General features: G+C 69.7%; 54 protein-coding genes and 1 pseudogene (2 of these 55 cut by a window edge). 27 read left to right on the top strand and 28 right to left on the bottom strand.

Annotation, left to right across the window (positions count from 1 at the left end):
- Nucleotides 1–1,309, bottom strand: the 5' portion of a protein-coding gene (locus NKT36_RS14525; protein ID WP_327051776.1) for a trehalase family glycosidase. It extends 179 nt beyond the left edge of the window; 1,309 of the gene's 1,488 nt are visible here — the first part of the coding sequence; it begins with the start codon at nt 1,307–1,309; the stop codon falls past the left edge of the window.
- Between the two features lie 386 nt (nt 1,310–1,695).
- Here NKT36_RS14525 and NKT36_RS14530 point away from each other — a divergent pair, with 386 nt between their 5' ends.
- From NKT36_RS14530 to NKT36_RS14540, 3 genes are read left to right on the top strand one after another with little or no spacing between them, the layout of a single operon-like run.
- Nucleotides 1,696–2,754 carry an ABC transporter ATP-binding protein gene (locus NKT36_RS14530; protein ID WP_327051777.1) on the top strand — a complete coding sequence of 353 codons (1,059 nt, stop codon included), beginning with the start codon at nt 1,696–1,698 and terminating at the stop codon, nt 2,752–2,754.
- A complete protein-coding gene (locus NKT36_RS14535; protein ID WP_327051778.1) occupies nt 2,751–3,689 on the top strand; it encodes a carbohydrate ABC transporter permease in 939 nt (312 codons plus the stop codon). Before NKT36_RS14530 ends, NKT36_RS14535 begins: the two co-directional genes overlap by 4 nt.
- Nucleotides 3,690–3,695: 6 nt before the next feature.
- Complete coding sequence (locus NKT36_RS14540) at nt 3,696–4,610, top strand: carbohydrate ABC transporter permease (RefSeq protein WP_327051779.1); 915 nt, start codon at nt 3,696–3,698, stop codon at nt 4,608–4,610.
- A 145-nt stretch (nt 4,611–4,755) separates the two neighbouring features.
- On the opposite strand, the gene NKT36_RS14545 is transcribed toward NKT36_RS14540, so the two are convergent.
- A complete protein-coding gene (locus NKT36_RS14545; RefSeq protein ID WP_327051780.1) occupies nt 4,756–5,067 on the bottom strand; it encodes a hypothetical protein in 312 nt (103 codons plus the stop codon).
- A gap of 2 nt (nt 5,068–5,069) precedes the next feature.
- Nucleotides 5,070–6,254: an ABC transporter substrate-binding protein gene (locus NKT36_RS14550; RefSeq protein WP_327051781.1), complete on the bottom strand. Its 1,185-nt coding sequence runs from the start codon at nt 6,252–6,254 to the stop codon at nt 5,070–5,072.
- Nucleotides 6,255–6,583: 329 nt separating this feature from the next.
- Here NKT36_RS14550 and NKT36_RS14555 point away from each other — a divergent pair, with 329 nt between their 5' ends.
- Nucleotides 6,584–7,993, top strand: a complete 1,410-nt coding sequence (locus tag NKT36_RS14555; RefSeq protein ID WP_327051782.1) for a class II fumarate hydratase — start codon at nt 6,584–6,586, stop codon at nt 7,991–7,993.
- Nucleotides 7,994–8,214: 221 nt separating this feature from the next.
- On the opposite strand, the gene NKT36_RS14560 is transcribed toward NKT36_RS14555, so the two are convergent.
- The gene (locus NKT36_RS14560) at nt 8,215–9,165 is read right to left on the bottom strand and encodes a hypothetical protein (protein WP_327051783.1); all 951 of its coding nucleotides are present in this window, start codon (nt 9,163–9,165) and stop codon (nt 8,215–8,217) included.
- A 168-nt stretch (nt 9,166–9,333) separates the two neighbouring features.
- Here NKT36_RS14560 and NKT36_RS14565 point away from each other — a divergent pair, with 168 nt between their 5' ends.
- Both NKT36_RS14565 and NKT36_RS14570 read left to right on the top strand, forming a co-directional pair.
- Nucleotides 9,334–9,795 (top strand): PH domain-containing protein, encoded by a 462-nt coding sequence (locus NKT36_RS14565; protein ID WP_327051784.1) that lies wholly within the window; start codon nt 9,334–9,336, stop codon nt 9,793–9,795.
- A complete protein-coding gene (locus tag NKT36_RS14570; RefSeq protein ID WP_327051785.1) occupies nt 9,792–11,318 on the top strand; it encodes a PH domain-containing protein in 1,527 nt (508 codons plus the stop codon). The genes NKT36_RS14565 and NKT36_RS14570 overlap by 4 nt, the downstream gene beginning before the upstream one ends.
- A gap of 3 nt (nt 11,319–11,321) precedes the next feature.
- Here the strand turns inward: NKT36_RS14570 and NKT36_RS14575 are convergent, their stop codons facing one another.
- Entirely contained in the window at nt 11,322–12,368 is a 1,047-nt protein-coding gene (locus NKT36_RS14575) for a presenilin family intramembrane aspartyl protease PSH (RefSeq protein WP_327051786.1), read from the bottom strand.
- 99 nt (nt 12,369–12,467) lie between these two features.
- Here NKT36_RS14575 and NKT36_RS14580 point away from each other — a divergent pair, with 99 nt between their 5' ends.
- Both NKT36_RS14580 and NKT36_RS14585 read left to right on the top strand, forming a co-directional pair.
- Nucleotides 12,468–13,805, top strand: a complete 1,338-nt coding sequence (locus NKT36_RS14580; RefSeq protein WP_327051787.1) for an OFA family MFS transporter — start codon at nt 12,468–12,470, stop codon at nt 13,803–13,805.
- Nucleotides 13,806–13,888: 83 nt separating this feature from the next.
- Entirely contained in the window at nt 13,889–14,530 is a 642-nt protein-coding gene (locus NKT36_RS14585; RefSeq protein WP_327051788.1) for an SdpI family protein, read from the top strand.
- Here NKT36_RS14585 and NKT36_RS14590 read toward each other — a convergent pair.
- Together NKT36_RS14590 and NKT36_RS14595 are read right to left on the bottom strand one after the other, a co-directional pair.
- Nucleotides 14,527–14,943 (bottom strand): DUF3054 domain-containing protein, encoded by a 417-nt coding sequence (locus NKT36_RS14590; protein WP_327051789.1) that lies wholly within the window; start codon nt 14,941–14,943, stop codon nt 14,527–14,529. The genes NKT36_RS14585 and NKT36_RS14590 overlap by 4 nt on opposite strands.
- 108 nt (nt 14,944–15,051) lie before the next feature.
- A complete protein-coding gene (locus NKT36_RS14595; protein ID WP_327051790.1) occupies nt 15,052–15,621 on the bottom strand; it encodes a class I SAM-dependent methyltransferase in 570 nt (189 codons plus the stop codon).
- 88 nt (nt 15,622–15,709) lie between these two features.
- On the opposite strand from NKT36_RS14595, the gene NKT36_RS14600 reads away from it, so the two are divergent.
- On the top strand, nt 15,710–16,264 hold the full coding sequence (locus NKT36_RS14600) for a GNAT family N-acetyltransferase (RefSeq protein ID WP_327051791.1): 555 nt from the start codon (nt 15,710–15,712) through the stop codon (nt 16,262–16,264).
- Between the two features lie 18 nt (nt 16,265–16,282).
- Here NKT36_RS14600 and NKT36_RS14605 read toward each other — a convergent pair whose 3' ends face one another.
- The gene (locus NKT36_RS14605) at nt 16,283–17,389 is read right to left on the bottom strand and encodes a PGF-CTERM-anchored ABC transporter substrate-binding protein (RefSeq protein ID WP_327051792.1); all 1,107 of its coding nucleotides are present in this window, start codon (nt 17,387–17,389) and stop codon (nt 16,283–16,285) included.
- A 61-nt stretch (nt 17,390–17,450) separates the two neighbouring features.
- Here NKT36_RS14605 and btuC point away from each other — a divergent pair, with 61 nt between their 5' ends.
- Nucleotides 17,451–18,515 (top strand): vitamin B12 ABC transporter permease BtuC, encoded by a 1,065-nt coding sequence (gene btuC, locus NKT36_RS14610; RefSeq protein ID WP_327051793.1) that lies wholly within the window; start codon nt 17,451–17,453, stop codon nt 18,513–18,515.
- A 107-nt stretch (nt 18,516–18,622) separates the two neighbouring features.
- Nucleotides 18,623–19,813 carry a heme ABC transporter ATP-binding protein gene (locus tag NKT36_RS14615; protein WP_407652219.1) on the top strand — a complete coding sequence of 397 codons (1,191 nt, stop codon included), beginning with the start codon at nt 18,623–18,625 and terminating at the stop codon, nt 19,811–19,813.
- A 25-nt stretch (nt 19,814–19,838) separates the two neighbouring features.
- On the opposite strand, the gene NKT36_RS14620 is transcribed toward NKT36_RS14615, so the two are convergent.
- A complete protein-coding gene (locus tag NKT36_RS14620; RefSeq protein WP_327051795.1) occupies nt 19,839–20,147 on the bottom strand; it encodes a hypothetical protein in 309 nt (102 codons plus the stop codon).
- Between the two features lie 357 nt (nt 20,148–20,504).
- On the opposite strand from NKT36_RS14620, the gene NKT36_RS14625 reads away from it, so the two are divergent.
- The 3 genes from NKT36_RS14625 to cruF all read left to right on the top strand — a co-directional run bounded on the left by NKT36_RS14625 (nt 20,505) and on the right by cruF (nt 23,845).
- Complete coding sequence (locus NKT36_RS14625) at nt 20,505–22,010, top strand: phytoene desaturase family protein (RefSeq protein ID WP_327051796.1); 1,506 nt, start codon at nt 20,505–20,507, stop codon at nt 22,008–22,010.
- Nucleotides 22,011–22,140: 130 nt separating this feature from the next.
- The gene (locus tag NKT36_RS14630; protein ID WP_327051797.1) at nt 22,141–23,004 is read left to right on the top strand and encodes a prenyltransferase; all 864 of its coding nucleotides are present in this window, start codon (nt 22,141–22,143) and stop codon (nt 23,002–23,004) included.
- Complete coding sequence (cruF, locus tag NKT36_RS14635; protein ID WP_327051798.1) at nt 22,997–23,845, top strand: bisanhydrobacterioruberin hydratase; 849 nt, start codon at nt 22,997–22,999, stop codon at nt 23,843–23,845. The genes NKT36_RS14630 and cruF overlap by 8 nt, the downstream gene beginning before the upstream one ends.
- Here cruF and NKT36_RS14640 read toward each other — a convergent pair.
- Both NKT36_RS14640 and NKT36_RS14645 read right to left on the bottom strand, forming a co-directional pair.
- Nucleotides 23,842–24,789: a phytoene/squalene synthase family protein gene (locus NKT36_RS14640; RefSeq protein ID WP_327051799.1), complete on the bottom strand. Its 948-nt coding sequence runs from the start codon at nt 24,787–24,789 to the stop codon at nt 23,842–23,844. The genes cruF and NKT36_RS14640 overlap by 4 nt on opposite strands.
- 83 nt (nt 24,790–24,872) lie before the next feature.
- Nucleotides 24,873–25,199 (bottom strand): GerW family sporulation protein, encoded by a 327-nt coding sequence (locus tag NKT36_RS14645; protein WP_327051800.1) that lies wholly within the window; start codon nt 25,197–25,199, stop codon nt 24,873–24,875.
- A gap of 119 nt (nt 25,200–25,318) precedes the next feature.
- On the opposite strand from NKT36_RS14645, the gene NKT36_RS14650 reads away from it, so the two are divergent.
- Nucleotides 25,319–26,719, top strand: a complete 1,401-nt coding sequence (locus NKT36_RS14650; RefSeq protein WP_327051801.1) for a heme o synthase — start codon at nt 25,319–25,321, stop codon at nt 26,717–26,719.
- Nucleotides 26,716–27,378 carry a DUF7546 family protein gene (locus tag NKT36_RS14655; RefSeq protein WP_327051802.1) on the top strand — a complete coding sequence of 221 codons (663 nt, stop codon included), beginning with the start codon at nt 26,716–26,718 and terminating at the stop codon, nt 27,376–27,378. Before NKT36_RS14650 ends, NKT36_RS14655 begins: the two co-directional genes overlap by 4 nt.
- A 4-nt stretch (nt 27,379–27,382) precedes the next feature.
- Here the strand turns inward: NKT36_RS14655 and NKT36_RS14660 are convergent, their stop codons facing one another.
- The gene (locus NKT36_RS14660; RefSeq protein WP_327051803.1) at nt 27,383–28,600 is read right to left on the bottom strand and encodes a phosphotransferase family protein; all 1,218 of its coding nucleotides are present in this window, start codon (nt 28,598–28,600) and stop codon (nt 27,383–27,385) included.
- Between the two features lie 147 nt (nt 28,601–28,747).
- On the opposite strand from NKT36_RS14660, the gene NKT36_RS14665 reads away from it, so the two are divergent.
- A complete protein-coding gene (locus NKT36_RS14665) occupies nt 28,748–29,173 on the top strand; it encodes a DUF5796 family protein (RefSeq protein WP_327051804.1) in 426 nt (141 codons plus the stop codon).
- Nucleotides 29,170–29,421 carry a DUF7508 domain-containing protein gene (locus NKT36_RS14670; protein ID WP_327051805.1) on the top strand — a complete coding sequence of 84 codons (252 nt, stop codon included), beginning with the start codon at nt 29,170–29,172 and terminating at the stop codon, nt 29,419–29,421. The genes NKT36_RS14665 and NKT36_RS14670 overlap by 4 nt, the downstream gene beginning before the upstream one ends.
- Nucleotide 29,422: 1 nt before the next feature.
- Here NKT36_RS14670 and NKT36_RS14675 read toward each other — a convergent pair whose 3' ends face one another.
- Together NKT36_RS14675 and NKT36_RS14680 are read right to left on the bottom strand one after the other, a co-directional pair.
- Entirely contained in the window at nt 29,423–29,557 is a 135-nt protein-coding gene (locus NKT36_RS14675; protein ID WP_327051806.1) for a DUF7128 family protein, read from the bottom strand.
- Between the two features lie 86 nt (nt 29,558–29,643).
- Entirely contained in the window at nt 29,644–30,429 is a 786-nt protein-coding gene (locus tag NKT36_RS14680; protein WP_327051807.1) for a rhodanese-like domain-containing protein, read from the bottom strand.
- A 167-nt stretch (nt 30,430–30,596) separates the two neighbouring features.
- Here NKT36_RS14680 and NKT36_RS14685 point away from each other — a divergent pair, with 167 nt between their 5' ends.
- A complete protein-coding gene (locus tag NKT36_RS14685) occupies nt 30,597–31,550 on the top strand; it encodes a phytoene/squalene synthase family protein (RefSeq protein WP_327051808.1) in 954 nt (317 codons plus the stop codon).
- A 5-nt stretch (nt 31,551–31,555) separates the two neighbouring features.
- On the opposite strand, the gene NKT36_RS14690 is transcribed toward NKT36_RS14685, so the two are convergent.
- From NKT36_RS14690 to hisC, 3 genes are read right to left on the bottom strand one after another with little or no spacing between them, the layout of a single operon-like run.
- A complete protein-coding gene (locus NKT36_RS14690) occupies nt 31,556–32,161 on the bottom strand; it encodes a CDP-alcohol phosphatidyltransferase family protein (RefSeq protein ID WP_327051809.1) in 606 nt (201 codons plus the stop codon).
- On the bottom strand, nt 32,158–32,664 hold the full coding sequence (locus NKT36_RS14695; protein WP_327051810.1) for an adenylate kinase family protein: 507 nt from the start codon (nt 32,662–32,664) through the stop codon (nt 32,158–32,160). The genes NKT36_RS14690 and NKT36_RS14695 overlap by 4 nt, the downstream gene beginning before the upstream one ends.
- On the bottom strand, nt 32,661–33,734 hold the full coding sequence (gene hisC / locus NKT36_RS14700; RefSeq protein WP_327051811.1) for a histidinol-phosphate transaminase: 1,074 nt from the start codon (nt 33,732–33,734) through the stop codon (nt 32,661–32,663). Before hisC ends, NKT36_RS14695 begins: the two co-directional genes overlap by 4 nt.
- A gap of 216 nt (nt 33,735–33,950) precedes the next feature.
- On the opposite strand from hisC, the gene NKT36_RS14705 reads away from it, so the two are divergent.
- On the top strand, nt 33,951–34,904 hold the full coding sequence (locus NKT36_RS14705) for a TIGR03557 family F420-dependent LLM class oxidoreductase (RefSeq protein ID WP_327051812.1): 954 nt from the start codon (nt 33,951–33,953) through the stop codon (nt 34,902–34,904).
- A gap of 198 nt (nt 34,905–35,102) precedes the next feature.
- Here NKT36_RS14705 and NKT36_RS14710 read toward each other — a convergent pair whose 3' ends face one another.
- The 3 genes from NKT36_RS14710 to NKT36_RS14720 all read right to left on the bottom strand — a co-directional run bounded on the left by NKT36_RS14710 (nt 35,103) and on the right by NKT36_RS14720 (nt 38,371).
- Nucleotides 35,103–35,438 (bottom strand): hypothetical protein, encoded by a 336-nt coding sequence (locus tag NKT36_RS14710; protein WP_327051813.1) that lies wholly within the window; start codon nt 35,436–35,438, stop codon nt 35,103–35,105.
- Between the two features lie 753 nt (nt 35,439–36,191).
- Nucleotides 36,192–37,838, bottom strand: a complete 1,647-nt coding sequence (locus tag NKT36_RS14715) for a GMC family oxidoreductase (RefSeq protein WP_327051814.1) — start codon at nt 37,836–37,838, stop codon at nt 36,192–36,194.
- A complete protein-coding gene (locus tag NKT36_RS14720; protein WP_327053399.1) occupies nt 37,835–38,371 on the bottom strand; it encodes a gluconate 2-dehydrogenase subunit 3 family protein in 537 nt (178 codons plus the stop codon). Before NKT36_RS14720 ends, NKT36_RS14715 begins: the two co-directional genes overlap by 4 nt.
- Before the next feature lie 184 nt (nt 38,372–38,555).
- Here NKT36_RS14720 and tpiA point away from each other — a divergent pair, with 184 nt between their 5' ends.
- Entirely contained in the window at nt 38,556–39,200 is a 645-nt protein-coding gene (tpiA, locus tag NKT36_RS14725; protein ID WP_327051815.1) for a triose-phosphate isomerase, read from the top strand.
- Nucleotides 39,201–39,210: 10 nt separating this feature from the next.
- On the opposite strand, the gene NKT36_RS14730 is transcribed toward tpiA, so the two are convergent.
- Together NKT36_RS14730 and dinB are read right to left on the bottom strand one after the other, a co-directional pair.
- Nucleotides 39,211–39,486, bottom strand: coding sequence for a hypothetical protein (locus NKT36_RS14730; RefSeq protein WP_327051816.1), 276 nt, complete (start codon nt 39,484–39,486; stop codon nt 39,211–39,213).
- Nucleotides 39,487–39,745: 259 nt separating this feature from the next.
- A pseudogene (gene dinB, locus NKT36_RS14735) lies at nt 39,746–41,092 on the bottom strand (DNA polymerase IV); the annotation flags it as partial.
- A gap of 486 nt (nt 41,093–41,578) precedes the next feature.
- On the opposite strand from dinB, the gene NKT36_RS14740 reads away from it, so the two are divergent.
- Nucleotides 41,579–41,893, top strand: coding sequence for a HalOD1 output domain-containing protein (locus tag NKT36_RS14740; RefSeq protein ID WP_327051818.1), 315 nt, complete (start codon nt 41,579–41,581; stop codon nt 41,891–41,893).
- 140 nt (nt 41,894–42,033) lie between these two features.
- Here NKT36_RS14740 and NKT36_RS14745 read toward each other — a convergent pair whose 3' ends face one another.
- Nucleotides 42,034–42,858: a DUF6159 family protein gene (locus NKT36_RS14745; protein WP_327051819.1), complete on the bottom strand. Its 825-nt coding sequence runs from the start codon at nt 42,856–42,858 to the stop codon at nt 42,034–42,036.
- 206 nt (nt 42,859–43,064) lie between these two features.
- On the opposite strand from NKT36_RS14745, the gene NKT36_RS14750 reads away from it, so the two are divergent.
- Both NKT36_RS14750 and NKT36_RS14755 read left to right on the top strand, forming a co-directional pair.
- Nucleotides 43,065–43,403 (top strand): DMT family transporter, encoded by a 339-nt coding sequence (locus NKT36_RS14750; protein WP_327051820.1) that lies wholly within the window; start codon nt 43,065–43,067, stop codon nt 43,401–43,403.
- A 48-nt stretch (nt 43,404–43,451) separates the two neighbouring features.
- Nucleotides 43,452–45,602: a CDC48 family AAA ATPase gene (locus NKT36_RS14755; protein WP_327051821.1), complete on the top strand. Its 2,151-nt coding sequence runs from the start codon at nt 43,452–43,454 to the stop codon at nt 45,600–45,602.
- A gap of 57 nt (nt 45,603–45,659) precedes the next feature.
- Here the strand turns inward: NKT36_RS14755 and NKT36_RS14760 are convergent, their stop codons facing one another.
- The 3 genes from NKT36_RS14760 to NKT36_RS14770 form a co-directional block, all read right to left on the bottom strand.
- Nucleotides 45,660–47,165: an HTTM domain-containing protein gene (locus tag NKT36_RS14760; protein WP_327051822.1), complete on the bottom strand. Its 1,506-nt coding sequence runs from the start codon at nt 47,163–47,165 to the stop codon at nt 45,660–45,662.
- Nucleotides 47,166–47,264: 99 nt separating this feature from the next.
- Nucleotides 47,265–47,924, bottom strand: coding sequence for a pyroglutamyl-peptidase I family protein (locus tag NKT36_RS14765; RefSeq protein WP_327051823.1), 660 nt, complete (start codon nt 47,922–47,924; stop codon nt 47,265–47,267).
- Nucleotides 47,925–48,418: 494 nt separating this feature from the next.
- Nucleotides 48,419–51,262, bottom strand: coding sequence for a DEAD/DEAH box helicase (locus tag NKT36_RS14770; protein WP_327051824.1), 2,844 nt, complete (start codon nt 51,260–51,262; stop codon nt 48,419–48,421).
- 135 nt (nt 51,263–51,397) lie between these two features.
- On the opposite strand from NKT36_RS14770, the gene NKT36_RS14775 reads away from it, so the two are divergent.
- From NKT36_RS14775 to NKT36_RS14785, 3 genes are all read left to right on the top strand, one after another.
- Nucleotides 51,398–52,144 carry a sugar phosphate isomerase/epimerase family protein gene (locus NKT36_RS14775; RefSeq protein ID WP_327051825.1) on the top strand — a complete coding sequence of 249 codons (747 nt, stop codon included), beginning with the start codon at nt 51,398–51,400 and terminating at the stop codon, nt 52,142–52,144.
- Between the two features lie 127 nt (nt 52,145–52,271).
- Nucleotides 52,272–52,637: a group I truncated hemoglobin gene (locus NKT36_RS14780; protein WP_327051826.1), complete on the top strand. Its 366-nt coding sequence runs from the start codon at nt 52,272–52,274 to the stop codon at nt 52,635–52,637.
- A 49-nt stretch (nt 52,638–52,686) separates the two neighbouring features.
- Complete coding sequence (locus NKT36_RS14785) at nt 52,687–53,160, top strand: DUF6141 family protein (RefSeq protein ID WP_327051827.1); 474 nt, start codon at nt 52,687–52,689, stop codon at nt 53,158–53,160.
- Here NKT36_RS14785 and NKT36_RS14790 read toward each other — a convergent pair whose 3' ends face one another.
- Nucleotides 53,161–53,907, bottom strand: coding sequence for a metallophosphoesterase (locus NKT36_RS14790; protein WP_327051828.1), 747 nt, complete (start codon nt 53,905–53,907; stop codon nt 53,161–53,163).
- Nucleotides 53,907–55,312, bottom strand: the 3' portion of a protein-coding gene (locus NKT36_RS14795) for a hypothetical protein (protein WP_327051829.1). 463 nt of this gene lie beyond the right edge of the window; only the last 1,406 of its 1,869 coding nucleotides appear in the window; its start codon lies beyond the right edge, outside the window — the gene reads right to left on this strand; it ends in the stop codon at nt 53,907–53,909. The genes NKT36_RS14790 and NKT36_RS14795 overlap by 1 nt, the downstream gene beginning before the upstream one ends.

Below are 55,312 nucleotides of genomic sequence, written 5' to 3' on the forward strand. Positions count from 1 at the left end.
CCGACCGGTTCAGACGGAGCCAGCGGTCGGTTATCTCCGCCGCGAGGCCGTCGTGACCGTAGCGCCGCAGTCCGACGACCGCCATCCAGTGGAGCGGTGCCCAGCCGTTCGGCCGGTCCCACTGTTCGCCCGTCTCGTGGAGCGTCGTCAGCAGTCCGCCGTCGACGAGAAACGCCTCGCGGAGTCGACGGGCGACCGCTGCCGCCCGCTGTTCGGAGGCGACACCGGTGAACAGGGGGACGACGCCCGCGAGCGTCAACCGCTCCGACGGCCGCCCGTCGGTCCAGGCGTAGTCCACGTAGAACTCCGCCTCGTCGTTCCAGCAGACGGCCTCGATGGTCTCGCGGCGACTCGCCGCTGTCGCCTCGTACTGCCGGGCCCGTTCCGGCGCGCCGGCGACGTCGAGCCACTCCGCGAGCGACGACTCCACGCCGTACAGCAGGGCGTTGAGGTCGACCGGAACCAGTTCCGTCGTTCGGATGGTCGAGAGGTCGTCGGGGTCACGGAGCCACCGACTGCTGAAGTCCCAGCCGGACTCGCAGGCGGCCCGGACGTCGCGGTAGAGCCGCTTCTCGTCGGCTTCCGGGACCGAGGCGGCGAGTTCGCGGTCGTGGTCGTACGCCTCCGGTCGCGGAGCGGCAACGTCGTCCCAGTACCGGTTGAGCGTCGTGCCGTCGGGCGTCCGGACGACCCGTCGATGCGTGGCCCACCCGTCGGCGTCCTGGAGTTCGTCGCTGCCGGCCGTCCAGAACTCGTACTCGCGCTCCAGTCGCGGCACGTGTGGCCGTATCGCCGACCAGCCCCGCTCCCGTTCGAGGAGCCGAAGGATACGGTAGAACAGCGGCACCTGCGACCGACTGTTGTAATAGAGGCGGTTGCCCAGCGGGATGAATCCGAACCGGTCGATGAGACTGGTGAAGTTCTCGACCATGTCCTCGATCGGGTCGATGCGGCCCGACGCGGCGAGCCCCTCTGCGATGAAGTAGCTGTCCCAGTAGTACATCTCGCGGAAGCGACCGCCGGGAACGACGTGTGGTTCGGGTAGCGAGATGCGGGTCCCGCAATCCGCGAGGTTGCCGTCGAACGTGCGCGAAAGAGAACTCCAGAGTCGGTCGATGTACTGGTCCAGTCGGTCGACGGCGGATTCGTCGACGTCGACGTCGATCGGTTCAGGAACGTGGAAGTGGGTCTCGACGAACTCCGCCAGGTCGAAGTCGGGGGAGTCCCGCCGCTCGTCGAACCGTTCCTCGATGACGGCGGGGTCCTCGCCGGGGATCGCGTCGGCGAACGTCTTCTGGTCGTCGAACAACCGTTCCTCCTGAACCGTCCGAAACACCGAACGTATCAAGCAGTTAGAACGACTAGGCTCGCGGATATTATCTATCATTGTTGTACCGGTTCACGGAAAATAATATAAATATCTGCCGAGAACCAGAGATGCACTTTCGGGTTACGCCGACGGGACGTCCCCGACGAGCAGAGTGGACCGACCTGCTGAATCGCCGGTCCGGGTGATGGAAGCAACACCTGTCAGTGGCGAGTACAATCGAGTGAACGTAATTCGTCCATTCAGCTGGTCTCCTGATGGAACGGTAGTTCGACCCGTGACGCGTTCGTCCAGTACCGTCCGACCCGAGGAATGATTAATTATAAATGGAGTAAATGAAAACGTTGGACAATATGGCCCGTATTTCGATGCGGAGCGTTACCAAATACTTCGATGGAGGGGACACCGTAGCGAACGACGCCATAGACCTCGAGGTGGACGACGGTGAGTTCCTCGTCCTCCTCGGACCGTCGGGATGCGGGAAGACCACTGCACTCAGGCTCGTCGCAGGACTGGAACGTCCGTCCGAAGGGGAGGTGTACTTCGGCGACAGGAACGTCACCGACAGTTCGCCGAGCGACCGGAACGTGGCGATGGTGTTCCAGAACTACGCGCTCTACCCCCACATGACGGTGCGAGAGAACATCGAGTATCCGTTGAAGATACGGGACGTTCCACCGGAGGAGCGTGACGAGCGCATCGCCGAGACGACCGAACTGCTCCACATCGAGGACCTCGTCGACAAGAAGCCGGAGGAACTGTCGGGCGGGCAACGCCAGCGGACCTCCCTCGCCCGCGCCATCGTCCGCGAACCCGCCGTCTTCCTCCTGGACGAACCGCTCTCGAACCTCGACGCGAAACTGCGCATGGAGATGCGCACGGAGCTGAAACGGCTCCAGGAGGAACTCGACGTCACCACCGTCTACGTCACCCACAACCAGGAGGAGGCGATGAGCATGGGCGACCGCATCGCCGTGATGAACGGGGGAACGATCCGGCAGGTCGCCGAACCGGAGGAACTGTACACGCGCCCGAAGACGGAGTGGGTCGCCCGATTCATCGGGTCGCCACCAATGAACCTCGTCGAGGGCACGCGACGGAACGGGACCGTCGAACTCGCCGACGGGAACTCCGTTCCGGTCGACGTCGACGGTGACCCCGGGCCCGTCTCGCTCGGCGTCCGGCCGGAGGACCTCTCGGTGACAGCCGACTCGTCGGACGACGGGCGGGCGATACGGGGAACCGTCACCATGGTCGAACCGCTCGGTGAGTTCACCATCGTCACCGTGGACGCCGGCGGGAGTTCGATCAGGGCGAAGGTGCCGACGACCGCCATCGAGCGGGGCGACGACGTCCACGTCACCTTCGAGGCGAACGACGCCTACCTGTACGACGAGAGCGGGAACCTCCTGGGCGAGCACGCATGAGCATCCAAGAGTCAATCAGTTCGAACCTCGACGCCGACGTCGACTGGGAGAAGACGAAGGCGATCCTCGTCTTCATGCTCCCGGGACTGGCCCTGTTCGCAGTCTTCTCGGTGTCGCCGATGGCCTACTCCGTCGTCGGGAGCTTCTTCTCGTGGGACGCGTTCGAGATGGGTCGGTTCGTCGGACTGCAGAACTGGGAGCAGACGCTCTCGGACCCGCTCATCATCGACTGGCAGAACCTCGCCGCGTTCGAGTTCCCGATGGGGGCGCTCCCGCAGAACCTCCTGTGGATGGTGATCCACGTCCCGTTGAGCACCGTTCTGGGGCTCGCGCTCGCGCTCCTGTTCGCCGACCTCCGGGGGAAACGCATCCTGCGCTCGATGGTCTTCCTCGGTTTCACTACCCCGACGGTCGTCATCGGACTCGTCCTGCTGTTCATCTACGACCCGCAGGCGGGCATCTTCAACGAACTCCTCCGCGTCGTCGGGATGGAAGGGCAGGTCCGCAACTGGCTCCAGGAACCGCAACTGGCCATCTACGGTCTCATCGCGGGCGGCGTCTGGGTCCAGACCGGCTTCAGCATGCTCCTGTACAGTTCGGCGCTGGCCGGCATCGACCCTGCCCTGCTCGAGTCCGCGCGCATCGACGGCGCCGGTCCAGTCCGGCGGTTCACGGACATCATCTGGCCGCTGGTCAAGCCGGTGACCGCCGTCGTGGTCATCATGGGGATGATCTGGGTCCTCCGCATCTTCGCCATCGTCTACGCCGCCGGTGGTCCGTCCGGCGGTCCGAACCACGTGTACTCGGTGCTCGGCCTCGAGGTGTTCAGGTCGGCGTTCTCGATCCCGATCGAGTACGGGCGAGCGATGGTGGTGGCGCTCATCGAACTGACGCTCGCACTGCCGCTCGCCGCGTACATCGCACGAATGGACTGATACGACATGGACGAGAATCACGCTCCGGTCGATCCACAGTCAGAAGCCGCATCGGACGACGAACGCAATCTTTTGGCGACGGTCCTGAACGACCTCCCGTCGCTCACCCGGACCGCCAGATACGGGGTGGCGATCGCCATCGCAGTGCTCTGGGTCGTGCCGCTGCTCGGCATCGTGATGGCCTCGATTCGGCCACTCTCCGAGATCGTCGACGGCTGGTGGCACGTGCAGGGGATGACCGTCACCTTCTCCAACTACAGCGAGGCGCTGGCGTTCGAGTCGGCCCCGATGGCCCAGGCGTTGCTCAACACCGCCATCGTCACCGTTCCCTCGGTGCTCATCGTGACGCTACTGGGCGCGATGGCCGCCTACCCGTTCTCGCGCTTCGACTTCCCGCTGCGGAAGACGCTGTTCTTCCTGATGATCATGGTGATGGCGGCCCCGCCCGAACTCGTCGCGATGGGGAACTACAACACACTCCGTGAGATCGGGCTGTTCGACACCTACCTCGGACTCATGCTCGTCCACGTCGGCTGGGGGATGGGATGGGTCGTGATGTTCCTGCGGAACTACCTGCTCGGGTTGCCCGAGGAACTCGAGGAGGCGGCACGCATCGATGGCGCGTCTCGCTACCAGATATTCCGGACAATCATCCTCCCGTTCGCGACGCCGGCGCTCGTCTCCGTGGCCGTCATCCAGTTCACCTGGGTCTGGAACTCTTTCTTCTTCCCCATGGTGTTCATGCGGTCCTCGGACTCCTACCTCGCCCCGCAGGTACTGCCGCTGCTGAAGGGCCGCCTGCAGGTCGACTGGGGGCTCGTGGCCGCCGGTTCGGTGATGACCATGGCGGTCCCCATCCTGCTGTTCGTCTTCCTGCAACGGTACTACAAGCGGGGCATGATCGGAGCGGTGGCCGACTGACCCCGTCCGGTCCCCCCGCCGTTCGACGGACAGCGCGTCGAAACCTGTCGAGTCAGCAAGACGACGGGCCGGACCGAGTGGAGGAACGGGGACGCGTCGAGAAGAAGCGCGTGGTCGTCGTCGAGCGGAGAAGGCTTCCGCGGTTCTAGAGCGGGACCACGTTCGCGACGGTCGCGGTGGCGACGACCGCGATCGTCAGCAGCTGGGCGAGGAAGAACGGCTTCGAGGAACTCCAGCCGAAGTAGAGCAGCGCCGCCATCGGGATGGCGGCGATGGCTGCAGGCCAGACCCCTCGGACGAACATGTTCGCGAAGAACCCGATGGTGACCAGGTAGAGGCCGTCCATCCCGAGGGCGACCCGGTTCCGGCGGCGAAACTCCTCGAGATCGAAGCCGTCGGCGATCTGTCGGAGGCGGGAACCGTCGTAGCTCCCGCCGTCGGTTGGAGTTGCTGGCACGGTCACTTATCGAGCGTCTTCTGGTGGGCGGAGTCGAGCGCCGAGACGATGTCGCCGATGTTCTTGTCAGGCGTCGACCAGAAGCCTTTCAGTTGCGCCCAGAACTCCTCCTGGAAGGGGTTACCCAGCGCGTCGTCGAGGTCAGGCACGACGGTCACTTCGTTGGCCATGTCCGGCAGCTTCGACATGACCTCGATCTGGTAGGCGTCGTCCGGAACCTTCGTGTTCGAGGCGATGAAACCGCCCTGCTCGACCCAGGCCTGCTGGCCTTCCTTCGATGCGATCAGTTCGACGGCCTTCCGTGCGGCGTCGGTCTTCTCCGAGTACTTCGGGACGGTGAGCCAGTTCACGCTGGAGGAGATACCCTTCGCGCCCGGGAGGCGGAAGACGCCGAGGTCCGACGGGTCCTTCACCGCCTTCTGGGCGGGCGTGAACGACCCCATGAAGTAGAGGGGCAGGCTGTTCTTCCAGAAGTACTCGTACTGGACGCTGAAGTTACGCGTCTTGCTGAAGTACCCCTTCTGGTGGAGCGACTGGAGCTCCTGGAACGCCGTCTTCACGCGCTCGTCGGTGAACCTGGCGTCGCCGGAGATGAGGTCCTGCTGGAGTTGTGCGCCGTTCTTCTGTCGCATGAAGAACCCTTCCGTGATGTCGCTCAGCGGCCATCCGGTGCCGTTCCCGGACGCGATGGGCGCGTCGACGCCCTCGATGCCCGAGATCGTGTCGAGCAGCGAGAGGAAGTCGTCGTAGCTCTTCGGCTCGGAGAGGTCGTGTTCCTCGAAGAACGACTTCCGGTACCAGAATCCAGGCTTGAGGTCCATCTTGAACGGGACGGCGTAGACCTCACCGTCGACCGTGACCCGGGACGGTTCTACCGCGAAGTTCTTCGGCTTCCAGGCGTCGCCAACCGACGCCAGGTGGCCGTTCTTCGCGTCGGAGTTGATGCGTGCCGGGAACGGCATCACGACGACGTCCGCGGGAGCGACGCCCGACTCGTAGTCCATCAGCGTCCCGGTCAGCAAGCTGTCGGTGGTCCGCGGGTGGTACTCGATCGAGAGTTCGGACTCGCTCTCGACGTGGTCGGTGACCTTCAGGAAGTCCTTCTCCTCGGCGTCCGACCACACGCCCGTGATCTCGATCGTCTCCGACTTGCCACCGTCGTTGCCGTCACTGCCGTCGTTCCCCATGCAACCGGCGAGCCCAGTCGTCGCGACGACGCCACCAGCACCGGCGGATTTGAGTACTTTCCGTCGAGTTAACTTCCGGTTTGATTTACCGTCCGACATTATGTGGTCCATGTCAGAAGGTGTTTACTTATAATTTATGAATTAACTATAGACATAGTGAACGGTATGTAGACGAGGTCGTTCGGCCTTGCACGGGACAGGCTTCCCCCAGGCCCCGGTTCCCGTGTCGTCCCGATACACCTGCAGGTGGACGACGGCCCATATTGCCGCGTTCGCCTCGACGCGTTCCGGAGGGTTTTACGCCCGCTGCCGACCAAGTGCGAACCGGTATGACCGACGACGAGTTCCGCGTCGAGGAGGACAGCCTCGGAGAGATGCAGGTTCCGGCGGACGCCTACTGGGGCGCACAGACCCAGCGCGCGGTGGAGAACTTCCCGATAAGCGGCATCACGTTCGGGCGGCGCTTCGTCCGGGCGCTGGGCATCGTCAAGAAGGCGGCCGCGCAGGCGAACCACGACCTCGGCTTCGTCGACGAGGAGGAGGCCGACGCCATCGTCGAGGCGGCCGACGAGGTCATCGCCGGCGAGCACGACGACCAGTTCCCCGTCGACGTGTTCCAGACCGGCAGCGGGACCTCGTCGAACATGAACGCCAACGAGGTCATCGCCAACCGCGCCGCCGAGATCATGGACGCGGAGGTCGGCGACCGCGTCGTCCACCCCAACGACCACGTCAACTTCGGCCAGTCCTCCAACGACGTCATCCCGACCGCGATGCACGTGGCGTCCCTGGAGGCCGTCGAGAAGGACCTCACCCCCGCGCTCGACACGCTGCGCGGTGCGCTGGAAACGAAAGAAGAGGAGTTCGACGGCGTCGTCAAGACGGGTCGCACGCACCTCCAGGACGCGACGCCGGTCCGGCTCGGCCAGGAGTTCTCGGGCTACCGCACGCAGGTCGAGAAGGGACTCGCGCGCGTCGACTTCGTCCGGGACCACCTGAGCGAACTCGCGCTCGGCGGCACCGCCGTCGGGACCGGTCTGAACACCCATCCTGACTTCCCGGAGCTGGCGGCCGAGTACATCAGCGAGGAGACGGGCATCGAGTTCCGCGAGGCCGACGACCACTTCGAGGCCCAGGCCGCTCACGACGCGATGTCGGAGGCCCACGGCGCGCTGCGGACGGTCGCCGGCTCGCTGAACAAGATCGCGAACGACCTGCGCCTGCTCGCGTCCGGCCCGCGCAACGGGCTCGGCGAACTCGAGCAGCCGGAGAACCAGCCCGGTAGCTCCATCATGCCCGGCAAGATAAACCCGGTCGTCGCCGAGGCGGTCAACCAGGTCCACAAGCAGGTCGTCGGCAACGACGCCGCCGTGGCGGCCGGCGCGGCGGAGGGCCAGATCGACCTGAACCTCTACAAGCCCGTCCTCGCGCACAACTTCCTGCAGTCCGCGGAGTTGCTGTCGAACGCGAGCGAGGTGTTCGCCGAGCGGTTCGTCCTGAAGCTGGAGGCCAACGCCGAGCACTGCGAAGAGGCGGTCGAACAGAGCATGGCGCTCGCCACGGCACTCAACCCCCACATCGGCTACGACAAGGCGAGCGACGCGGCGAAGACCGCGCTGAAGGAGGGCAAGACGGTGAAGGAGGTCGTCGTCGAGAAGGGCTACCTCGACGAGGACGAGGCCGACGCGGTCATCGACCCCGAGAAGATGACCCACCGCGGCATCCTCGGCGACGAGTAACGCCGACCCGCGGCTCCCGTCGTTTCTCGCTTCCGCTCGTGGAGTTCGCGACGCGTTCCGACGCTGCACCGTCGCAGCCCCGCGCCGTCGCGGGCCTGGGGCCGTCGCGACGCCGATGTGGCCACGCATCGTCGGCCGTCGCGGTTACCCCGCCGGCGCAACACCCCGCTGTCGACGAACCCCCGGCGGGAGCCAGGGCGGCAGACCGCGCCCCGCGCGGGTCAGAAGAGGTTGCCGAAGAACGACAGGACGGCGTTCAGCGCGGCGCCGAGCCCGTCCCAGATCTTCTGGAAGAACCCCTTGCTTCCCCCGCTCGGTGCCGTCGTCGTGGAGGACGTCGACGAGGTGGTCGTCCCCGTGTTCTGGTCGCCGGGGTCGCTGCTGGTCGTCGAGGACGTGGTGGTCTTCGACCCCGAGCAGCCGTCCGTCTGGATGGTCACGGGCTTGTTCATCTTCAGCTCCGTCCGCGACGGGTTGTTCACGCTCCCCGAGAGGACCTCCCACTTGTCGACCTTCCCCTCGTAGCTCCCGCCGTCGACGGGCTGGGAGAGCGCGGCCTTCTCGTTGAACGACGGGTGGATCTTGAACTTGAACTCGTCGCCGAGCCCGCGGTAGACGCCGCCGTCCGACCGACCGCCCTGCCACGCCCAGTTGACGACGCTGGTCGCGCTCTTCTCGCCGTCGAAGTCGCGGTTTATCGAGTGGTCCCACGTGTCCCTGTTGGTCGACCCGTCGTAGCTGTCGTCCTTGACGACCCATTCGCCTTTGGCCGGCAGTCCCGTGAGCCGGAACGTGGCCGCTCCACCCACCCCCGTGCCGTCCAGCTTGTCGTGGACGATGACGAGGCTCAGCCCCTTGGGACCCTTGTAGAGGAACATGATGCTGGTGTTCTTCCGCTGCAGGTTCCGGGTGCCGAAGGAGGCGTACTTGAACGACGAGGGATCGGTGTCCGGCGTGCGGTAGTCGTACAGCTGCTTGACGGGAAGTCCCTCGTAGGTGAGGGGCTTCAGCGAGATGCACTTGCCGTCCTGCTTGATGACGATCTGTTTGTCGCCGTTCGACTGTCCGGCTGCGGTCGTCGAGAGACCTCCGAGGGCTAGCGTCGACGCGGCGGTCGCCGAGAGGAACTGGCGGCGGTCGACGGTGACCGACGAATGGGTTCTCTTTGACATGGTGTCCGGCAAAGTAACCGGCCGCACCTCCCTTTGTTCCACGCCGTCTGACGGCGGTCAGTCGCGGCGAACCGAATCGTAGGGTCTCCCTTCCGTCGACGTAGGGGCGCTGTAACGAACGTTCGTCGATGCCGACCCTTTTTGCGGTGGCTGTCCCGTGTCTTCATCATGGAAGCGCTCAACCCTCGCGTTCGTCTCGTCTGGTTCGTGGGGTCGGCGGTCACGGCACTCCTGCTCGGCGGGGTCGTCGTGGCAATCGACCGCTTCGTCGTCGACGTCGGCGTCCAGGTCGCAGCGGCCGTCGGGCTGGTCGTCCTCGTCGGCGGCGTCGCCTACGTCGTCCTGAAGTACCGGTCCTGGCGGTTCGAGATCCGCGACGACGACCTCTACCTCGAACGCGGGGTGTTCACCCGCGTCACGACGGTCGTCCCGTTCGTCCGCGTCCAGCACGTCGACACCCAGCGCGGGCCGATCGAGCGCCTGCTGGGTCTCGGGAGCGTCGTCGTCTACACCGCCGGCTCCCGCGGCGCGGACGTGACCATCCCGGGGCTGACCCCCGAGCGGGCGACCGACATCCAGCGTCGCCTGCGCAGCCTCGCCATCGAGAGCGAGTCCGAGGACGCGGTATGAAGCTCCATCCGCTCTCGCTCCCCTACCGGGCGGTGACGCGGGGCGTGAGCGTCGCGTCGACCCTGCTGTTCGCCGGGCTGGCGCTCGGCGGCGCCGTCGACTTCCTCGACCCCGTCCGCATCGTCGCGCTCGCCGCCGCCGGTCTCCTCGTCGCCGCCGCCTACGAGTCCGCCTACTACCGGCGGTTCGGCTACGAACTCACGGAGAACTCGCTGGACATCGAGTCGGGCGTCCTCTCCAGGCGGCGCCGCGAGATTCCGCTGCGGCGCGTCCAGAACGTCGACATCCGGCGCAACGTCGTCCAGCGCGCGGCCGGCATCGCCGCGGTGAGCCTCGAGACCGCCGGCGGCGGAGAGACGGAGGCGAGCCTCCGGTTCGTGAGCTACGAGGAGGCAAAGCGCCTCCAGAGCGACATCCGCCGGCGCAAGCGCCGCGCGGCGGCCGAGGAGCCAGCGGCGGGCGCGGAGACGGCGGAAGCGACGGCCAGCGGGGTCGAACGGCCGGCGTCGGGCGTCGAGGCCGGCGAACGGATTCCCCCCGGCGCGGCGGAACCGGAGGAAGAGGAGCTGTACGCCATCCAATCCTCGGAACTGGTCCTGCTGTCGGCCATCTCCGTCGAACCGCGCGTCGCCGGCCTCGCCGTCTTCGTCGTCCCGCTGCTGACGCGCGGGGGGACCGGCGTCGACGCGCTGTTCGGCCTCGCCCAGCTGGCGTTCTCCGGGCTCGTCCTGTGGGTGGCGAGCGCGATGGTGACGTTCGCGCGCTACTACGACTTCCGGCTCACGCGCGTGGGCGACGAACTTCGCTACGAGCGCGGCCTGCTCCAGCGCTACGACGGTACCGTCCCGCTGGAGAAGGTCCAGACGGTGACGCTCAAGGAGAACCCGCTGATGCGGGCGGCCGGCTACGCGTCGCTGGCCATCGAGACCGCCGGCTACGCGCCGGGGCAGGGCGGCGACGGCTCGGAGGCGGCCATCCCCATCGCGACCCGCGGGCGCGTGCTCTCGCTCGCGCGCGAGGTGGAGTCGTTCGAGACCCTCGACTTCCGGCGGCCGCCGAAGCGCGCCCGCCGCCGCTACGCGGTCCGGTTCGCGCTCGTCGCGGGCGGCCTGACCGCCGGCGCGTACGCCCTCCACCGGTACACCGACGCGTTCGACCTGTGGTTCGCGGTGGCCGCGCTCGTCGTCCTCGCGCCGGTCGCGGCACACTACCGCTGGAAGCACCGCGGCTACTCGGTGGGAGCGGACCACGTCGTGACGCGCAACGGCTTCTGGCGGCGCTCGACGGTCGTCGTCCCCTACTACCGCGTCCAGACCGTCGTCCAGCAGGCGACGGTGTTCCAGCGTCGCCTCTGGCTCGCGACGGTCGTCGTCGACACCGCGAGTTCAGCTCGCCTCGCTGGTCGGGACGCCCGCGCGGCCGACTTCGACGCCGCGACGGCCGCCGAACTGCGCGAACTGGTCGCCGAGCGGCTACAGACGGACCTCCGGGAGCGCCGGGCGGCGGAGAAAGCGGGGGAGTGACGGTCAGAGGTACGCCGCGAGGCCGAGCGCGTCGACCAGCGGGACGCCGCTCGCCAGCGCGCCGACGAGGTAGCCGCCGATGGCGCCGCCGTTGAGCAGCGGGAGGCCGGCGTGCGCCCGTCCCTTCATCACCATCCACAGCAGGACGAGCAGGCCGCCCAGCGTGCCGACCATCGACGTCAGCGCGGGGAGGTTCAGCGAGTAGCCGGCGACGAGCGGGTCGACCGGCAGGAAGAACGCCGCGCTGGCGACCATGATAGTCGGCATGACGGCGTCGCCGAGACCGATGAAGAACACGTCGCGCTCGGACGGTTCCTGGGCAGGGCTCTCGCTCTCCTCGTCCGCGGCCGCCTCCCCTCCGTCGGCGGACCCGGTCGCGGACGCCGCTTCGTCGTCCTCGGAGACCGCGCCCTCGGGCGTCGCCTGCGCCGTCTCCTCGAGGAACGAGTACGAGAGCGTGAGCGGGATGACGAGCACGACGGGGACCTTCATGTCCATCACGCCCGACGCGAGCGTGAGCATGTGCTCCGTTCCGTAGACGCTGATGGCGTCGTAGACCGCGAGCGCCGACAGGAGGAGGATGGCGGGGAGCAGGCCGAAGCTGATGCCGAACAGGCCGGCCGCGCCCGCACCCATCACGACGCCCGCGGCGTCGATGACGTACCACTCGGGGTAGACGGCCAGCGCCACGGCGACGAGGCCGGCGGCGAGCCAGGCGAGGAGGTTGACCTGCACGCCGTCGACGGTCGGCGTCACGACCGCCGGGACGACGACGCTGAAGACGTACAGCGACAGCATGCCGCTGGTGAGGATGATGACCACGCGGAGGATCCACTCCACGCCGAGCTTCATCACGGCGAGCATCCCAGCGGTGAAGACGAGGATGACGCCGACGTAGACGAGACTGTTGGTGGGGTCCGAGGGGTCCTCGGTGGACTGCAGGCCGGCCGACTCGAACGGCTCGACCAGGGCGAGGGCGCCGAGCTGGACGAGGACGAAGATGAGGACCGTCAGCCCGGCGGCCGCGAGGACGCGCGTACGCTGTTCCATGCCGAGGCGATTGACGTCACAGGTGTTTGAGGCTTCGGTTTCCGCCGAGGGTTCTGCCCCGAACCCAACCCTGATTTCGGCGCGGTCTGAGTGTCGGACATGGCGACTGTCGAGTCGGAATCGGAGGTCGACCACGCCGGGCGCGCGCGGGAGATACTCGGCTTCTCGCGGTGGTGGCAGGTGGTCGCCGCCGCGGTGATGATGGGCCTCATCAGCCCGTACCAGTACGTCTGGTCGTCCATCGAGGGACCGCTGGCGACCAGCCTCGGGGTCCAGGACGCCGCCATCGGGCTGGTGTTCACGGTGTTCGTCGTGTTCCAGGCGGGGTCGCAGTTCCCGGTCGGCTGGTGGCGCGACCGCCACGGCCCCCGGGCCATCACGCTGCTGGCCGGCGTGCTCGCCGGCGGCGGCTACCTCGGACTGGCGTACGCGACCGAGGTGTGGCAGCTCTACCTCCTCTACGCGCTCGGGGCGGTCGGCGTCGGCATCGTCTACACCGTCGCGGTGAACACGGCGCTGAAGTGGTTCCCCGACCGGCGCGGGCTCACCACCGGCCTCGGGACGATGGCGTTCGCGGCCGGGAGCGCGCTCTTCGTCCCCTACGTCCGGGCGAACGCGACGCCCTCGGGCTATCCGGACGTGCTCCGGAACATGGGCCTGCTCATCGGCGTCGGCATCCTCGTCGGCGCGGTCGTGCTACGGGACCCGCCGTCGGGGTGGACCGACCGGACGGTCGAAGACGTGGGGACTGACGATGCGGGTTCGAACGACGGGACGACGGACGACCCAACGGAAGACCGGGCGACGTCGGAGGACGCGACCTCGGACGGCGGGGCGACCATCGGTCGCCGCCAGTACACCTCGACCGAGATGCTTCGGACGTGGCAGTTCTGGGTGATGTACGCCATGTTCGTCGCCGCGAGCGGTGCGGGCCTGATGCTCACCGCGAAGGTCGTCTCGTTCGCGGAGAACCTCGGTCTCGCCGCCGGCATCGCCACCGTCTCCGCGACGGTCCTGCCGCTGTCGAGCGGCGCCGGCCGGCTCGTCGTCGGCCACGTCTCCGACCGGGTCGACCGCGAGCGGGCGATGGCGGCCTCGCTTCTGCTCTGTGGCCTGGGCCTGTTCGCCGTCGTCGAGTTCGCCCGCGCCGACTCGCGGGTGGGATTCGTCGTCGCCGTCGTCGTGGCGACGTTCTTCTGGAGCCCGCAGTACTCGCTGTTCCCGAGCATGGTGGGCGACTACTACGGCCGGCGTCACTCGTCGGCGAACTACGCGGCGCTCTACTCCGCCAAGATGTGGGGCGGCGTGTTCGGCGGTGCGGTCGCCGGCTGGCTCGTCACGGCGACCGACTGGACGACGACGTTCCTGCTCGGCGGCGCGCTCGCCCTCGTCGCCGCCGTCGGCGCGCTGCTGCTGCGTCCCCCGGACGACGCGTAGGCGGTCAGACGTCGGTGTCGGATGGCTGTCGACCCGTTCGTGGAACGCACAGTTTTATCTGCGGAACCGTTCGATTCGTGTACATGAAACTCCGGACGCAGTACATCGTCGCGCTCGCGCTCGCCGTGCTGTCAGCCGCGTTGAGTGCGTACTACTACCCGCAACTGCCGGAGACGATGGCCACCCACTGGAACGCCAGTGGGCAGGTCGACGGTTCGATGCCGAAGTCCCGGGCCGCGTTCCTCGTTCCGGCGATGACCGTCGCCCTCGTGGGCCTGTTCGCGGTCGTCCCGAAGGTCGACCCGCTGGGGGAGAACATCCGGGCGTTCAGCGAGCAGTACGGCCTGTTCGTCGTCCTCTTCGCGGCGTTCATGCTGTACGTCCACTCGCTGATGCTCGCCTGGAACCTCGGCTACCGGTTCGAGCTCACGGCCGTCCTCGCGCCGGCGATCGCGGCGCTGTACTACTACCTCGGGACGCTGATGGACCACGTCGAACGGAACTGGTTCGTCGGCGTCCGGACGCCGTGGACGCTCAGCGACGACACCGTCTGGCGGCGCACGCACGACCGCGCCGGGACGCTGTTCAAACTCGCCGCGGTCGTCACCGTCGCCGGCGCGCTCGTCCCGCGGTACGCCGTCTACTTCATCGCCGCGCCGGCGGTCGCCGTCTCGCTGTACCTCGTCGCCTACTCGTACGTCGAGTACCGACGGACGGCGGCCTAGCGGGCCGCTGCAGCGGCCGCGAGGGTTCGCCACGTCACGAACGCGACGAGTCCGAGTCCACCGACGACCAGGACGAACGTCAGCGGCGCCTGCCCGTGGAAGAACGAGGTCGAGCGCAGGCCCGCGCCGATCAGGGCGGCGACGACCCACGTCGCGCCGCCGACGAGGGCCCCGCTCGGGACGGAGCGACGCGCCCGCGGACCGTACGCGCCGACGACGAGCGACGCGACGACCCAGCCGATCAAGAACGGTGCGACCGTGTCCGCGAAGCGGACGGGGGCACCGACGATGCTCGGATTGTGTTGGAGGAACCCTGCAGCCAGCAGTCCGACCAGCACGACCAGGTCGCCGACCGCGAGCGCCGCGGTGGCCGGCGAACGGACGACCCGTCGAACGCCGATTGCGTTGCTCATACGCCTAGTCCGCACGCGGGGGTTATGGCAGTCTCGATGTTCCCTCGCCGTGGCGACGACGCATCAGCGTCGCGTCTGTCGGTTGCCCGGCGACCGTCGACCGCACGGTCACCTGACGCCCGCGACCGTGTAGTCGAAGTCCCGGTTGCGCACCCGCGGCGTGAGTCCGACGTCGTCGAGTCGCTCGACCAGGTCGTCCGGCGTGAGGAACTCCGAGTCGAAGCCGACGATGCGCTCGCCCCAGACGAGCACCGTGCCGCGCAGCGTCGCCGGGTTGTACTCCCGGACGACGAGCACCCCGCCGGGGCGGAGCACCCGTGCCGCCTCCCCGAGCGCACCGTTCACGTCGGCGACGTGGTGGAGCGCGTCCGAGATGATCGCCGCGTCGACCGACCCGTCGGCGAGCGGGAGGCGGGCGGCGTTTCCGCGGACGCTTTCGAGACCGTTCGAGTGCGCCTGTCGAAGCATCCCGTCCGAGGCGTCGACGACCAGCCGCTCCGGCACGTCGATGGCTCGCACGGCCCGCCCTGTTCCGCCGGCCACGTCGACGACCCGCTCGACCGGGCGGTCGGCCTGCGCGAGCCCCGCTGCGAGGAGGTCGGCGTCCGCGCTTGGCGTGAAACGGTCGTAGAACCGGGCGAAGCGGTCGAAGGGGGCGACGTCGCCAGCGTGGGTCATGCGTGAGGACGCGGGCGCGAGGAACAAAAATCCGGCGAGCGGCGGAGCGGTGGCAAACCCTCTTGGGGCGCGCGACCGAACCTCCGCCGTGGAGTACACGGTCCTGGGCTGGCCGGCGGACGGACCGACCCTTCGGCTCGACCACGAGCGGTTCAGCTACGCCGGCAAGTTCGTGATGTCGAACACGGGGAAAGCGGTCGCCCGCGAGCGCGACGGAACGGAGAGTTCGGCCAGGTCCGACGGCCTGGTCGCGGCGGTCGCGTTCAACGAGGACCGCACCGACGCGGCGACGGCGTGGCTCCGGTACGTGACCGTCCGCGCCGACCGCCGCGGCGAGGGCGTCGGCGCGCGTCTCGCCGCTTTCGCGGCCGAGCGCCTGCACGACCGGGGGTACGAGCGCGTCCGCATCGCCGTCAACAACCCCTTCGCGTTCCACGCGCTCTCCAAGGCGGGCTTCGGCTACACCGGCGAGCGGACGGGCATCGCCGAACTCGTGCTCGAACGGCCCGGCGACCGGTCGACCGCTGCGTACCAGGCCGGACTCGACGAGTTCCGCGACCGCGACCTCTCGGCCGCGGAGACGTCGTTCCTGTCGGCGAAGGCCGGCGAGGCACCGCCAGAACTGGTTGCGTCCCCGCGATAGCGGCAGAGAAAGGCGGACCTACTCGCGACGCGCGAGCAGGGCGACGGCCGCGAGGGCGACGGCGGCGACGCCGACACCGAAGCCGGGCTGACCGCTCGACTCGACCGTCGTCGTGGTCGTGGTCGTGGTCGTGCTCGTCTCCCCGCGGTCAGTCGTCGACGTCGCGGTCGACGTCGCGGTCGTCGTGGTCGTCACGTTCGCCCGCTCGTACGCCTCGGGGTGGAACGTCTTCGCCAGTTTCGTGATGGGGAGGACGATCCGCGGCGCGGGCTGGTTCACGTAGTTCCGGTCCAGCACCACGGTCTGATCGTCCTTCGCCGCCGCGGTGGCGCCGTACTCATCCGGGACCGGACGGTCGGAGTCGAAGACGATCCACTGCGGGTTGCGCTCGACGACGACCTCCTTGCTGATGGACTTGTAGCCGGAGATGCCGGCCTCGGCGGCGACGTTCGTCCCGCCGGCGGCCTCGATTATCTTGTTGATGAACGTCCCCTCGCCGGCGGTGTAGCCGCCGCGCATCGAGTAGAGGACGCGCGGGCTATCCTGGCCCTCGACCGCCTGCTCGACGGTACTGACGCGGTCTTTCATCCAGTCGACCGTCTCGTTCGCGCCGGCGCACTCGCCCGTGAGACGGCCGGTGAGGGTCGTCTTGGCGTAGATGTCTTCGACGGACGTCGCCTCGCCGAACTTGTACACCGTCAGCCCTGCCTCGCGGAGTTTCCGGACGGTCTGGTCCGGGATGATGTTCGGTGCGAGGACGAGGTCGGGGTTCTGGGCGACGACCTTCTCGCGGACGACGGTCGTCATCCCCGAACCGGAGACGTTCGCCTTCGACTCGGCGCCGTCGAGGTACGTCGCGTACTTCGTCACGCCGACGACCTTGTCCTTCGCGCCGATCTCCCACGCGGTCTGGGCCGCGCTCGGCGAGAGGGTGACGATACGCTGCGGTTCCGCGTCGACGGTCACCTCGGTCCCGGTGGCGTCCGTCTTCGTGACCGGGAACGTGCAATCCTGTTCCATCGCGTTCGTCGCGTCGGTCGCCGTGGCTCCCGCGGTGCCCAGCGCACCGGCGGGCGAGAGGACGGCGACGACGAGTATCGTTGCTAGCAGTGTCGCGCGTTTCATGCAAGTTTGGCTGTCACGGCGATTCAATAAATATTTACCTAAAGCAAGTAGAGTTGCGCCCATGCGACGAGGCACGCGGCTCACGCTCTGGTCGGTCGGCCTGCTGGCGGCGCTCGCAGTGACGGCGCTGGTCAGCGCGGTGACCGGCCCCGTCGACGTCGGGTACGTCGCCGTCGGGAAGGTGGTGCTGAGCGCGCTCCCGATGTTCGACTACGACGTCCCGACCACCGCCCGGACCATCGTGATGGTGCTCCGACTCCCGCGCATCGCGCTCGCCGCGGTGGTCGGGTTCGCGCTCGCCACCGCCGGCGTCGTCATGCAGGGGTTCTTCCGCAATCCCATGGCCGACCCCTCCATCATCGGCGTCTCCTCCGGCGCGGCGGTCGGTGCCGTCGCCACCATCGCCTTCTCCGTCAGCGTCCCGCTCTCGTTCTCCGTCAGCGGCCCGCTCGCGTTCTCCGTCAGCATCCCGCTCGCGCTTCCCCTGTTCGCGTTCGTGGGCGCGCTGCTCGCCGCGTTCGGCGTCTACGCGCTCGCGACCGAGAACGGGCGGACGCCGGTCGCCACGCTCCTGCTCGCGGGCGTCGCGGTCCAGACGCTGCTCGGTGCGGTCGTCTCGCTCATGCTGCTGTACAGCGGCGAGAGCCTCCGCCAGGCGGTGTTCTGGCTGATGGGTCACCTGAAGAACGCCTCGTGGTGGGAGGTCGGCGTCGCCCTGCTGCCCACGCTCCTCGGGTTCGTCGTCCTGCAGGCGTACGCGGAGGACCTGAACGTCCTCCTACTCGGCGAGGAGGACGCCCACACCCTCGGCGTCGAGGTCGAACGGACGAAGCGCATCCTGCTCGCCGTCGCCAGCGTCGTCACCGCCGCCGCCGTCGCGATGTCCGGCATCATCGGCTTCGTGGGACTCGTCGTCCCGCACGTGATGCGCCTGCTCGTCGGCCCCGACCACCGCATCCTCCTGCCGACCAGCGCGCTCGCCGGCGCGACCTTCCTCGTGGCGACCGACACCGTCGCCCGCTCGGCCGTCGGCGGTGCGGAGCTCCCCGTCGGCATCGTCACCGCGTTCCTGGGTGCGCCCTTCTTCCTCTACCTCCTCCGCAGCCGGGAGGTGACGGCGCTGTGACCCGAAACTCCGGCGCACAGAGCGGCACGTACCGAACGGACGCCGCGAACGGCGCGACCGACGCAGACGCCGCGACCGCCGTCGCCGTCGAGGACGTCACGGTCAGCCTGGGCGACGCGACGGTCCTCGACGGGGTCGACGCCGAGATCGCCGAGGGGCAGTTCGTCGGCCTCGTCGGCCCGAACGGGGCCGGCAAGACCACCTTGCTCCGGACCGTCGGCGGGACGCTCGCCCCCGAGTCGGGGCGCGTGCTGGTCGACGGCGAGGACGTCCACGCCCTCTCCTCGAAGGCGGCCAGTCGGCGGGTCGCCACCGTGCCCCAGGAGACGACGCTCTCCTTCGAGTTCGACGTGCGCGACGTGGTCGCCATGGGCCGCCACCCCTACCGGTCGCGGTTCGGCGGCGAGGCGGGCGACGGGCGCGCGGCGGTCGAGGACGCGATGGAACGCACCGAGGTCGCGCAGTTCGCCGACCGCTCCATCACCGCGGTCAGCGGCGGCGAGCGCCAGCGCGTCCTGCTCGCCCGCGCGCTGGCCCAGGACGCCCCGGTGCTCCTGCTCGACGAACCCACCGCGAGCCTCGACATCAACCACCAGGTCCGCACGCTGGAGCTCGTCCGCGACCTCGTCGCGTCCGGGAAGACCGTCGTCGCGGCCATCCACGACCTCAACCTCGCGGCTCACTACTGCGACGAACTCCTGCTGCTGTCGGGGGGCGACGTCGTCGCGGCCGGGCCGCCGCCGGACGTGCTCGTCGAGGAGACGCTGCGCGAGGCGTTCGACGCGCGCGCCGTCGTCTCCCGTCACCCCGTCACCGGGTCGACGTACGTCACCGCGCTGCCCGACCGCCCCGACGCCCGCGCCGGTCGCGTCCACGTCATCGGCGGGGGCGGCACCGTCTCGCGGTTCCTCTACCTGCTCTCGGCGGCCGGCTACGAGGTGTCGGTCGGCGTGCTGAACGAGGGCGACTCCGACCTGGAGACGGCGCGCCTGCTCGGCCTCGACGCCGTGACCGAGGAACCGTTCGCACCCATCGACGGCGAGGCGCGCGCAGCCGTCGAGGACCGCATCCGCGAGGCCGACGCCACCGTGCTCGCGGACGTCGAGGTGGGTGCCGGCAACCTCCCGAACCTGGCGGCGGCCCGTGCGGCCGAGTCCGTCGTCGTCGTCGAGGAGCGACCGTTCGACGAGCGCAACTACGCCGGCAGCGAGGCGGTCGCCACCTACGAGGAACTCTGCGAGCGCGGTCGCGTCGTCGAGCCAGAGAACCTGCTGTCGGCGGTCGACGACGTGGTCTGACGGTAGAATCGAGATCCGGACGGCGTCAGTTCAACGGTCCGCGACGGTCCTGCAGCAGTTCGTACAGCAGCATCGCTCCGAAGACGCTCGCGCCGAGCATGATGATGCCGGCGACGCCGCCCTCGACCGACGGCGCGAGGACTGCACCGACCCCGAGGACCGTTCCGGAGACGAGCGCCACCGCGGTCCGCCGCAGGCTCGACATCGCCGCGAACGCCTCGGCGACGCTCGGGTCGACGCCGACCACCTCCGACCAGAGGACGTACGCGGCGATGACGACCAGGCCGACGAACATCGCCACGCTGAGCAACAGTGCGAAGGAGACGAGTTGCATGCGACGGTTCGTTGTCCGAGAACCCGTAACAGCCGCGTATAAGTCTATCGGAGCACAGGTCAGAGAGGATATATGTGTGCCGTGCGGGTCTCCAGTACCCCGAGATGAGAACTTTCGTGAGGGGGTTGGTGACACAGTGATGGGAGGCCAGCCCATCGCCAGAGCCCCTGGCGACGTCGGGATACGTGCGCTCACACCGGCACGGTAGCGCGCCCGAGTCAGGGTGGGCGCATCTACGACGACGTGTTGCAGGCCCTTTGTTATACACCAGCTAAACGCGCCGGCGGTCCGGTTCGACGTCGGTGACCGTTCACGTTGTGTGCTGTCTTTATGACACTCGCGTCCCGTAATCAGACCATGGACATGGTCGACACGAGCGTCGTCGTCGTCGGGAGCGGTTTCGGCGGCCTGTCGACGGCGTGCTATCTCGCCGACGCGGGCGCGGACGTGACGGTGCTGGAGAAGAACGAGCAGCTCGGCGGGCGCGCGAGCCGTCTGGAGGCCGACGGCTTCCGGTTCGACATGGGGCCCTCCTGGTACCTGATGCCCGACGTGTTCGAGCGGTTCTTCGGCCACTTCGACCGCAGCCCGACCGACTACTACGAGCTGACCCACCTCGACCCCCACTACCGCATCTTCTTCAAGGACGGCGACCGGGTGGACGTCCGCCCCGACATGGAGCACAACCGCGCCGTGTTCGAGGAGTACGAGCCGGGCGCCGGCGACGCGCTCGACGACTACCTGCGACGCGCGGAGAAGAACTACGGCGTCGGGATGGAGGAGTTCGTCTACACCGACCGCAACCGGTTCCGGGACTACGTCTCCTGGGACGTGGTGAAGAACGCCCGCGGGCTGAGCCTGCTCGGGTCGATGCAGGACCACGTCGAGAAGTTCTTCGACCACCCCAAGCTCCAGCAGATCATGCAGTACACCCTCGTCTTCCTCGGGGGGTCGCCGCACAACACGCCCGCGCTGTACAACCTGATGAGTCACGTGGATTTCAATCTCGGCGTCCACTACCCTGAGGGCGGCCTCGGCGGCGTCGTCGACGGCATCGCCGAACTCGGCTCAGAACTCGGCGTCGAGTACCGCACCGACCACGAGGTGACCGCCATCACGGGCCACGAGGGCGACTTCCTCGTCCACTCGGGCGACCGCCGGACCCCGGCCGACCTCGTGGTGAGCGACGCCGACTACGCTCACACAGAGCAGAACCTGCTCCCCGCGGAGCACCGCCAGTACGACGCCGACTACTGGGAGTCGCGGACGTACGCGCCCTCTGCCTTCCTCCTGTACCTCGGCGTCGAGGGCGACGTCGACCCGCTGGCCCACCACACCCTCGTCCTGCCGACCGACTGGGACCGCCACTTCCACCAGATATTCGACGAGGGCGAGTGGCCCGACGACCCCGCGTACTACCTCTGCGTCCCGAGCGAGACGGACGACGACGTCGCGCCGGAGGGGTACAGCAACCTGTTCGTGCTCGTCCCCGTCGCGCCGGGACTCGACGACGGCCCCGAACAGCGCGAGCGGTACCGGGAGATGATCCTCGCCGACGTCGCGGAGAACACGGGCGTCGACCTCCGCGACCGCATCGCCTTCGAGGAGCAGTTCAGCGTCTCGGAGTTCGCCGACCGCTACAACAGCATGCGCGGCACCGCGCTCGGCCTCGCGCACACGCTGCGCCAGACGGGCCCGATGCGCCCCGGCCACCGCTCCTCGGCGGTCGACGGTCTCTACTTCACCGGCTCGTACACCACGCCGGGCATCGGCGTCCCGATGTGTCTCATCAGTGGCGAACACACCGCGGACGCCGTCCTCGACGACGTCGACCGGCCGCACCGGCGATTATCATGGTCCTAAAGACCACCCCGGACGAAGGGCAACTGTCGGCTATCGAACGCGCGGACGAGGGCCAGCGCACGACCCAGCGACGACCCCGCGAGAAGGACTGACACGATGACGAGCCAGCGACGACGATGACCACCACACGATGACCACGACCACCGAGCGCCGACGGCCGGCAGCGACGCTCCGGTACCTGCTGAAGCTGTCGCGCCCGCGGTTCTGGCTGTACCTCGCCGGGCCGGTCCTCGTCGGCGTCGCCTACGGCGCGTCTTCCGTCGCGGAGCTGGTGTCGCCGCTGTCGGTCGCGCTCGTCGGCTACTTCCTCCTCCCGGCGAACGTCTTCCTCTACGGCATCAACGACGTGTTCGACGTCGACGTGGACGCGGACAACCCGAAGAAGGAGGGGCGAGAGGTGCGCTACGGCGGCGGCACGGTCGTGCCGGTGGCGGTGGCGGTGACCGCGGCGCTCGGCGTCGCCCTGTTCGCGGTCACGCCCCGCGTCGCGTGGCCGTGGCTGGTCGGGTTCCTCGCCCTCGGCGCGGAGTACTCCGCGCCGCCGCTGCGGTTCAAGACGACGCCCTTCCTGGACTCGGCGTCGAACGGGCTGTACGTCCTGCCGGGGGCGGCCGCCTACGCCGCCGTGGCGGGCCACCAGCCACCGGCGCTCGCCGTCGCTGGCGGGTGGTTCTGGGCGATGGCGATGCACACCTTCTCCGCCATCCCGGACATCGAACCGGACCGCGCGGCCGGCATCGAGACGACCGCGACCCGACTCGGCGAGACCGGGACGCTGGCCTACTGTGCGGCGCTCTGGCTGCTCGCGGCGGCCGCGTTCGCGCTGCTCGACCGCCGGGGTGGCGCGCTGCTGCTCGTCTACCCAGCGCTCGTCGTCGCCTGGCGGGTGGCGGACGTCGCCGTCGACCGCGCCTACTGGTGGTATCCGCTCGTCAACACGGTCGTCGGCATGGTCCTGACCCTCGGCGGCCTCTGGGGGACGACGCATGGCTGACCGCCTCGACCGCGCCGAGGCGGAGGCGGCGCTGTCGCGCGTCGTCCGCGAGAACCGGTTCACCATCGCCGTCGTCTTCCCGCTGGTCGGCGCACTCCTCTTCGTCGCGGGCCACGAGGCGTGGCTGCCGGCGTGGCTGGCGCGCAACCCCTACCTCATCCTCTTCGGGACGGTGGTGATGCGCTCGCCGCTGGTCGCCGGTCTCGCCCCGCTCGTCGACCGTCGCGCCGCGGCCGCGCTGGCGGTGCTGACCGCCTACACCTACGCCGTCGAGTTCGTCGGCGTGACGACCGGTCTCCCGTACGGCGAGTTCCGCTACCTGCTCGAACTCGGGCCGATGCTGCTCGGCACCGTCCCCGTGGGACTCCCCGTCTTCTTCTTCCCGCTCGTGCTGAACAGCTACCTGCTCTGCCTGCTCCTGCTCGATTCGCACGCCGACTCGCGACCGGTCCGCCTGGTCGCGTCGCTCGCCGTCGTCCTCATCGTGGACCTCGTGCTCGACCCGGCGGCCGTCTCGCTCGGGTTCTGGCGCTACGCGGACGGCGGAACGTACTACGGCGTCCCGCTCTCGAACTTCCTCGGGTGGGTGCTCAGCGGGACGGTGGCGGTGGGACTGGTCGACCTCGGCTTCGACGTACGGGCGGTCCGGGCGCGGCTCCGGGGCTGTGAGTTCATGCTCGACGACATGGTGAGCTTCGTCGTCCTCTGGGGAACGATGAACGCCTACTTCGCGAACTGGGTGCCGGTCGCCGTCGCGGCGCTGCTCGGGACCGGCCTGCTGTGGACCGACCGCTTCGACTTCGACGTGTTCGGCCCAGTCTCCGGCGTCGCCGAGCGCTAGCGCGCCGGCGTCGGCGTCCCCGCCCCGGAGGCGGACTGGTCACCCTCGCCGACGGCGCTGACGCGACGGAAGACGGTCTCGGGGTCGCGCGTGCGCCGCCAGTGCCACCACGTCCGGGCGACCAGCCACAGCTTCCGTGCGGTCCCGAGCTGTGGCGTCTCCGAGAGGACGTCGTATTCGCGCTCCCGGATGATCCGGTGGTGTTCGGCGTAGAGGACGGCGGCGAGGAGGACGGCGAACCGGCAGTCGGCCGGCAGGTACTGGATGCCGGCGACGCCCTGGCGATACAGCTGTTCCGCGCGCCGCATCTCCTCGCGCATCGCCGCCGCGAACGACTCGGAGAACGCCAGGCGTTCGACCTGGTCGTCGGTGACGCCGTGGCGTTCGAGCGTGCGCCGGGGCAGATAGATGCGGTCGCGGTCGACGACGTCCTCGCGGACGTCGCGGAGGAAGTTGGTGAGCTGGAACGCCTCCCCCAGCGCCGTCGCGTGCGGACGGGCGAGGTCCGGGTCTTCGCTGCCCATCACGGCGAGCATCATGCGGCCGACGGCAGCGGCGGAGCCGTCCATGTAGGCTTCCAGCTCGCCGTAGTCGGCGTACCGGTCTTTCTCCACGTCGGTCACCATCGCATCGACGAAGGCTTCGACGTCGGCGTCGGCGATGCCGCGTTCGTCCGCTACCTCGCGGAACGCCGCGAGGACTGGGTCCGTCGGTTCGGCGCGGCCGAGCGCCTGGGCTCGCAGGTCGTCGAGTCTGGCGCGCTGTTCGGCGGGCGTGGCGTCGCCGGGGTCGTCGACGACCTCGTCGCAGATGCGGAAGAAGCCGTACAGCACGTACGTCGGGTGCCGGACGCGCTCGGGGAGCAACCGCGTGGCGACGTAGAACGTCCGCCCTGTTCGACGGTGGATGTCCTTGCTCGTCGAGAGTTGCCGTTCGGTGACCATTCGGGATGTTCAGACCGGGTTCGTTCTGTAATCGTAACACGTGCGGCGGTTTATAATCGCGGGCGGAGCCGGCGACGGGGCTGCTACCGTCGCCGGAGGAACGCGCCGAGCGCGAGCCCCACGAACAGGGCGATGACGGTGCGTCGACGCTCGTCGAACCGGACGAACCGGGTCCGTTCCTCGTCGACCTCGAGCGCGCCGACCGGCGTCGCGGCCGTGCCGCCGCCGAGGCCGCCGCCCTCGCCCTCCTCGTCGTCCGTTCCCCAGCCGCCGCCGAACCCGTAACGCACGTTCGCGACGGGGACGACGGTCCGCCCGCCGCGTTCGATCGGGTCGCCGTACACCGTCTCGACGGTCGCGCTCTCGCGGAGCCTGTCGACGACGTCGCCGACGCGTTCGCTGGGATTCATGTCACGACCGACGACGACCGGCCGTATATTCCTGACGCCGCTGAACACTGTCGCCCGGGTCGACAGGTCTCTCGTGAAGCGGTTGGTCTAAGTGTACCGCGTCAAAAGTACCGCTAACGGTGCCATCCGACAGTTCCTCGACCGGGTTCGAACGCGCCCTCACGGCGACGGCGGTCGGCGTCTACCTGCTCGTCGTCGTCGGTGCGACGACGGCGCTGACGAACGCCGCGACGGCGTGTCCGACGTGGCCGGCGTGCAACGGTCAGTGGATCGTCCCTCTCGACGACCCACGGCTCGCTATCGCGTGGGGTCACCGGCTGGTCGCGTTCGTCGTCGGCCTGCTCGTCGCCGGAACCACCGTGCTAGCGTGGCGGCGCGACACGAGTTCGCGCGTCCGGGCCGCGCTCGGCGCGGCTGCGCTCCTCTACCCGGTGCAGGCCGTGCTCGGCGCGTTCGCCGCGACGTCGGCGACGCCAGCGTCGTTCGCGGCCGTCCACCTGGTCGCGGGGATGGCTATCTTCACGGGCGTCGTGATCGCGCTCGCGTGGACGCTCGAACCGGAGTCGAAGGACGGTCCGGTCGAGATGGGCGTCGCGGACGAGGACGCGCCCGACGAACCGGCGGTCATCCGCGACGCGCCCGACGGCGTCGTCGCCCGCGCCAGGCGGACCGCGTTCGCGTACTTCCGGCTGATGAAGCCGCGACTGATGTGGTTGCTCTGTCTCGTCGCCTCCGCCGGGATGGCGCTGGCGGCGGGGCCGAGCCTCCGCGTCGGGACCGTCGTCGCGACGCTGACCGGCGGCGTCCTCTCCATCGGCGCGAGCGGAACCTTCAACCACGTGCTGGAGCGCGACGTCGACCAGAAGATGAACCGGACCGCCGACCGCCCCGCCGCGACCGACCAGATTCCGGTTCGGAACGCGGTGGCGTTCGGCGTACTGCTCGCGGCCGCGTCGCTCGCGGTCTTCCTCTCGGTGAACCTGCTCGTGGCCGTGCTCGGGCTGACCGCCATCGTCTTCTACAGCGTCGTCTACACGCTGCTGTTGAAGCCGAACACGGTCCAGAACACGGTCATCGGCGGGTTCGCCGGCTCGCTGCCCGCCCTCATCGGGTGGGCGGCGGTGGACGACGGCCTCGGCCTGCCGGCGCTCGTCCTCGCCGGCGTCATCTTCCTGTGGACGCCCGCGCACTTCTACAACCTCGCGCTGGCGTACAAGGACGACTACGCCCGCGGCGGCTTCCCGATGATGCCCGTCGTGCGCGGCGAGGCCGAGACGCGCAAGCACGTCCTCTACTATCTGGGTGCGACGCTGCTCTCCGCGGCGGTGCTCGTCGCCGTCGCGAACCTCGGCTGGCTGTACGCCCTGACGAGCGTCGTCTTCGGTACGGCGTTCCTCTGGACCGTCGTCCGCCTCCACCGCGAGCGCGACCGGCAGGCCGCCTTCCGGTCGTTCCACGCCTCCAACGCCTACCTCGGCGCGCTGCTGGTCGCCATCGTCGTCGACGCCATCGCACTATGAATACTGGATTCGCCCGCTTCCGACCCGATTTCGAGACCGTCGCCAGGGGTGTCGCCGTGCTGAACGCGGAGTTTCTCCTGCTTGCCCTGTACCTGACCGTCTCGAACCATCAGGTCGGCGCCATCCGCTACCTGCTGTACCCGTTCGTCTGGATCAACGTCGCCGGCTACGCCGTGCTGAAGACGGACCCCGTCGCCCAGTCGGACCGCCAGCGCTACGCCGCCGCCGCCGTCGCCGCCGGCTACTTCCTCGTCGTCGGCTACTTCGGCGGGCTCTACGGTCCGGCGATGGACATGCCAGGGATGCCGTCGACCGGCTTCAGCATCGGCTGGCTCCCGCCCGGATGGGGGCCGGCCCTGCTCTACGGGGGCGAGCACGTCCGTCTCTCGCTGCTCCCGTTCAAGGTCGTCGGCTACCTCGGCCTGGCGTACCTCGTCTACGCCACCATCCTCGACGCTGCGGGGTCCGCCATCTCCGGCATCGTCGGCCTGTTCTCCTGCGTGAGTTGCTCGTGGCCCATCGTCGCGTCGCTGGTGACCGGCGTCGCCGGCGCGGGGTCCGGCCTCGCGACGACCATCGCCTCGGGGTCGTACGACATCTCGACCGTCGTCTTCGTCGTCACCGTCGCGCTGTTGTACTGGCGGCCGACCATCCGGTGACGCACTACAGCACGCCGGCGTCCGCGAGGAACGCCCGGTGCTCGGCCGCGCGGTCGTCGACCGCCGCTTCCGACCGTCCCATCATCTCCTCCTCGACGTGGCGCATCAGGCGCACACGACCGGCGACCCGGTAGAGTCGCCGTCGCTTCTCGAACGCCTCGTCGCGGTGCAGGTCGCGCACGGCGCGGTAGCCCTCGTACAGGCGCTCGCGGAGTCGCCGGTCGCGCTCGTCGTCGACCCAGGGCCAGTCGACGAGGATAGCCTCCGTGACCGCGAGTTCGTATTCCGCGGTGGCGGCTATCGGCGTCTCCCAGTCGAGGACGCCGTTCGTCACGTCGCCGTCCCACTCGTCCGTCGTCTCTCCGTCGCCCCACTCGTCCGTCGTCTCTCCGTCGCCCCACTCGTCCGTCGTCTCTCCGTCGCCCCACTCGTCCGTCGGCTCTCCGCGGTCCGTAGTGACCGCGGCGGCGTCGACCCGGAGGTTGCCGAGCCGGTAGTCCCCGTGGTTGACCACCGGCTCGAACCCCGCTTCCGGTTCGAGTGCGCCCGACAGCCGTTCGGTCGCCCGCTCGGTGAACGACTCCAGCGCGGGCACGCAGTCGTCGAACCGGGTGTCCGCGAGTCGCTCGACCTGCTGGCCGAGCCACGCCTCGAACAGCGCCGGCCAGTTCGCGAACTCGCGGTCGAGCGCGAGGTCGCTCGCTCCGCCGTCGTCCCCGGGCGTCAGCGGCCCGAACCCAGCGACGTCGAAGGCGTCGTGCAGCGCGGCGAGGTTCCGGCCGGCCTCGTGACAGACGCGCTCGAACGCGGACGGCACGAGGCCGTCCGGACTGAAGGCCATCGTCTCGCCCGGGATGGCCTCCGCGGCGAAGAAGGGGTCGCCGAGCACGTCGCCGTCGTCCGTGCCGTACACGGTCGGGACCGGGATCGACGTCCGCTCGGCGACGAGCGAGAGGAGGGCCGGCTCCCGGAGGAAGGCGTCGCCGCCGAACCGCGTCCCGACCTTCACCACCACGGTCCGTGGCTCGGTGCGGCCCGGTTCCTCGACCGTGACGAAGTGGACCGCGTTCTTGCCGTGGTCGGCCGGCCGCACGTCGACCACGGTGGCATCGGGGAGGACCGTCCCGACCGCCCGGGTCACGTCGCGGTCGGGGAGCGATGCGTCCGCGTCGCCGGTGGCGGCTTCCTCGGCGGCGCCGTCGGTGGAGGTGCCTTCGGTCACGGTCCTGACGTGAGCGGGAACCGTCAAATCGTTTCCGCGAACCGCAGTTCTGTAACCGAGCGTACCGGTGGGCGGGAGAACGAGGTCGGCGGGCCGGTCGGCGACCGGAACGCACCCCTTTTGTCGCCGGCGGGCGAACCGCCAGGCATGAGCGCCCGCAACGACGTCTCACCGGACACGCTCGGCGTCGAACTCACGGAGGACGGCATCGTCGTCGAGTACACCGACGGGCGAGAGGTGTTCTACAACGGCGTCCCGCAGAAGGTCGAGGGGACGCTGCGGACCCAGCCCGGCAAGCTCGTCCAGGTACTCGTCACGGACCCCACCGAGACGGAGGGCGTCCTGATGTACATCAACGACCGCAACACGCACGACTCCATCCTCGAGGAGACCGGCGTCGGCCGCGTCATGCTCGACCCCGGCGAGGAGGAGGAGCTGTTCCCCGGCGTCACCGCCCGCGCCGACGGGTACGCCGTCGAGATCGAGGCCGACCCGGAGGTCGCCCGGGGTCGCGTGTTCGTCTTCGAGGAGGACGAGATGGAGGAGCGCTCCTACGAGTTCGTGAACGAATGAGCCTCCCGAAACGGTGGCGGTCGCTCGACCGCTCGACGGTCGGCCGCGCTCCCGAGCGCTGGGGCGTCTACGAACTCGGCGACGACGACGGCACCGTCCTCGACGTGGACGCGGGCGTCCTCCGCGACGAACTGAAGACGGCCCTGGCGTACGCCGACGCCGACCAGGTCCGCTGGGAGGCGTGCCAGTCCCGCGAGCACGCCGAGCGACTCGCCGACGAGCACCGCGAGCGGGCCGGTCTGTCCTGACCTACTGGATGTACGCCGGCTCCTCGGCGTCGCAGGCCGCCTCGTGCTGGCGGGCGTCCTGGCGGTCGTCGAACATCAGGCCGCACTCCTCGCACTCGAACCAGGTCCCGTCCTCTCGTTCGGTCTCTGCCACCATGTGTGAACACTCACCGCGCCCGGCAAAATGCGTTACTCCGTGGTCACGCTTCGTCGCGGGCGCGGGTCCGGGCGTCGGGGGGACCGTCAGCCCGTGACGACGCCGTTCGAAAGTTCCTGAAGTGTGCCCTCGACCGTGTACGCCGGCGTCTCGACCGCGATCGTCGAGTCGGGCGTCACGTCGTGGAACTTCAGGTGGAGCGTGTACGAGCCGTCGGCCGCGATGTCGGTCGCCTCGCTCTGGCCGGAGTCGGGGTGGCGCGCCCAGGCGGCCTTCCCGGCGAACTTCTCGCCGGCGACGCCGTCGATGGCGTAGTTCGCCGGCGCGGCGTCGGTGTTCTGGCCCTTGATGGGGTACCCACGGTCGTGCCACGCCCAGAACCCCTCGTCGATGACGAGGACGTTCTCGTACCCCGAGTTCTTCAGCGCGGCGGCCCGGAGCGACGACAGGTGGTGCGGACAGCCACAGTAGCAGACGATGCGGTCGCCCTTCGGCCAGTCCAGCACCGGGTCCTCGTCGAAGTTCGTCTCGATGTCGGGGGCGGGGCTGAGCACCGCGCCCTCGACGTGGGAGGTGGTGTACTGCTTCTTGCCGCGCGCGTCGGCGAACCGGGCTTCGCCGCGCTGGTGCCAGTTGACCGCGACGTCGACCGGCAACAGGGGTATCTGTTGGCCATTCTGGTTCACCGTCGGGAGGGAAGCGACGTCGACGGACTTCTTCTCCGGTGGGTCGTCGGACGCCGGCGGGTAGCCGTCCGTGTCGCCGTCCTCGGGCGTCGGGTACGACCCGCTCCCGCCGCCCCCGCCACTGAGACATCCGCTCAGTCCGGCGACCGAGAGCGCCCCCGCAGCGAGAAACGTGCGTCGTTGCATCGTACCCATCGTAGCGACCAGCGCAGCATCAATTTTGTTATGGCGCGTGCAGGTCCACCGAGCGAGTCGTCCCGGGCCGGTGCCGTGAAGCGGACGGCCCAACACGTTTGGGGGCGCGTTCATTTCGTGTCGGGCCGTAGTAGGTTTCGCTCTCTGGACTGGAAGCAATGAACGACACTCACGTGCGGCAGGGCAAGACGATACAGCAGCGGACCGGCCGAACGTTCCACCTGGCGACGCGACTGCTGCCGGAGCGGGTGCGCGAGCCGACGTACGTGCTGTACGGCTTCTTCCGCATCTGCGACGAGGTCGTCGACGACCCCGGCGACGCCACGCCCGCCGAACAGCGCGCCCACCTCGACCGCCTCCGCGACCAGGCCCTCGGCCGCGTCGACCCCGAGGAGCCGCTGCTCGCCGCCTTCTGCGACCTCCGCGAGCGTCACGACATCGCCGACGCCGACGTCGAGGCCTTCGTCGACGCGATGCAATCGGACATCGAGAAGGACCGCTACGCCGACTACGGCGAACTCGAAGCCTACATGGACGGCTCCGCCGCCGCCGTGGGACGGATGATGACCGCGGTGATGGAAACCGACGGCGGAACGGAAGAGACACTCGACCACGCGACGGCGCTGGGGGAGGCGTTCCAGCTCACCAACTTCCTCCGTGACGTCCGCGAAGACGTCGTCGACCGCGACCGCGTCTACCTCCCCGCGACCACCCTGGAGCGACACGGCGTGTCCCACGCCGACGTCGACGCGCTCGACTTCTCGGAGGCGTTCGCGGCCGCGATGCGCGACGAACTGCGCCGCGCCGAGCGTCTCTACCGCGAGGGCGTCGCCGGCATCCAGTACCTGCCGACGGACTGCCAGTTCGGCGTCCTCCTCGCCGCCGTCCTCTACGCCGACCACCATCGCGTCATCCGCCGGCAGGGGTGCGACGTGCTGTCGACGGCCCCGTCGCTCGGGCGGGTGCGGAAGCTGTCGCTGCTGGCGCGGACGTGGTGGCACTGGCGGCGCACGCGCGACCCCGAGACCGTCTTCCGTCGCGTCAGCGCCGTCGGCGCGACCGACGAGCGCTCGACCGAGACGCCGCCGCGCGACACGCTGCCGACGCGGTAAGCGCGTCAGGCCAGCGCGCGCCAGGCGTAGTAGAACCGCTGGAGCGCGGTGAGATGACCGACGACGGCGAACACGCCGAGCAGCACCGCGACGAGCGAGTAGCCGCCGACGCTCCCGACGAGGGCCGCGAGCGCGGCCGTCGCACCCATCAGCGCGAGTCGGTCGGCGCGGCCGAGCAGACCGCCGTAGACGCGGTCGAGGTCGACCGCCTGCGCCTGCGTGCCCAGGTAGGAGGTCATCAGCACGCCCGTCACCGCCGCGAGGCCGAGCGCGTAGCGCCCGACGCCGGCCGCGAAGCCGACGATGAGGACGATGTCGGCGTAGCGGTCGAGCACGTGGTCGAGCAGGTCGCCCGCCTTCGAGTCCGTGCCGAGTTCGCGCGCCAGCGCGCCGTCCAGCAGGTCGAGCCAGCCGTTCAGGAAGACGAAGACGGCACCGACGAGGTACCAGGCGGGCGTCTCGCCGCCGACGTAGAACGTCCCGCTCGCGCCGACGGCGAGCAGGAAGGCGACGACGCTCACGGCGTCCGGCGTCAGTCCCACGCGCATCGACGCGGAGACGAACGGTCGCAGGGCGCGGTCGGCGATGGGTCGCAACTGGTCGAGCGTCATAGGTAGTCCAGGAAGTCCACCTCTCCGGCGGACGGCGCTCGTTCGCCCCCGATGACCGCTTCGACGTCCGCCGCCACGGCGTCGGGGTCGCGGTCGGTCGTGTCCACCTCGTACACGGCGTCGACGCCGTGTTCGGCGACCGCCTCCGAGAGGACGACGTCGAGCGCCTCGCTCTCGGCGTTCTCGCGGGCCTTCTCGTCGGGCTCGCCACGCTCGCGGAGGCGCCGTTCGAGCTGCTCGGGGTGACAGCGCAGGACGACCACGCGGTCGGCGTCGAAGTGGTGGGCGAGGTGGGACTCGACGAGGACGTCGTCGCGGCCGTCGAGCCAGTCCGCCAGGGCGTCGAGGTCGGCGACGAGACTGCCGCGCTCGGGGTCTTCGCCCTCGTGGAGGCCCTCCTCGCGGATCACCTCGTTCAGGTGGACGACGTCCAGGTCGGCGTCGACCAGTCCGGTCGCGGTCGTCTTGCCTGTCCCCGGCGTGCCGGTGACCGCGACCCTCACTCCGCGAGCACCTCGTTGATCTCCCGGACGGCCGTCCGCGTCTCCGCCTCCGTGCCGCAGGTGACGCGGACGCAGTCCGGCAGGCCGAAGCTGGTGCAGTCCCGGACGATGACGCCGCGCTCGCGCAGTTCGGCGGCGACCCCCTCGGCGTTCCCCACCTCGACGAGCACGAAGTTGGCGTGGCTCTCCCACGTCGGCGCGTTCACGTTGTCGGACACGTACTCGCGCGCCCAGCGCGCCGTCTCGACCGACCGCTCGACGTGCTCGTCGTCGTCGAGTGCGGCCAGGCCGGCGCGACACGCGAGTTCGCTCGCCGCGAACGGCGTGTTGACGGCGGCGTATGCGTCGGCCCATTCCTCGGGGACGACGGCGTAGCCGAGGCGGACGCCGGCGAGGCCGTACGCCTTCGAGAACGTCCGGAGGACGGCCACGTCGTCGCGGTCGGCGAGCAGTTCGACCGCGCTCGGCGCGTCGGCGTACTCGCCGTACGCCTCGTCGACGACGACCAGCGTCTCCTCGTTCGTTCCGTCCGCGATGGCTTCGATCGCGTCCAGGGAGAACCGACCGCCGCTGGGGTTGTGCGGGCTGGTGAGGTAGACGACGCGCTCGCCGTCGTAGGCGTCGAGGACCGTTTCGGCAGCGAGTTCGAAGCCGTCGGTCTTCGACAGGACGTACTCGTTCACGTCGCCGTGGTGGTAGCGGGCGCTCATGCCGTAGTAGGCGAAGCCGGGACGGGGGACGAGCACCTCGTCGCCCGGCTCGATAGTCGCTCGCGCGAGGTAGTCGAGCGCGCCGTCGCCGCCGTTGGCCAGCCACACCTGCTCGGAGGCGACCGACCAGCGCTCTGCCAGGCGGTCGGTGAGGTCGGCGTGGGACGCCTTCGGGTAGGAGCTAGCGCGTTCGGCGGCGCGCTGGATGGCGTCGACCGCCGCCGGACTCGGGCCGAACGGGTTCTCGTTCGACGCGAGTTTCACCAGTTCGTCGGCGTCCATGCCCAGTTCGCGGGCCACCTCCTCGATCCCCCGCCCGGCCTCGTACTCGACGTGGGCGGAGAGGTCCCGTGGTTCCATGTTCGGCAGGAGTGTCCGGCCGCCCTTAAGCGTGCTCACACCGGCCAGCGGTTCGGTTGCGGCGGTGCGACGGGGACGACCACCGCCGCGGAAGGTCCGTCGACGACCCGCGTCGGGGACGACGTTCCAGCGTCGGCGCGGCCACACCGTTGATGGATTCCGTTCTCGAACGAACCGTGGCATGATTCTCGAACACCAGGTCCAGCGGAGTGAACAATGAGCAGTATCGGCTACGCGCTCTCGAGCGAGGAGCACGGCCCGATGGCGCTCGCGGACTACGCCGACCGCGCGGAGGCGGTCGGCTTCGACTTCGCTTCCATCTCCGACCACTTCCATCCGTGGCTGAGCCAGCAGGGCGAGGCGTCGTTCGTCTGGTCGACGCTCGGCGCGGTCGCGCGTGCGACGGACGACCTGCCGGTCGGCGTCGGCGTCAACTGCCCCATCATGCGAATCCACCCGGCGAACGTCGCCCAGGCCGCCGCGACCGTCGCCGAGATGTTCGACGGACAGTTCTTCCTCGGCGTCGGTACCGGCGAGCGACTCAACGAGCACGTCACGGGCGAGCACTGGCCGGAGCACGCCGTCCGCGCGGAGATGCTCGCGGAGGCGGTCGAGGTCATCCGCACGCTCTGGGAGGGCGGCCAGCAGAGCCACTACGGGGAACACTTCACCGTCGAGAACGCGCGCCTGTTCACCCTGCCGGAGGAACCGCCGCCCATCGTCGTCTCCGCGTACGGCGAGCGCGCCGCGAAGGCGGCGGCCGACGTCGGCGACGGTCTCTGGACCGTCGGCCCGCAGGACGTGGTCGACACCTACGAGGAGACCGGCGGCGACGGGCCGCGGTACAGCCAGATGACGGTCTGTTACGCCGACGAGGAGGAAGAAGCCATCGACACGGCCCACGAGTGGTGGCCCAACTCCGCGCTGACGGGCGAACTCAACTCCCAGTTGCCGACGACGACCCACTTCGAGCAGGCCTGCCAGATGGTCTCCCGCGAGGACGTCGCGGAGGGCAGCATCGTCACCGACCCCGACCCGCAGACCCACGTCGACAACCTCCGGACGTTCCTCGACGCCGGCTACGACCACGTCTACGTCCATCAGGTCGGCCCGGACCAGGACTCGTTCTTCCAGTTCTACGAGGAGGAGGTGCTGCCGGCGTTCGACTAGCGTCCGGGGCCGGCACGGTTAAGGACGGCCGTGGCTTCACCTCACGGGGGTTTCACCATGTCACGTAACGACGACGAGACGGACGAGGAGTCACGCGAACGCACGGAGAGTCCCGGCCGCTACGTCGGGGGGCACCGGCAGAGCGGTCGTCGACGCGCGCGGGGCGAGGGCCGGAACCGGTACCAGCAGCACCGGCAGTTAGGCGGCCGACCGACGTCGGAGCAGCAACAGCGGCGACGACAACCGCGACAGCGACGGAGGGACCCAGGCCAGCACCAGCAGCGACCCGGGAGCCAACAGCAGGGCGGCCGGCGGCAGCAGGGCGGCCGCCAGCAGCAGGGCGGCCGCCAGCAGCAAGGCGGCCAGCCCTCCAGGGGAGAGGGTCGCGCGGAAACCGGTGGCGGGTCGTCGTTCCCGGAGACCGGCAGAGCGCAGCGCCAGCACCCGTTCCGGGAAGGTGGTCAGTACTCGCGGGGGGACCGAACGGAACGCGAGCAGGCCCCGCAGCGCGGTGAGCGACGGGGGCAATCCCACCAGCAAGGCGGAGGGTTCCAGCGGCCGAGCGAGCAGTTCGGAAGCGCGGCGACGCAGTTCGGGACGGGCTCGCAGGCGGGCGATTCGTTCCAGAGTCAGGGGCCGAACCAGCGGCGTGGCCGCGCCCCGTCTCGGCGGGAGCAACGACCACGTCGCGATCCAGGTGCCGGACAGCGGCGCTCCGACCCGGTCGGAGGGGTCCAGGAGGACGTCCAGCCGGGGTACGTGGACAGGTCCCGCGGTGGTCGACGTGGACCGTCGGGGTCCGACGTCCAGGATAGCACGGCGGCCGACCGGCGCTACGACGGTCAGAGGTTCGCCAGCCCGGTCCAGGAGACGATGGTCCAGGGCCAGCGACGCCACGGTCGCGAGAGCGTGGAGCGCCGCCACGAGCGCCGCCGGTGACCCGCCGGGAGTGACGGTCCGGCAGCGCGTCGCGGGGTTCCGACGGGGCGCGTCGCTGAAATGCATCGGTGCGCGGTTGCTCCCCGGGACCGCACATCGCGTGACGGGCGCCGACGCCGGACCGCCCGGATAGGTCTGGCCGTCGGCAGAGAACAACTGAGTGTTCTTGCTACCGACCGTGATAAACGTTCTCCCGATTCCTGGGACACGGGAACTGCCAGCACGCCTTTGAAACGGGCGTGCAGGGTTGTGAACGGAGTCGCGCAGACGCGAGACTCCCGAACCCATCGTCACGGTCCCGGGACGACCGGGTCCCGGAGACCTGATTCTCCCCCTTGGCGCGACCCCTCAGAGTCGCTCGTGGACGTGTTCGGCCGCCTTCAGCGCGAGCGCCGCGATGGTGAGCGTCGGGTTCAGCGCCCCGCCGGTGACGAAGACGCTGCTCGACGCCACCGAGAGGTTGCGCAGGTCGTGGGTCCGGAGGCGCGGGTTCACGACGCTCCCGTCGGGGTCGGTACCCATGCGCGTCGTCCCCATGTGGTGGAACGCCGGCCCGGTGTTCTCCGGGCCGACCTGCCACGTCACGTCGGCCCCGAGTTCGTCGAGGACAGCGTGCTGTATCTCGTTCGCCCGGCGGAGCGTGGCCCGCGTCCGGTCGTCGACGCGCCAGTGGACGGCCGGGACGGGATTGCCGTGGTCGTCAGTGACGGAGGGGTCCAGTTCCACGCGGTTCTCCGCGCGCGGCCGCTGGCCGGCCAGCGCGCCCATCCCGACGCTGTTGCCGTAGGCCGTCCGCATCGACTCCAGGAGGTCGTCGCCCCACTCGTCGGCGTCCAGCGCCAGTCCGACCGGCGTCGGGCCGACGTCGTTCAGGAACTCCAGTTTCAGCGGTCCCGGGTCGACGTCGCCGGACCACGGCGGAACCTCCCCGTCCGTGCCGCTCGTGCCCGCCGTCGGGTCGTCGTAGAACTGGTGGCACTCGCTGGTCATGAAGCCGACGTGGTGCTGGCGCGTGCGCGAGTCCACGACGCCACCCATGCCCGCGAACAGGTGGTCCATGAAGTAGCGGCCGACCGCGCCGCTGGAGTTGGCGAGACCGTCGGGGTACCGCTCGGAGCGCGACAGAAGCAGGAGACGGGGAATCTCGACGCCGCCGGCGGCGAGGACGAACTCGCGGGCTTCCTGGCGGTGGGTCTCGCCGTCGGGCGTGGCGTACACGGCCGCCGTCACGCGCTCGCCGGCGTCGTCGTGGTCGAGGCGCTGGACGGGCGCGCGGTCGACGACGCGCGCACCCTCGGCCTCCGCCTTCCGTACGTGGACGTCGGCGCTGTACTTCGCGCCGGCGGGACAGACCGGCTTGCAGGTGCCGTAGCCGACGCACTCTCCGCGGCCGTCGTGGGCCTCGGAGTTGCGCGCGCTCGGCACCGAGTGGGTGGTCAGGCCGAGGCGCTCGCACGCCTCGGCGAACAGCGAGTCGCTGTGCGACGGTGGGAAGGCGGGCAGCGGGAACGGTTCCTCCCGCGGCGGCGCGAACGGATTGTCGTCCGCGCCCGCCACGCCGAGTTCCGCCTCCGCACGGGCGTAGTACGGTCGCAGGTCGTCGTAGTCGATGGGCCACTCCGCGAAGTCGCGCTCGTGGAAGCGGTAGACGAGTCCCTGCCAGTGCAGCGTCGTCCCGCCGACGCCCTTGACCCGCGCCCGGTTCAGCGGGTAGTGGCGCTCGCCGGGCGCGGTGAAGGCGTCCCGCGGTCCCCCCATCTCCCAGACCGAGAGCGGCCCGTGCGCGGGCCGGAGGTGGCGCTCCATGCGCTCGGTGCGCCTGGCGGGGTCGAAGCGCTCGCCCGCTTCGAGGACGACGACGTCGTTCCCCCGCTTCGCGAGCGAATGGGCGACCAGCGCACCCGCCGGCCCGGCGCCGACGACGCACACGTCCGCGCGCTCGCTGGGCGTGCGGTCGGTCGCGGTCCCGTCGCCCTCGTCGTCTCCACCGCTCACGCGTCCGGCCCCCTTCGACGGTAGCTCTCGATGCCGCCGGGGTGGCCCGGCGGGTTCTCGGTGCCGACGAGTCGGCCGCCCGTCGGCGACGTGTAGAGGGCGTACAGCAACTCATCGACGAGGAAGTGGCGGACGCGCTCGGCGTCCGTGCCCGCCGGATCGGGGTGAGCGGTGTGGACCGCCATGTCGTGCAGGAGACCGTCGCGCACGTCGGCGTCGAGCGCCGCGAACTCGGCGTCCTCCCAGTCGGTGGCGTAGCTGTCGAGCGTGGCGAGGGCGTCGGCCATCCCTTCCCGGTACTCCGTCCGTCCCTCGACGCGGCCCAGCGAGTAGGTCTCGACGAACCTCCGGACGCCGGACACCGTCGAGGGGTAGACGACCGCCGCGACCGCGACGAGCGTGTCCACGTCGTCCCCGGAGAGCGGCGGTTCCCCGGAGTCCCACGGCGCGCGGTCGAGCACCGTCGCCCCCGTCCCCGCGGCGACGCCGGCCGCACCGAGGGCGACGAGCGCGTCGCGTCGCGTCAACTCCATCTCTCGCATTCGGTTTCGATTAGGTATGCCTAAACTTCAGGATTGTCATCTCCGCGCCGGACGGAGCGTCGGCGTCGCGTGTGGCGCGGTCGTCCGCCGTTCCGCCGTGGCGTCGGCGGGATCACCGCGGAGCCGCCGGACGATTCTCACAACCTATTTGGGAGCGCGGCCAGTCGCTCCGGACATGTTCGTCTGTGTCAACCTGAAAGCCTACCCCTGTGACCCGATCGAGGTGGCCGAGGCCGCCCGCGACGTGAGCGAGGCGAGCGGCGTCGACGTCGCCGTCGCGCCGCAGGCCGCCCACCTCCAGCGCGTCGCCGAGACGGGCGTCGAGACCTGGGCTCAGCACGTCAGCCCCGTCGCCCACGGCAGCCACACCGGGTCGACGTTGGCGGAGGCCGCCGCGGACGCCGGCGCGGTCGGCACGCTGCTGAACCACTCCGAGAACCGCCTGAAGCTCGCGGACATCGACGCCGCGCTCGACGCCGCCGAGCGCGCGGGCCTCCGAACGACCGTCTGCGCGAACAACCCGGACCAGATTGCCGCCGTCGCCGCGCTCGAACCGGACGCCGTCGCCGTCGAACCGCCCGAACTCATCGGCACCGGCACGCCGGTCTGCGAGGCGGACCCGAACGTCGTCTCCGACGCCGTCGAGGCGGCCGAACGCGTCGCCCCGGACGTCGACGTCTACTGCGGCGCAGGCATCTCGACCGGCGAGGACCTCGTCGCCTCCCGCGAACTCCACGCGGACGGCGTCCTGCTCGCCAGCGGCGTGGCGAAGGCCGACGACCCGCGCGCGGCGCTCGAAGACCTCGTGGCACCGCTGTAATCTCTCCCTCTCACGCGCGCCTGACGACGAAGTGGTCGTCGCCTTGCTTCTCCAGCACCGACCGCTCGCGCATCCTGACGACGTAACCCGTCACCGTTCGGTCCATCTCGTGGTCGGCCCGGACCCGGACGAGGTTGCCGATGAGCTGCGCCGACGGCGGTTTCTGCGCCGCGCCGCAGTCGTAGATGGTGAGCAACTCGTCGCCCTCCTCGGCCTCGTAGACGACGACGTGGGCGTGCTGCGGGAGGTGCCAGCGGTCCTCGCCGGCGTCCGCGAGCTTGTTCATACGCCTGGTACGTGGGCCTGGTCGCTTACACCTTCGGGACGCCGCGTCAGAAGTCTTCGAGCGACACCTGGCCTCGCCGGTTCGCGTCGTCCTCGTCGTCCGCTGGGTCTTCGTCCGTTTCGGACTCGTCGTCCACATCGCTCTCGGCGTCCCGGAACTCCGTGAGCGTCTTCGCACCCGCCTCGGCCTTCGGGTCGGCATCTCCGGCGCTCGAGTCGCCGTCGTCGGCGTCGTCGTCGGCTCCGTCGTCCCCGTCGCGGAACTCCGTGAGGCTTCTCGCGCCGTCCGCGTCCGCCGCCTCGGAGGCGTCCACCGTGGCGTCTGCCGTCGCGGCCGTCTCGACGGCGGTCCCGGTGGCGTCCGCCGTCGTGGACGCGTCCGCGGCGCTGCCCGCGCCGTCCGCATCGACGCTTCCGCTCGACGCGGATACCTCGTCTGCGTCGAAGCCGTCGAGGCTCGCCTGGTCGTTCTCGGTGAACTGGAGGTTCGAGACGCGGACGCCGACCTTCCGGACGGCGTCGTCGGCGAACTCCTCGAGCAGTTCGAGCGCCACCTCCTCGACGAGGTCGGGGTCGTCGACGGGGCCCGGCAGCGACCGCTCGCGCGTGTTCACGTCGTACGGGGGCGTCACCACCTTGATGCCGATGGTGCGGTACATCGCGTCCTTGCTCTTCGCTCGCTCCGCGACCGCGCCGGCGAGGGTGGTGACCCGCCCCCGCTTCTCCTCGTCGTCGCTGGTGGCACCCGTGAACGCCGACTCGCGGGAGAGGCTCTTGGGGCGACCGCGCGGGGTCACCTCGCGGTCGTCGACGCCGCGAGCGCGCTCGTACAGTTCGCGGCCGCGTTCGCCGAACTCGTCCTCCAGTTCGCGGGCGTCGGCGTCGGCGAGGTCGCCCGCCGTCTCGACGCCCATCTCGCGCAGTCGGCGGGCGGTGACGGGGCCGACGCCGTGGACCTCCTTCACGTCCAGGGGCGCGAGGAACTCCCGTATCTCGCCGGGTTCGACGACGACGAGACCGTCGGGCTTGTCGTAATCGCTGGCGATTTTCGCGGCGCTCATGTTGGGGGCGACGCCGACGCTGGCGGTGACGCCCACCTCGCGCTCGATGCGCTGTTTGACGTGGCGGGCGAACCCCTCCGCGACCTCCCACGCGGTGCGGTCGGTGACGTCCAGGTAGGCCTCGTCGATGCTCACCTCCCGCACCGTGTCGGCGGAGTCGTGGAGGATCTCGCGGACGTCCTCGCTGACCGACTGGTAGAACTCCATGTCGACCGGGCGGTAGTAGCCCGCCTCTTCGGGGTCGTGGTCGGCGTCGGGGTCGTCTGCCGTCGCCTTCCGCGGCAGGTTGTCCAGTGCGGTCCCGATGGCCTGTGCGCTCTCGACGCCGTACTCGCGGGCCTCGTAGCTCGCCGTGGCGACCGCGCCGTGGGACTCGCCGTCCTCGTAGCCCATCCCGACGACCACCGGTTCGCCCCGGAGTGCCGGCTCCCGGAGCCGCTCGCAGGCGGCGTAGAAGCAGTCCACGTCGACGTGCAGGACGATGCGGTCGCCGTCCTCCTCGTCGTCGGTGAGGCCCGGCAGGTTCGAGCCACCGCGGTCCGTCATCGTCCGACGATTCGCCCGTCGGCAGTTAAACCGTCCGGGACCGGGGTGAAAGTGGCGGCGCGTCTGACGCTGCTTTCCAGCCGGAAAAAGTTTGAAATAGGTGGTGTCCGAACGGGTGACATATGAGCCGCTTCAACCGCCGTTGGGTCTGTGCGGAATGCGGAAAGAAGTACAAGACGCGACGAACGCGGTGCAAGATGTGCGGGTCCACCGACTTCGAGGACCCGCACATGCGAAGCTGAGTCCGGACTACGGGCGGTTCGACCGGCGCTCGACGGCGACGTGGCCGTAGTCGCATCGCCGGACGTGACTGATTCGACGGTCGTTCGGACGCTGATTGCCGCTGCCAGATTCGGTATCCGTCTCGCCATCGGGAGCATGTCAACAGGAAATTCTCGGGTGGTACTCCCCCCTCGGCGACAGCTATATGTGCGCCTCGCACTGAGTGGAAGTAGCAACCTCCGGGTCGCCCGGAACTGATACCGAATGGACATCGAGATAGAATCCCAGAGCGACGAGAATCCGGCTGAGTCCACGAAGACCTACGTCTTCGACATCGAGCGCGAAATGCGGAACGGCCGCGCCTGTGCGGGCATCGTTCGAGTGCTTTCGGAGCTGACGAACACAGCACCGAACAAGATGAAGCCGCTCCACTCGGTCGTCAACTGCGATGCCGTCGACGCGCTCTTCCGTACCCGGCGCTACGGGGAGACGCGCGACAACGTCTCGGTCACGTTCACCTACGACATCTACGAAGTGACCGTCGACGCGAGTGGAAAGGTCGTCGTCGACGAGGAGTAGTCGGACAGCGAACGTTTTTCGACCGCCGACCGTCCAGCGGCGCAACCGGTTCGGCGTGATACGGTCCCACCAGAGTCACGGCACTCGCTGGCGTGAGAGCGGACCCGGCAGGACCGACGCCACGCGGTCGCGAACGCTCGTCACCGGCTTTCGGCACCGACGCCGTCGAACAGCGACTCGTCGAACCCGTCGGCGACGCTCTCCTCGCGGGCGTACCGGTACAGTGCGGTCTTGGCGACGCCCTCCAGCGCTGTCCCGACGACGAACCCGACGAGCGTCAGTCCGCCGCCGACCGCGAGCGCGAGGAGGACACCGTTGCCGTCCGGGAACGCGACGAGCATGCCGATGGTGAGGACGACGCCGGGTAGCGCGAGCAGGAACGTCACGACGCCCAGGCCGAGTTCCGCGCCGACGGTCTCGCCCCACGTCTCGCGGAGGAGGCGACCGCTCTCCTCGAACATCGACCGCGGTCCCGCGTCCTCGAAGACGACGACGGGGACGACGAAGTACGTCAACGCGGTCCAGCCGAGGCTCACCAGCGCAGTGACCATCGCGCCGCCGATCTCGCTCGACTCCTCGATGGCCCGTAGTGTGATGCCGACGACGGCGCTGACGATCGCCCAGGCGAACAGGGACGGGAGGTGACGACTGGCCGCGCGGAACGCCGCGCCGACGCTCGGCGACTGACCCCGGAACGTCTCCCGGGCCGCCCAGGTCAGCGCGGCGTTGCAGAACGCGACCAGGAACGCGGTCCCGACGTAGAGGCCGACCACCACCGCGACGACGCCGCCATCGGAGTCGAACGCGCCGGTCACCCCTGCCGCGCCGAACGCCGTCGCGACGAAGACCGCCGTCGCCACGCCGCTCGTCAGGGGGAACACCGCGAGTCGCGGATTCCGACGCAGGACGCCGGCGCTCCGGCCGGCCAGCCGCCAGCCCGTGCCGATGCGGCTACCGAGGGCCATCGGTCGCTCTCCGCCGGTCGTTCGAGGAGGGGCTATCGGGCGCGAGGAGGGAGTCGGGTACCATCATGCGTTCGATACTCACTGCCCTGACACAAAAACCCCGTCGCAGCGTCCCGACCTCGCTGCTTGCGTGCCGCAGTGTGAACGCGCCGCAGGTGACGGCGGATTCCGAAGTATCTATATTCGTTCTGTCACGTCGACACACCATGCGCGAATACCTGTTCCTCGGACTGGCAATCCTGTCCGAGATAACCGGAACTGCCGCGCTGAAGTTGTCCGACGGGTTCACCAGGCCGCTCCCGAGCGTCGTGGTCGTCGTCGGCTACCTCGGTGCGTTCTACCTGCTGAGCCTGACACTGGAGTCGCTTCCCATCGGACTGGTGTACGCGACGTGGTCCGCGGTGGGCATCGTCGGCGCGGCCCTGCTCGGCGTCGTCGTCTTCGACGAGGGTATCGACGCCGCTGCGGTGATCGGCATGACCCTCATCGTCGCTGGCGTCGCGGTCCTCAACCTCCTCTCGGACGCGTACTCGCCGGCACACTGACGAGGAATCGGGACAACCCTGAAGACGGTTCGCCGATGAGTACCGTGCATGACCAGTGAAAGGAGCGTCACGCTCACCGTCCGCGGCGCGGAGAAGCGCGACGGCGGGCGTGGCATCGCGCGCATCTCCGACGCCGTCCGGCAGCGCCTGGAGGTGCTTAGCGGCGACACGCTCGCCATCGAGGGCGACCGGACGACGGTCGTGAAGATGTGGCCGGCGGCGGCGACGGTGGCGGACGACGTCATCCAGATCGACGCCGAGACGCGGTCGAACGCGGGCGTCAGCATCGGCGACACGGTGACCGTGACCCCCATCGCCGTCGAGGACGCGGATTCCATCACCGTCTCGCCGGAGGCGGAGTTCTCGCTCGACGACGCCGGCACGCTCGAGGTCGCGGTGAAGCGCGAACTCCGCGACCGTCCCGTCAGTCCCGGCGAGCGCGCCCGCGTCGAGCGACTGGGCGACGCCGGCCTGTTCACCGTCACGCGGACCGACCCGGACGGCACGGTGCGGGTGACCGGCGACACCGACGTGAACGTCTCGCTCCCCGGCCTGGCCGACGCGACGACGACGCCCGCCGAGACCGCGTCCGGCGACGACGAGGCGGCCGAGATCACCGGCGCGACGTACGAGGACATCGGTGGTCTCGACGACGAACTCCGGCGGGTCCGGGAGATGATCGAACTCCCGCTGGCGAACCCCGAGATATTCCGGCGACTCGGCATCGACCCGCCGAAGGGCGTCCTGCTCTACGGTCCGCCCGGCACCGGCAAGACGCTCATCGCCAAGGCGGTCGCCAACGAGGTCGACGCCCACTTCATCTCCGTCTCCGGCCCGGAGATCATGAGCAAGTACAAGGGCGAGAGCGAGGAGCGCCTGCGCGAGATCTTCGACGACGCGGCCGAGAACGCGCCCGCCATCGTCTTCTTCGACGAGCTAGACAGCCTCGGGGGCAAGCGCGACGAGGAGAGCGACGTCGAGAACCGCCTCGTCGCCCAGATGCTCTCGCTGATGGACGGCCTGGAGTCGCGCGGGGACGTGGTCGTCATCGGCGCGACGAACCGCGTCGACGCCATCGACCCCGCGCTGCGGCGCGGCGGGCGCTTCGACCGCGAGATCGAGATCGGCGCGCCGGACGAGAGCGGGCGGCGCGAGATTCTCGACGTCCACACGCGCGGGATGCCGCTGACCGACGACGTGGACCTCGACCGCCTCGCCGCGACGACGCACGGCTTCGTCGGCGCCGACCTCCACGCGCTCGTCACGGAGGCGGCGATGGCGGCGCTCCGCCGCTCGCGCGACGAGGGCGCCGACGACAGGGAGCTGCTCGACGTCACCGTCTCTCGCGAGGACTTCAACGCCGGGATGGCGTCCGTCGACCCCTCGGCGATGCGGGAGTTCGTCGCGGAGGCGCCGACGGTCACCTTCGACGACGTCGGCGGGCTGGACGAGGCGAAACAGACCCTCGTGGAGGCGGTGGAGTGGCCGCTGGCGTACGCGAACCTCTTCGAGGCGACCAACACCGACCCGCCGAGCGGCGTCCTCCTCCACGGGCCGCCCGGTACCGGCAAGACGCTACTCGCGCGGGCGCTGGCGGGCGAGAGCGACGTCAACTTCATCCACGTCGCCGGCCCCGAACTGCTCGACCGCTACGTCGGCGAGAGCGAGAAGGCCGTCCGCGAGGTGTTCGAGCGCGCCCGTCAGGCCGCGCCCTCGATCGTGTTCTTCGACGAGATCGACGCCATCGCCGCCCAGCGCGGCGAGTCCCACGAGGTGACCGAGCGCGTCGTCTCCCAGTTGCTGACCGAACTCGACGGACTGGCCGAGAACCCGAACCTGGTCGTCCTCGCGGCGACGAACCGTCGCGAGGCGATCGACCCCGCGCTCCTCCGGCCGGGCCGCCTGGAATCGCACATCGAGGTGCCCGCGCCGGACGAGGCGGGCCGCCGGAAGATACTCGCCGTCCACGCCGACGGGAAGCCGCTCGGCGACGACGTCGACCTGGACGCGCTCGCCGCTGAACTGGAGGGGTACACCGGCGCGGACCTGGAGGCGCTGGTGCGCAACGCCTCGATGCGCGCCATCCGCGAGGCGGCCGACGCCTGGGGCGTCGCGGAGGCCGACCGCAACGCCGAGGAGATCGCGGTGAAGGAGAAGCACTTCGACGCGGCCCGCGAGCACGTCCAGCCGACGCTGTAATCTACGACGGAATCGTCGGACACCCCTATCCTGTCGTCCCGACCTCGTTCCGCCGCGTCAGGTACCCTTCGCACCGGGACAGGAGTACTGCCCGAGTTCGACGCGGTTCGTCGGTTCGGGGCCGTCGAGTCGCGTCGGCTGTTCGACGTAGTAGACGGTGACGGCGGTCAGGTCGTCCTCGTGGGCCCCGTTCCAGCGCCGACAGAGGTAGTCGGCGAAGTGGGGGCGGAGTGTCTCGCTTCCTGGCCGTTGCAGGTCCAGCAGGTACACCAGCCATCGATGGGAGGGGTATGCGTCGGCGACGTCCGGCGGACGTTCCCAGCGGACCGGTGACCGCTGGAACGCGTCCATCCGGCCGCCGGACTCCACCCGTCCGGGAACGACGTACCAGCCGTCGGTCGACCGCGGTTCCGGCGCGAACATGTCCCAGCGCCGCTCCGTGGGGTCGGCGACCGATTCCACGCCGTCTGGTACCGCCGCGTAGCCGAGCGACGCCGCGTTCCAGACCAGGACGAGCGCCAGGAGGCAGGTCACCACCGCAGGCACGAGGCGTCGCCGCCATCGTCGGACGGCCGGAGGAACCGCCGGTGCGCTCCGTTCGGGGAGTGTGCGTTCGAGGCGGTTCCACACCCTGTCTGCGTCCAGGCGACGCGTGACGGGAGCGAGACGGCGCGTCGCACCGTCCCAGACGAGACCCGGCAGGAACGGGAGCAGGCTGGCGACTGAGACGAACGGAAAGATACCGAGGCGCATCGTCGCCGCCATCCCGAGGTGCATCGCGGCGAACAGCGCGGCGAACGCGACTCTCGCTCGTCCCGTCAGGACGACCAGGAGCACCGAACCCAGCACCGCAGCCAGCCAGACCCGATCGAACAGTTCGAGGACGAGCGGATACCGGGCGACGACGTCGCCCAGCAGCACCGTCAACTGGTCGAGGCTGAAGACGACCCGGACCGCGTCGCCGGCCAGCCAGCGGTCGCCGCGGAGTTTGAGCAGGCCGTTCACGAAGTAGACCAGCACGACCTGAACCAAGAGCGCCGCCGAGGCGAGACTGACGACTCGTCGTCGCGCCTCTCCGCCGGCCGTCCGTAGCGCGTCGACCGACCAGCGCTCGCCCAGCGGCAGGAACAGGCCCCAGAGCAGGAGTCGTCGGAGGACCGAATCGCCGGCGTTCAGCACGACTGGGTTCCGGGCGTGTAACGACACCAGCAACGCGAGCGACGCGACGGTCGCGAGTCGCGTTCGGTAGCCGACCAGCAGCGCCACGGCTGCGACGCCGGCGAGCAGGAAGAGGACTGCCTGCGTCCACGCCGCTCCGGAGATGGCGTGCAGCGAGAACCGGGCGAACCCGGGGAACTGCTCGCGCAGCACCGCCCGCGGTAGGACGCCGGCGTCGGTGTAGAAGGCCACGAGGTTGCGCGAGCGAACGAACAGGTCCACGAGCAACAGGAGTCCGAGCGAGACGCGGAGCGCGGCCAACGCCCGGGTGTCGATGCCGAACCGGCGCTTCAGCACCCCTCGTCCCCTGACGCGGAGGTTCGCGACGACCGCGCGCACGTTCATGAACGGGGCTGTGTACGGAACGGGATAAGTCTTCTATCTTTCCAGTTCGTCGCCATCAGCAACCGGCTGGAATCGAAAACTGACCGTTCGGGAGCGACCTCAGCGTCGACCGTCGTGTCGCTCGTCCGCCAGCGTCACCTCGAACGCCGTCCGCACCGCCGCGACCTGCGTCGACAGCGGGAGACTCGGCCGGAGCGCCCCGGCGTCGCCGTCGGCCTCCCGCGCCTTCCGCGCGGCCTGTTCGGGCGTGCACGGCAGGTGGACGAACCCCGCCGGGACGTCCCGCCCCGTCCCGTCCAGGTACGCTCGCGTCTCGTAGAGGAGGTCGTTGCAGAGGTGGGTCCCGGCCGAGTTGGAGACGCGCGCGGGGACGTCGTCCGCCAGCAGTTCCCGCGTGATGGCGACGACCGGTACCGTGGCGAAGTACGCCGCGTCGCCGCCCTCGTGCACGCGCTCGTGGTGCGGTTGCGCATCGGCGTTGTCCGGCACGCTCCCCGCGTCGGCGACGTTGACGCCCACGCGCTCGACGCTGACGCCCGCTCGCCCCGCCGCCAGTCCCGTCGCGAGCACGGCGGCGGGGACGTGGTCCCCGAGGAGGTCTCGCATGCGGTCACCCGCGGCGTCGAACTCGACGGGCAGGACGCGTCCCACCACGTCGTGGCCCGCGACCGTCTCGCCGTCGAGTTCCTGCGCGACCCGCTCGGTGGGGTTCGTCTCGTGCTCGCCGAACGGTTCGTACCCCGTGAGCAGGAGTGTCATGATAGCGAAATTTCGGCCGGTCGCCTTAGTTCGTCGCCTTCCGGAAACGCGTGACGAACGTCGGTTCTCTGTACCGTGCCGGTTAAGTGTTCCACGCCCTGGCGGACCGAAAGGGCGAGTGCGTCTCGACCGTCCCCCGACGACGTAAGCACTGCAACGAGCGACCGCAGGGAGCGAGCGAAGCGCGCAACGAGTCGCGGGACGTCGAGCGGGCGAGGGCTTTCGAGGTCATCACCGCAGGTGAGTTCGAGACGCTCGCCAGAACAGCATCTGGCGGAGACGCGACCACCCAGAAAGCCCTCGCCCGCTCGACCCTCCGGGTCTCGCTGCGCTCCTCGGTCTCCGACCTGCGGTGCTTGCGTCGTCCGGGAGGGTTCGAGCGCGCTCGCCCTTTCGATCCGCCAGGGATTCGGAATCCAGGCTGGCGATACTGATGGACACTCGGCGCTCGCGAACGAGATGACGGTAGCCGACCGAATAGTTCAGAAATCCCATCAGTCCCAGAACGCCTGGGTGCGGGCGTACTGGCGCTCCTGGGCGAGGATGTCGCGGTAGAAGTCGTCCTCGTCCTCGCGCAGTTTGGCGATGATGCGGGCGGCGTTGTGCGGGCCGACGCCGCGGGCCGCGAGCGCGACGACGGCCTGCTTGCCGTGGCTCTGGACGAGGCTGGCGGCGCGGTAGGCGCGCTCGGTCATCTTCTCCTGCTCGTCGTCCTTGTCGTCGGCGCGGACCGCCGAGACGACCTCGTCGGCCCAGGGGTTCAGCGCGGCGACGCGCGTCGACCCGCACTCCGGACACGTCGGCTGGTCGGAGACGCGCTTTACCGCCGTCGTGCGCTCGTAGTCCTGGCAGTGCAGGCAGAAGAGGATGACCTCGTCCTCCTGGATGCGCTCGCGCACGGTCTCGATGACGCTCGCGTCGGCGTTCTCGGGCGCGAGCAGTTCGCGGCCGGACGACCGCCCGCCCGTTCCGACGGGGGTGTGGCCGCCGGTCGTGACGACCTCGACGTCGCCGTCCTGGATGCGCCGCAGGACGTCGCTGGCCGTCTCGACGTCGAGGTCGTCGTGGAACACCTCTCGCACCGCCTCGTCGTACATCGGCGTGTCCTCCAGCGCGTCGAGCAACCGCCCCATCCCCATCCGGCGGTCGCCCTGCCGGCGGTCGAGCGCGCCGAACTTCGCGGCGACCTGTGCGAGCGTGAACTTCAGCGTGTCCGAGCGCTTCAGCGACAGTTCGATGAGCGGGCCGACGTGGTCCGGGTCGGTCGTCTCCAGCACCTCCGCGACCGTGCGACCGTCGAGCTTCGGCGGCACGTCGAGTTCGATGCGGTAGGGGTCGACCTCCATCCCGACGGACGACCCGGTGCGCTGGCCGACCAGCGAGGCGAGCATCCGCCCGAGCGTCTCGTTGACCTCGTGACCGAAGGCGGCGTTGACGACCACGGAGCGGGGCGCGTGCTCGACGACGATGCGGTCGCTGGTCGGCACCGGCGTCTCGGCCTCGGCCTGCCGTTCGACCTGTTCGAGCGCCTCGCCGGCGGTGTGCTCGTCGGTCGGGTAGCGGCCCGCGAACTCGCGGGCGACGCCGGTCCGGGGCGCGCCGCGCTCGAACTGCGGCCCGGCGACCGCGCGCATCTCGCCGACCTCCTGGGCGACGTCGTAGGGCACCGGAATCTCCTCGCCGACCCACGACGGGACCTCGCCGCCGGGGTCCTCGATTGGCGAGACGTTCACGCGCTCGTCGTCGCCGTCGATGTCGACGATGCGCCACATCTCGCCGCGCTGGATGAACACCTCGCCAGGCTCCGCGAAGTTGACGACGAACCGCTCGTCCAGCGTGCCGATCTGCGACCCGGAGGCGACGTCGTGGACCTCGTAGGTCGCCTCGTCCGGGATCATCGACAGGTTGGCGTAGAAGTACTGCCACGTCCGGCTCGACTTCTCCAGCCGGTCTTCCTCCTCGTCGAGCCAGACGAGCCGATTCTTCTTCAGCTCGCGGACGACGTCCTTGAACTGCCCCTCGGTCAGGTCGCGGAAAGGGTAGGCTCGCGTGACGATCTCGTACGCCCGGCGGGCGTCGAGTTCGCCGAAGTCCATGACGAGCCCCACGATCTGGTTGGCGACCGTGTCGAGACTCCCGTGGTGGATGGCAGCGGGTTCGACGTCGCCCTCCGTCGCGCGGCGGGCGATGGCCATCGCCTCCAGCGCGTCGTCCGGATGTGAGGTGACGATGGTCCCCTCCGAGAGCTCGTCCATCCGGTGGCCAGCGCGCCCGACGCGCTGGAGCAGGCGCGCGACCTCGCGCGGGCTCTGGTACTGGACGACGTGGTCGATGCGCCCCACGTCGATGCCGAGTTCCATCGAGGACGTGCAGAGCAGCGCGTCGATCTCCCCCGCCTTGAACCGGTCCTCGACGTCGATGCGGGCCTCCTTCGAGAGGCTGCCGTGGTGGACGCCGATGTCGACGTCGGCGTCGACGCTCTTGAACCGCGACCCCAGCGCCTCGGCGGTCTGGCGCGTGTTGACGAAGACGAGCGTCGAGTCGTGGTCCGCCACTATCTCGCGGACGACGCGGATGTGGCTGGCGATCTCCGCGCTGGTCATCAGTCGCCCGGCGAGGTCCTCGTCCTCGGGCAGTATCTCCGGTTCGCGCACCGTGAACTCGACCTTGCTCCCCACGTCCACCTCGATTATCTCGGGGTCGCCGTCGCCGGTGAGGAAGCGCCCGACCTCCGTGGGGTCGCCGACCGTCGCCGAGAGCCCGACGCGCTGGAAGTCGCCGGCCAGCTCGCGCAGTCGCTCCAGGCCGATGGACAACTGCGCGCCGCGCTTGGCGCTGGCGAGTTCGTGGACCTCGTCGACGACGACGTGGTGGACGTCCGACAGCGCCGTCCGCAGCTTCGACCCGGTCAGCATCGCCTGGAGCGTCTCCGGCGTCGTCACCAGCACGTCCGGCGGGTCGTTGGCCTGCTTCTGGCGCTGGTAGTCGGTCGTGTCGCCGTGGCGCACGTCGACGTCCACGTCCAGCTCCTCGCCCCACCAGTCCAGGCGCTCGCGCATGTCGCGGTTCAGCGCCCGCAGCGGCGTGACGTACAGCGCGGAGATGCCGAACCGGGGGTCGGCCTCGGCGATGGCGTCGAAGACGGGCAGCATCGCCGTCTCCGTCTTGCCGGTCCCCGTCGGCGCGATGACGAGCGCGTCCTTCCCGGCGGCCAGCGGCGGTATCGCGCGGCGCTGTGGCTCCGTCGGCGTCGCGAACCCGCGCTGGGAGAGCGCCGACCGCACCGCCGGACCGAGTTCCGCGAAGGCGTCCGCCCCCACGGCCCGCTCGTCAGTCATCGAGATTTCGTAGTGGTTGGAGGGAATTAAGCACGTTGCCGCGCCGACGACGGACGAGAGACGGACGACGCAGGGTCACGTGCGACCGGACCACTGCCGAAGACGTTTTGACACCGCGCTGACAACGCCGGAACGATGCAACTCGGCACGACCATCGGCCCCAACCTCGACTTCGTCGAGGGGGAGACGGGGGACGTGGACTTCGTGGAACCGGCGCTCAACGCCCGCGACTGCCCGGTCGACGGATTCGACGCGGCGGGTTTCCGGACGAAACTGGACGACGCCGGCCTCGACTGCACGGTGCACCTGCCACACTTCCCGCCGCTGGCGACCGCCGTGCCAGAGATCGACGCCGGGATGCGCGAGTACCAGGAGCGGGCGGTGGCGAAGGCGGCGACGCTCGACGCGGCGGTCGGGGTGGTCCACGGTGCCGTCGGAGTCCACGACGACAGCCACCGCGAGGCGTTCGTCGAGCAGGCCGCCTGGCTGGCGGAGACCTGTCGCGACCACGGCATCGACCTCGCGGTCGAGAACATGGGGTACAAGGCCGACGGGTTCGCGCTCGACGAGGTGGCGGCGATCGCGCGCGAGGCTGATGCGAGCGTCTGTTTCGACGTCGGTCACGCCTACCGGGAGGGCGGCCAGGCGGCCGTCGAGTCCTTCCTGGACGAGCACGGCGACCTCGTGCGCCACCTCCACGTCCACGACGTCGGCCCGCGGGGAACCGACCACGCCCCCGTCGGTACCGGGACCGTCGACTTCGAACCCGTGATGGCGTGGGCGGCGGACCGGGACGTGACGGTCGCGGTCGAACTGCTCGTCGACGACTACGCGTTCCAGCGCGACAGCGTCCGGCGGCTTCGTGCCATCGCGCCGACGTGAACACGTTCGGGGCAACTCCTTTCCATCGGTCGACCGAACGCAACTCCGTGTAGGCCCCTTCTACCGACGCGGACGACCCGGTCGTACTGCCAGCGAACGGTAGCGGATGCGGACCACGATTTCCGAGATGTCGACAGACGAGACCCTCTACGAGCAGTTAGGCGGACGGGAACGGATAGCAGCGGTCGTCGACGAGTTCTACGACCGCGTGACGAACGACGAGACGGTCGCGGGCTTCTTCGAGGACATGGACATGGCGGCCCAGCGGGCGCACATGACGCAGTTCCTCGGTTCGGTGGCCGGCGGTCCCGTCGAGTACACCGGCGACGAGATGCGCGCAGCCCACGAACCGCTCGACCTCGAACAGCGGCACTTCGACGCCGTCGCCACGCACCTCGACGGCGCGCTCCGGGCGTTCGACGTCCCGGACGAGACGGTCGAGGCGGTGCTCGGCGAGGTGGCGGCGCTGGTAGACGACGTGCTCTGTCGCTGAGACGCCGCACGAAGCCTTTTCTTTGCGGCGACCGCACGCCGACGTAGCGATGGCGTCCGAACTCCACTTCCGGGAGACCCAGCGGTTCGGCCAGCCGTGGCTGTGGGCGCTGCTCGCCGCGAGTGCGCTCCCGTCGCTCGTCGGACTCGTGCGGGGAACGCGGTCGCGGCGGACCGTCGTCCGCGAACTGGCGACGGTCGCCGGCGTCGCGCTCCTGTTCGACACGACGCGCCTGACGACCGAGGTGCGCGACGACGGCCTCTATCTCAAGTTCTGGCCGCTCCAGCGGTCGTTCAGGCGGATTCCGTTCGACGAGGTGGCCGGCTTCGAGTCGGCCGGGTACAGCCCGGTCCGGTACGGCGGCTGGGGGCTGCGGTGGACGCCGCGCCGGGTCGCCTACACCGTCAGCGGTCGCAGCGGCGTCATGTTCGAACGCGAGGACGGGCGGTCGGTGTACGTCGGGTCGGACCGTCCCGACGACCTCGTCACGGCCGTCCAGGAAGCGACCGACCGCACGCTGTAACTATATCTCCTCGTACGCGCCGAGTCGCGTCCCGTCGAGCAGGTACGCCTCCCCGTCCGCGAGCGCGTCCGGGAGGAACGGCGCGAGGAACTCCTGGCCCTCGACGTTCACCCACGTGCCGCCCGTGAGGTCGTTGAACGCCGGGAAGACGGTGAGGTCGGCATCCAGCGCCAGGTCGGCGTCCGCTCGTTCGGCGAACGGTGCGGCGTCGAGGCCGCCCCGGAGCCAGACGCGCTCGACGCGACTGCCACCGACGGTGTCCTCCAGTCGCACGCAGGGGTGTTCGTGGCCGGCGCAGACGACGTCGGCCGCCAGCACCTCCCGCGCTGGCCAGGTGTGGCCGTGGACGAACCCCACGTCGCCCAGTCGGACGCCGTCGCCCGGCGTCACATCGCAGTCGACCCACGACTCGACGTCGCCGTCGTGGTTGCCCTTCACCAGCGTCACCGCGGCGTGCTCCTCGACGCGCTCCAGCAGCACCTCGATCTCGCCGCGCTCCGCGCCGCCCGGCCCGGCGATGGACTGCATCAGGTCGCCGAGGAAGACGACGCGGTCGGGCTCGGTGCGGTCGAGCAGCGCCAGCACCTGCTCGCGGCGCTCCTCGGCGCGACTGTCGAGGCTGACGCCCTGCTCCGCGCGGAGCGCCGCCTCGATGCCGGCGTGGAAGTCCGCGATCACCAGCGCGCGCTCGTCACCGAGGTCGGCGGTGGCCGCCGGTTCCCCGGGGACAGGTTCGACGAGCGCCATCAGATGGGCTTGAGCGTGTCCTCGCCGGACTCGTAGCAGCGGCCCGCCATCAGCGCGTCCTGTAGCGCGTCCTCCACCTCGCCGGGCGTCACGTCGTACTCGCTGACGACCGCCGCGAGGAGCGTCTCGCGCTCGACGCCGTCGTCGCCGTTCAGCGACGTCATCGTCTCCATCACCGTGTCTTCGAGGTCGCCGGGGTCTGCTCCGCCGTCGCCGCCAGCGTCACCGCTGGCTGCGTCCTCGTCAACCGCGTCCTCCGCCAGCGAGTCGACGTCGGCCGGTTCGTCGTCGGCGACGGACTCGTCGTCCGTCGCGACGTCCGCGCCGTCTGCGCTCGCCGCCTCGGACGCCGCGTCAGCATCGGCGTCCGCGTCCTCCGGACCTGGCGTCTCGATGCCAGCCTCGCCGGGGCTGTCGACCTCGGTTCCGGTCGAGAACTCGGTGCCGTACTCCTCCTCGATGCGCTCGCGCTCCTCGTCGTCGAACTCGTACATCTCGTCGGTGTCGAAGGAGGCACCTTCCCCGGACGCGTCGTCCGCGGACGCGTCGTCGGCATCGAAATCACCCAGGCCGTCGTCGTCCGCGTCGGCGTCGAAGTCGCCGAGGTCGTCGTTGGCGTCTCCGCCGGCATCGAAGTCACCCAGGTCGTCGCCGGTCTCGTCGGCGTCGAAGTCGCCGAGGTCGTCCTCGCCGAACGTGGTCTCGCCGTCGTCCGCGTCGCTCGCGACGCCGTCGGACTCGGGGGCGGCCGCGACCTCGTCCCCGGCCGCGTCCTCGTCGACGGTCGCGGAGTCGCCCGCGGGGTCGGTCGCGGTCTCGGCGTCGAGTCCGCTTCCCGTTTCGGGCGTCGCTGCGGCCTCGGTAGCGTCCGCTTCCGTCGTGGTGGCGTCGTCCGTTGCCGCTTCGCTCGCGCTGGCGTGGGTGGTGTCGGAGTCAGCGTGGGTGGTGTCGGAGTCAGCGTCGGCGTCGGATGACGCGGAGTCGGTGGCCGCGCTCGCGCCGTCGCCCACCGTGGCGTCGGCGGACCCGGAGTCGCCCGTGACGCCGTCCTCGCCCGCGTCGTCGGACGTACCGAACTCGTCTCCGGTAGTCGGTTCGTCGACCGCGACGGCCTCGCTCTCGACGTCGACGTCGGCGAACTCGCGGGCCGCGGCGAGGGAGACGACGCCGTCGCCGGCGTCGTCGGGCGCGACCGAGAGCGCCCCGACCTCGTCGCGCTCGTCGGCGACGACGCGGGCGGCGTCGAGCGCCACGTCGCGGACGCCGGCGAGGTAGGCGTCGGTCGTGCCGTAGTGGTTCATCGCGAGCGGGACGCCGGCGGCGAGGCCGTCGTCGGCGCCGCCCGCGGCGAGCGCCTGCCGGAGCGCGTCGCCGCGCTCGCCGGACTCCAGCGCCTTCGCGAACG

This window comes from Halomicrococcus gelatinilyticus, assembly GCA_024227995.1.
In the GTDB taxonomy this organism is placed as follows: Archaea; Halobacteriota; Halobacteria; order Halobacteriales; family Haladaptataceae; genus Halomicrococcus; species Halomicrococcus gelatinilyticus.

Bases quoted from the DNA above. Each gene is read 5' to 3' on its own strand.
- NKT36_RS14580 (WP_327051787.1), top strand. From the start codon at position 12,468: ATGGCGACTGTCGAGTCGGAATCGGAGGTCGACCACGCCGGGCGCGCG.
- NKT36_RS14530 (WP_327051777.1), top strand. From the start codon at position 1,696: ATGCGGAGCGTTACCAAATACTTCGATGGAGGGGACACCGTAGCGAAC.
- NKT36_RS14655 (WP_327051802.1), top strand. From the start codon at position 26,716: ATGAATACTGGATTCGCCCGCTTCCGACCCGATTTCGAGACCGTCGCC.
- NKT36_RS14590 (WP_327051789.1), bottom strand. From the start codon at position 14,943: ATGAGCAACGCAATCGGCGTTCGACGGGTCGTCCGTTCGCCGGCCACC.
- NKT36_RS14755 (WP_327051821.1), top strand. From the start codon at position 43,452: ATGACCAGTGAAAGGAGCGTCACGCTCACCGTCCGCGGCGCGGAGAAG.
- NKT36_RS14780 (WP_327051826.1), top strand. From the start codon at position 52,272: ATGTCGACAGACGAGACCCTCTACGAGCAGTTAGGCGGACGGGAACGG.
- NKT36_RS14705 (WP_327051812.1), top strand. From the start codon at position 33,951: ATGAGCAGTATCGGCTACGCGCTCTCGAGCGAGGAGCACGGCCCGATG.
- hisC (WP_327051811.1), bottom strand. From the start codon at position 33,734: ATGGAACCACGGGACCTCTCCGCCCACGTCGAGTACGAGGCCGGGCGG.
- NKT36_RS14720 (WP_327053399.1), bottom strand. From the start codon at position 38,371: ATGGAGTTGACGCGACGCGACGCGCTCGTCGCCCTCGGTGCGGCCGGC.
- NKT36_RS14670 (WP_327051805.1), top strand. From the start codon at position 29,170: ATGAGCCTCCCGAAACGGTGGCGGTCGCTCGACCGCTCGACGGTCGGC.
- NKT36_RS14685 (WP_327051808.1), top strand. From the start codon at position 30,597: ATGAACGACACTCACGTGCGGCAGGGCAAGACGATACAGCAGCGGACC.
- NKT36_RS14620 (WP_327051795.1), bottom strand. From the start codon at position 20,147: ATGCAACTCGTCTCCTTCGCACTGTTGCTCAGCGTGGCGATGTTCGTC.
- NKT36_RS14565 (WP_327051784.1), top strand. From the start codon at position 9,334: ATGGAAGCGCTCAACCCTCGCGTTCGTCTCGTCTGGTTCGTGGGGTCG.
- NKT36_RS14680 (WP_327051807.1), bottom strand. From the start codon at position 30,429: ATGCAACGACGCACGTTTCTCGCTGCGGGGGCGCTCTCGGTCGCCGGA.
- NKT36_RS14750 (WP_327051820.1), top strand. From the start codon at position 43,065: ATGCGCGAATACCTGTTCCTCGGACTGGCAATCCTGTCCGAGATAACC.
- NKT36_RS14605 (WP_327051792.1), bottom strand. From the start codon at position 17,389: ATGAAACGCGCGACACTGCTAGCAACGATACTCGTCGTCGCCGTCCTC.
- NKT36_RS14550 (WP_327051781.1), bottom strand. From the start codon at position 6,254: ATGGGGAACGACGGCAGTGACGGCAACGACGGTGGCAAGTCGGAGACG.
- NKT36_RS14665 (WP_327051804.1), top strand. From the start codon at position 28,748: ATGAGCGCCCGCAACGACGTCTCACCGGACACGCTCGGCGTCGAACTC.
- NKT36_RS14785 (WP_327051827.1), top strand. From the start codon at position 52,687: ATGGCGTCCGAACTCCACTTCCGGGAGACCCAGCGGTTCGGCCAGCCG.
- btuC (WP_327051793.1), top strand. From the start codon at position 17,451: ATGCGACGAGGCACGCGGCTCACGCTCTGGTCGGTCGGCCTGCTGGCG.
- NKT36_RS14690 (WP_327051809.1), bottom strand. From the start codon at position 32,161: ATGACGCTCGACCAGTTGCGACCCATCGCCGACCGCGCCCTGCGACCG.
- NKT36_RS14640 (WP_327051799.1), bottom strand. From the start codon at position 24,789: ATGGTCACCGAACGGCAACTCTCGACGAGCAAGGACATCCACCGTCGA.
- cruF (WP_327051798.1), top strand. From the start codon at position 22,997: ATGGCTGACCGCCTCGACCGCGCCGAGGCGGAGGCGGCGCTGTCGCGC.
- NKT36_RS14675 (WP_327051806.1), bottom strand. From the start codon at position 29,557: ATGGTGGCAGAGACCGAACGAGAGGACGGGACCTGGTTCGAGTGCGAG.
- NKT36_RS14645 (WP_327051800.1), bottom strand. From the start codon at position 25,199: ATGAATCCCAGCGAACGCGTCGGCGACGTCGTCGACAGGCTCCGCGAG.
- NKT36_RS14730 (WP_327051816.1), bottom strand. From the start codon at position 39,486: ATGAACAAGCTCGCGGACGCCGGCGAGGACCGCTGGCACCTCCCGCAG.
- NKT36_RS14740 (WP_327051818.1), top strand. From the start codon at position 41,579: ATGGACATCGAGATAGAATCCCAGAGCGACGAGAATCCGGCTGAGTCC.
- NKT36_RS14775 (WP_327051825.1), top strand. From the start codon at position 51,398: ATGCAACTCGGCACGACCATCGGCCCCAACCTCGACTTCGTCGAGGGG.
- NKT36_RS14585 (WP_327051788.1), top strand. From the start codon at position 13,889: ATGAAACTCCGGACGCAGTACATCGTCGCGCTCGCGCTCGCCGTGCTG.
- NKT36_RS14630 (WP_327051797.1), top strand. From the start codon at position 22,141: ATGACCACGACCACCGAGCGCCGACGGCCGGCAGCGACGCTCCGGTAC.
- NKT36_RS14570 (WP_327051785.1), top strand. From the start codon at position 9,792: ATGAAGCTCCATCCGCTCTCGCTCCCCTACCGGGCGGTGACGCGGGGC.
- NKT36_RS14540 (WP_327051779.1), top strand. From the start codon at position 3,696: ATGGACGAGAATCACGCTCCGGTCGATCCACAGTCAGAAGCCGCATCG.
- NKT36_RS14575 (WP_327051786.1), bottom strand. From the start codon at position 12,368: ATGGAACAGCGTACGCGCGTCCTCGCGGCCGCCGGGCTGACGGTCCTC.
- NKT36_RS14625 (WP_327051796.1), top strand. From the start codon at position 20,505: ATGGACATGGTCGACACGAGCGTCGTCGTCGTCGGGAGCGGTTTCGGC.
- NKT36_RS14760 (WP_327051822.1), bottom strand. From the start codon at position 47,165: ATGAACGTGCGCGCGGTCGTCGCGAACCTCCGCGTCAGGGGACGAGGG.
- NKT36_RS14535 (WP_327051778.1), top strand. From the start codon at position 2,751: ATGAGCATCCAAGAGTCAATCAGTTCGAACCTCGACGCCGACGTCGAC.
- NKT36_RS14770 (WP_327051824.1), bottom strand. From the start codon at position 51,262: ATGACTGACGAGCGGGCCGTGGGGGCGGACGCCTTCGCGGAACTCGGT.
- NKT36_RS14555 (WP_327051782.1), top strand. From the start codon at position 6,584: ATGACCGACGACGAGTTCCGCGTCGAGGAGGACAGCCTCGGAGAGATG.
- NKT36_RS14745 (WP_327051819.1), bottom strand. From the start codon at position 42,858: ATGGCCCTCGGTAGCCGCATCGGCACGGGCTGGCGGCTGGCCGGCCGG.
- NKT36_RS14790 (WP_327051828.1), bottom strand. From the start codon at position 53,907: ATGGCGCTCGTCGAACCTGTCCCCGGGGAACCGGCGGCCACCGCCGAC.
- NKT36_RS14560 (WP_327051783.1), bottom strand. From the start codon at position 9,165: ATGTCAAAGAGAACCCATTCGTCGGTCACCGTCGACCGCCGCCAGTTC.
- tpiA (WP_327051815.1), top strand. From the start codon at position 38,556: ATGTTCGTCTGTGTCAACCTGAAAGCCTACCCCTGTGACCCGATCGAG.
- NKT36_RS14595 (WP_327051790.1), bottom strand. From the start codon at position 15,621: ATGACCCACGCTGGCGACGTCGCCCCCTTCGACCGCTTCGCCCGGTTC.
- NKT36_RS14765 (WP_327051823.1), bottom strand. From the start codon at position 47,924: ATGACACTCCTGCTCACGGGGTACGAACCGTTCGGCGAGCACGAGACG.